Genomic DNA, 56,773 nt, shown 5'->3' on the forward strand with positions numbered 1-56,773 from the left:
GTGCCCGAGAGGCCCGCGCGGCCGGCCGCCGGCACGTCGTCCGCCGGGAAGAAGCGAGGAGCCTCCGGCTCCCGCACGCCCTCGGCGCCCCGTGCCGCATCCGCCCCGCGCACCCCCCGCCCGAAGCAGCCGCCCGCTCCGCCCTCGTCCGCGTGGATCGCCGGCGTCCGCGGCTCCGGCTTCACGCTGCTGGTGATGGGGATCATGATCCTCGCGGTGGTCGTGCTCGCCCCGAGCATCAAGAACTTCGTCGAGCAGCGCGCCGAGATCGCCGAGCTGCAGCGCTCGGTCGACGCGGCCAAGACCCAGGCGCAGAACCTCGACGAGCAGCGCACCCGCTGGTCCGACCCGGCGTTCATCCGCGCGCAGGCCCGCGAGCGGCTGTACTTCGTGATGCCCGGCGAGGTGAGCTACCTCGTGCTCGACGACGTGACGCTCGCCCAGCAGGCGCAGCAGCCCGCGAGCGACACGGTGCAGGAGACCCCGAGCGACTGGGCCGGCTCCCTGCTGTCCTCGATCGCGGTCTCGGGCCTCGGCGAGCCGACCGCCGATGAGCTGACACCGACTCCGTAGCTCCCGCCCTACCCGTCGCTCCCGCCCGGCCCCGCGTACACTGGAGCGTCCTCCCGGCCGTCCGTCCTCTGGAGCCCCCGTGACCACGCCCCCCTTCGATCCGCCGTCCGAGCGCGACATCGCGGTCGTCTCCGCCCAGCTGGGCCGTCCCGCCCGGGACGTCGTCGGGATCAGCGCACGCTGCGTCTGCGGCGACCCGACGGTGGTCTCCACGAGCCCCCGCCTGTCCGACGGCACGCCGTTCCCCACCTTCTACTACCTGACCCACCCCGCCGCGACGGCCGCGATCTCGCAGCTCGAGGCCACCCAGGTCATGGTCGAGTACAACGCGATGCTCGCCGAGGACGAGGAGCTGCGCGAGGCGTACGCCGCTGCGCACCGGGCGTTCCTGGCCGACCGCGAGAGCGTCGGCTCCGTCCCCGAGGTCGCGGGCATCTCCTCCGGGGGCATGCCCTCGCGGGTGAAGTGCCTCCACGCCCTCGCCGCGCACGCCCTCGCGGCGGGCCCCGGCGTCAATCCGATCGGCGATCTGGCCCTGGCCCGCGCCGACTGGTCTCCCGAGCGCTGCGCCTGCAGGCCGCTCGACGCGTAGCCGCTCCTACCGGAGCCACGGAGGCGCCACCACCGGCGCGCTCTTCGCTAAGCTGATTCCCAGTCGGGGTCAGTGCTGCCCACCGCATCGAGAGCGGGCACTTCGCATTGCGTGAGGGTGTTCGCATTGTCCATCCCTCTTGGAGAGTCAACCGTGCCCAGAATCCTGATCGTCGGAGGCGGCTACGCCGGCTTCTACACCGCGTGGAAGCTCGAGAAGCAGCTCCGCCCGCACGAGGCAGAGGTCACGATCGTCGACCCGCTGCCCTACATGGCGTACCTGCCCTTCCTCCCCGAGGTCGCCGCGGGGTCGATCGAGCCGCGCCACGCGATCGTCTCGCTCCGCCGCCACCTCAAGAAGACCGCGATCCTCGCCGCCAAGGTGACGAAGATCGACCACGCGAACCGCACCGCGACGATCACCCCGACCGTGGGCGAGCCCTACGAGTTCGAGTACGACCAGATCGTCGTCACCGCCGGCTCCGTCTCGCGCACCTTCCCGATCCCGGGCGTCGCCGACAACGCGATCGGCCTGAAGACGATCGAGGAGGCGACCGCGATCCGCGACCGCATGCTCACGAACTTCGACAAGGCCGCGTCGCTCCCCGCCGGCCCCGAGCGCTCGCGCCTGCTGACCGTCACGGTCGTCGGCGGCGGGTTCGCGGGCATCGAGGTCTTCGCCGAGCTGCGCTCCTTCGCGAGCGCGCTGCTCAAGCGCTACCCCGAGATCGACTTCGAGGAGACGCAGTTCCACCTCATCGAGGCGATGGGCCGGATCATGCCCGAGGTCGCCCTCGAGACGAGCCACTGGGTGCTGAAGAACCTCGACCAGCGCGGCGCCACCGTGCACCTCGACACGCAGCTCAAGTCGGCCGAGAACGGCGTCATCCAGCTGTCGACGGGCGAGAGCTTCGAGTCGGACCTCATCATCTGGACCGCGGGCGTCATGGCGAACCCGTCGATCAAGAACTCCGACCTGCCCATCGAGGAGCGCGGCCGCCTGCGCGTGCGCGCCGACCTCCGCGTCGGCCACGACGACGTGCTCGTCGAGGGCGCCTGGGGCGCCGGCGACGCGACGGCCGTCCCCGACCTCACCGGCGGCGGCGTCGGCGGCTTCTGCGTGCCGAACGCCCAGCACGCCGTCCGCCAGGGCAAGCTCATGGCCAAGAACATCACCGCGGTCCTCCGCGGCGAGGAGCCGGTCGACTACGTGCACAAGAACCTCGGCGCGGTCGCGGGCCTGGGCATCGGCATCGGCGTGTTCCAGTCCGGCAAGATCGCCGTGAAGGGCTTCCCCGCCTGGGTGATGCACCGCGGCTACCACGGTCTCGCCATGCCCTCGTGGGAGCGCAAGTTCCGCGTGGTCTGGGGCTGGTGGAACAACCTCTGGCTCGGCCGCGACATCGCCTCGATCGAGGCCCGCGAGTACCCCCGCGGCTCCTTCGAGACCTACGCGTCGCGTCCGCGTCCGGCGGCCCCGGCCGCCGAGGCTCCGGCCGCGCAGGCCCCGGCGCAGATCCCCGGCCAGGCCGGTGCTCCGGTCCCGGTCGGCGGCGAGCCCGCCAAGTCCTGACACCGCCGCCGGGAGGATCCCTCCTCCCGGTGGTCGCCCCCATAGCCCAATCGGCAGAGGCAGACGACTTAAAATCGTCTCAGTCTGGGTTCGAGTCCCAGTGGGGGCACTCCGTCCGACGTGCCGCTCTCTAGGCGGCGCGGGCGTGCGCGCTGCGTCGAGCGGGCTCGAGCAGCCCGGCCTCGAGGGCCTGGGTGATCTCGCCCGGGGTGCAGTCGGCGCAGAGCACGACGAGCTCCTCCTCGGTGTCGCGGCCGCCGGAGCGGTCGAGGACGACGGCGTCGGTTCCGCAGAGTGCGCATTCGATCATGCGGGTACCGTACGTCCGACCTCCGACATGCGCGCGGCAGTGCCCCGGCGCGTCTCGCCCGGATCCGACAGGGCGCCGGGTGCGCCTCCGGACCGGTCGTCCTTCCGGCCGGAGGAGCCCGGTGTTCGGGAATCGGACGAGGATCCCGCGCGCCCGCGCCGCCTCGCCTAGAGTCGTCACCGGGCGGTTCCGCGCCCGGGCGCTCGCGTCCGGATGCGAGCCGCCCGGTCCACGGCGGGCGCCGGAACGGTCCCGCTTCTCGTGCCCGCGGGCACCGTCATGCACCGCCCGGCGACGGGCGGCCGGGAGGCCCCCATGGGGAAGCTGCTCTACGGAGCCTCGGGAGTCGAGATCGAGTTCGACGACCGCACGCTCACGCACGTCCAGATCGTCATCGCCAACAAGCTGCGCCGCCGAGAGAGCTTCTTCTTCTCCTGGCGGGACGACCCGGCGGTCGGCGACGGCCGGTCGAGCATCTGGCTCGACCCCTCCGTGCCCCTCTACTTCAAGTACTTCGGCGGACGGGTCCCCTCGATCAACCGCACCTGGATCGACCTGCTGACCGTCTCGGCGAACTCGTCCGGCGGGCTGCAGCTCGTGCAGGAGCCGGACGCCGCCCCCACCCCGCCGCCGAAGGGCGAGCAGGGCGCCTGACCCCCACCAGCCACGCCCCGGAGAAGAGTCCCATGCAGCGCGACGTCTCGGCCCACCTGACCCTCGACGTCGCGGCTCCGGCCGCCCTCGTCCTCTCGATCGCGGTGGCCGACGCGTACGGGGCGGAGGAGTCGCTGACGCTCACCGTCGACGGCCGCCCGCTCGCCGCTCGCGAGGTGATCGACCAGCACGGCACCCGGCTACACGTGCTCGACGCGCCGGTCGGGCACCTCGTCGTGGACTACTCCGCGCGCGTCCTGGGACGCCTCGATCCGCTCGAGGGCGACGAGGTGGACCGGCTGCGGTACCTGCGGCCGAGCCGCTACGCCGAGTCGGACGTGCTGTGGGCGACGGCCCGGGCCGAGTTCGCCGGCCTCGCCGGGGCGGACCTCCTGCACGCGGTGAGCTCCTGGGTCGGCACGCGGCTGGCGTACGTCCCCGGCTCGAGCCTTTCGACGGACGGGGCCGAGCGGACGCTGCTCGCCCGCCGCGGCGTCTGCCGCGACTTCGCGCACCTCGTCGTCGCCCTCCTCCGTGCGCTGGACGTGCCCGCCCGACTGGCGGCCGTGTACGCCCCGGGACTGCAGCCGATGGACTTCCACGCGGTCGCGGAGGCCTGGATCGAGGGGGAGTGGCGGGCGGTCGACGCGACGACGCTCGCGCCGCGGTCGAGCCTCGTGCGGATCGCGACGGGACGCGACGCGGCCGACACCGCGTTCCTCGGCGTCTACGGCGGCATAGCGACGCTGCGCGAGCTGACCGTCGGCGCCGTGGCCGACGTGCTGCCGGGCGACGACCTCGACCGGCCCGTCTCGATCGGCTGAGCGGGCCCCCGAGCCCGGCTACTCCGACTCGACGAAGCGCCGCCAGGCCCAGATCGACGTGCACACCGCGCTGAAGGCGACGACAGCGAAGAGCACCGGGCCCGCTCCGCCGTCGGTGGACCAGGACGCGATGGTCGGGGTGAGCAGCACGAACAGCACGGTCGTCGCGAGGAGCGTGAGCCCGAGCCAGAGCAGCGGGGACCAGCGCAGGATGCTGCGGCCGGCGGGGCGCCCGACCGGGAACAGCAGCACCACGCTCGAGCCGACCGAGATCAGCGTGGTCGCGCTGAGCACCTCCGCGGCGAGCACGGAGCCGAACGAGCCGTCGGGCGGGACCACGGCGGAGGCGCCCCAGGCGAATCCGGCGAGGCCCAGCAGCGAGACGACGCGGACGGTGGAGAGCTTCGCCCGGTCGACGGCGGACGCGCCCTCGGGGAGGACGAGGCCGATCACCACGCCGAAGAGGAGCGCCGGGTCCAGTCCCGCGAAGCGCGAGACGAGAGCGGCCGCCGCGACCAGGAGCAGCGCGCGCGGAGCGGCGACGACGCCGATCCCGCTGACGCCGATCCGTCGGCCGACCAGCGCGGGGACGGCGGCGGCGACCGCGTTGACCACGGCGACGGCCACGATGACGGCGATCAGCAGGCGCAGGTAGGCGGGCTGGCCGTCGACGCGTCCCGAGAGCAGGACGAGGCCGGCTGCGCAGCCGATCATCCCGACGACCATCAGGCGCGGCGAGGCGGGACCGGTGTCCGGCTTGTCGTCGTACTCGACGGCGGCGCGGTTGCGGCCCGTGAGGTGCCAGCTGCGTTCGGCACGGGGCGCGCGCCCGGCCGCGGCGAGGCGGGCCGGCACGACGACCAGGGCGAGCGAGAGCAGAGCGAGGGCGAGGGAGCGCATCCAGTCGGCCATCGAGACGACGGGCGATCCGGCGGACAGCGCGGTGGTCATCCCGGTCGCCGCGCTCCAGCCGCCCGGCTCCGATCCGGCGTCGGGGGCGGGCTGCGGCGGCACGTCACCGCCGTCCTGGTCGGGAGCCGGGACCGGTGCTGCGGTGGGCTCGGCGGTCGGCTCGTCCTCGGGCGCGGGCGCGGCCTCTCCGGGGCGGACGGGCGACGGGGACGCGGTCGGCGCCGCGCTGCTCGGAGCGGGAGACGCGGCGGCCCCGGGCGCGCTGGGCGCGGCTCCGGGGGCGGCCGGCGTCGTCGCGCTGGGCGTGCCGGTGGGAGCGGTCGTCGCCGCCGCGAAGGTCACGTCGATCCAGGGGCTCGGCGGGCTGTAGTTGCCGGCGCTGTCGCCGGCGATGGCGGAGACCCGGTGCGCGCCCGCCGTGATCGTGCCGCCGGTGCAGCTCCAGGCGCCTCCGCTGACCGCCGCGTCGCAGGTGTTGACCCGGTCCACGTACACGTAGGCGCGAGTGCCGTCCACGCCCGTCCCGGAGTAGGACGCGCCGCCGAGCGGCAGGGCGGCGCCGTTCGACGGCGAGGTGAGGGCGGGGGCGGCAGGAGCAGCGGTGTCGACCTCGAGGGTCACCGGCGCGCTGGCCGGCGAGGCGGCGCTGCCGGCGAAGGAGGCGGTCTGCGTCGCGGTGACGCGGTAGCTGCCCGGCGCCGGAGTGGGGGCGAGCTGGCAGAACCACGCGCCGCCGGAGTCGGCGGTGGCCAGGCACGCGGCGCCGCCGTTCGAGACCGCGGCGACGCTCGCGCCGGGGTAGGCCGTGCCGCGGACCGAGCCCGCGGAGGTCGCCGAGCCGTCGACCGACTCGATGACGGGGGCGCTGAGGACGGCGATCGGGACGGCGGCCGAGGTGGTCCCGCCGCCGGCGAGGAGCTCCACCGCGACCAGGGTCGCCGGCCCGTCGTCGAGGGAGACGGCGCAGCTCCAGCCGCCGTCGGGGCCCGCGGTGGTGATGCAGAGGGGGTCGCCGCCGCCGCGGAGCCCGATCTGCACCTGGTCCCCGGCCGTCGCCGTGCCGGTGACCGTCGTCGCTCCCGTGCTGAGGACCGCGCCGGAGGAGGGAGCGGTGATCGCGAGAGCGGCGGCCTGCGCGGCCGGCGCGGCCAGCCCGGAGACGGAGGCGACGGCCGCGAGGAGCACCAGCAGCAGGGCGGCCGTGCGCCGCGGGGATCGGCGGAGTCGGGGCACCGGCACGACCGGTGAACCCCCCGGTACTGCCACGTCGACGCCCGATTTCACGATGCGTCCATTGCACGGGGGCAGGGGGGAGCTGTCAAGCGCGCCGCACCACTGTTCCCGGATGTACACCATCCGGAGGAGGCGTCTCAGTCGGTCGGGGGAGTCGGGGAGATCCGGGAGAGCGCTTCCGCGAGAATATACCCGTCGATCAGATCCGGAGGACAGTGGAATGCGCGAAGACGAGGCCCGCGGGCGCGATCGGCGGGAGGTGCGCGTCGAGGCCGCGCGCTTCGACGATCCGCGCGAGCTGGGCGGGCTCCTGCCGCCGGGCCTGCGCATCGGACTGGCGCAGAGCGCCTTCCAGACGGAGGGCTCCCTCGAGACGGGCGGCCGGGGCCGGTCGGTGTGGGACGACTTCGCACTGCGACGGGGGACGATCGCCGAGGAGGCCACTCCCGAGATCGCGACGGACTTCCTCCTGCGCTGGCGCGAGGACCTCGCGCTGCTGGTCGATCTCGGCGTCGACGAGCTCCGGCTCTCGGTCTCGTGGCCCCGGCTGCAGCCCGACGGCCGCGGGCCGATCGACCGCGGAGGGCTCGGCTTCTACGACCGCCTGCTCGACGGGCTCGCCGAGACGGGAATCCGGGTCGCGCTGACCCTGCACCACCGCGACACCCCGTCGGCGCTCAGCGGCGGCTGGATGAACCGCGACACCGCGTTCCGCTTCGGCGATCTCGCCTTCGAGCTCGGCGGGCGGTTCGGCGACCGGGTCGCCGACTGGATCACCCTCGACCAGCCGTCGACGGTGATGCTCGAGGGCTACGCGCTCGCGCGGCAGGCGCCGGGCGCCGGCCGGCTGTTCAGCGCCCTGCCGGCGCTGCACCACCAGCTCCTCGGGCACGGCGTGGCGCTGGAGGCGCTGCGGGCGGCGGAGGTGACCGGGAGGATCGGCCTGGTCGACGCGCTCGCGCCCGTCGAGCCCGCCTCCGACGACGACCGGGACCGCGCCTTCGCCTCCCTGGCGGACGTCCTGCGGAACCGCCTGGTGGCCGACGCCGTGCTGACCGGGTCCTACCCGGTCGGACCGGAGGAGCTGCCGCCGTTCCTCGGCGCCCTCGCGCAGGCGGATCCGGTCGACCTCGCGCGCATCTCGGCTCCGCTCGACTTCTACGCGGTCGCGCCGCTGCCGCCGCTGCGGATCGTGGCGGGCCGCGACCCGGCGCTGCCGACCGGGGTGGGCGCTCCTCCCGCGCTCCCCTTCCACACGGCGCCCTGGCCGGAGCTGGACCGCACGGGCGACGGCTTGCCGGTCGCACCCTGGGCGGTGGTCTCGGTGCTGCGGTCCCTCGTGGAGCGCTACGGCGACGCCCTGCCGCCGCTGGTGGTGACCGCGCTCGGCGCGAGCTACCCCGACGAGCCCGATCGCGAGGGTGCGATCGTCGACACGGAGCGGATCCGCTGGCTCGGGGCTCACCTGGCCGCTCTCGCCGAGGCCGTCCACGACGGACTGCCGGTGGAGGCCGTGCAGCTCTGGACCCTGGTCGACGCGTTCGAGTGGCAGCACGGCTACAGCCGCCCGCACGGGCTCGTGGCCGTCGACACGCGCAGCCGGGACCGCGTGCCCAAGGCGTCGTTCGACTGGCTCCGGCGCGTCCTCGACGCCCGCTCCTGACGCGGGGGCGTGCGAGACTGCCGCCGTGCGCAGCCTCCTCGCCCTCGCCTCCGTCCTCCACGCCGACCCCGCCCCGGTGCTCGCCGCCCTCGCGGACGTCCTCGCCGCCGACGGCGCCTACGAGCGGCGGGGGAGCGGGCTCGAGCGCCGACTCCCCGTGCTCGGCGTCGAGCAGTGGCGGGTCCTGGCGGACGAGGAGGGGGCCCGGGTCGAGTGCGAGCTGGTCGCCGCACCCGCCTCGTCGGCGCTCGCCAGGGTCCTCCTGCGGCGGCGGATCCGCGAGGCGCCGGACCGGTTCCGCGCGGTCGTGACCGCTGTCGCCGACGCGGTGGAGTGACGCTCCGGGGACGCCCGCGCGGGTCCGCTCCGACGCCCGCTCTCTGCTCCGCCCGCCGCCCCGCCTCCACCCCGCGCCAGCGCCCCCCGAACGGGGAATGCGCGGGCGCTCGCCGCTGTTGTGTACCGATGACGGGACGGGGCTCGGCGCCCCGCCCACCGGACAGCTCGGAGGAGCCAGAGGCAGATGGCAGGAACAGGGATGAACAAGGGTCGAGGGGCGCGCGGCAGTGACGACGAGATCGTCTACCGCCGCCACGCGAACGGACGCGGCATGGTCGCTCCCGGATCGCGCGTCTCGGCGACCGCGTACGTGGAGACCGGCGCCTACGTGGAGCCCGGCGCGACCGTGGGCGAGCGCGCCTGGATCGGCGCGGGCAGCTGGGTCGACCGCGACGCCATGATCGGGCACAGCGCTTTCATCGGCGCGAACGTGCACGTCGGGCCCGAGGCGATCATCGGACCGGGGGCGCGGATCGGGAGCTACTCCCGCATCGGACGCTCGGCCGTGATCGCGACCGGCGCCCGCATCGACCGCGACACCGTGGTGCCCGACGGCGCCCGGAAGGGCATCGACGAGGCGAGCGAGAGCGGCCGCCGCGCGGCCTGACCCCCACGACCCTGTTCCGCCGGCTCCCCGGAGCGGCGGAATAGGGTCGTTCCATGTTCGAACTCCACCACCTCAGCGCCCAGGAGCAGTGGGACTGGCTGCAGCGCGGAGAGGTCACGCCTCTCGAGCTCGCCGATCACTACCTCGCCCGGATCGAGCGCTGGAACGGGGAGCTGGGCGCCTTCGCCACGGTGACCGCCGATCGGGCGCGGGAGCGGGCGTCATCGCTCGGCACCGGGCCCGGCACCGCTCCGCTCTGGGGCCTGCCGAGCGGCGACAAGGACCTCTGGCGGCGCGCGGGCGTGCGGACCGCATTCGGATCGCGGCTGCGCGAGCACCACGTGCCCACCGCCTCCGACGAGATCGTCGAGGTGCTCGACGCGGCGGGAGCGGTCAGCCTCGGCAAGACCGCGGCGCCCGAGTTCGGGATGCCCTCCTACACCGAGACGCGCATCGGCCCGCCCGCCGTCACGCCCTGGGACACCCGCCTCGGGGCCGGCGGATCCAGTGGAGGAGCGGCGGTCGCCGTCGCCGCGGGACTGCTGCCGTTCGCCCCCGCCTCGGACGGCGGCGGGTCCATCCGCATCCCCGCCGCGGCCTGCGGCCTGGTAGGACTGAAGCCCTCCCGCGGACGTGTCGCCGCGCTCTCCGGCATCGGCGGAGTCGGCGGCCTGACGGTCGCCGGGCCGATCACCCGCTCGGTCGCCGACGCGGGCCTCCTGCTCGAGGGCATGCTGGAGCGGACGAACGGCCGCCTCCCGCAGCGCTGGTCGCTCGGCGCGCCCGGCGACGGCGACGGCTCGTTCCTCGGCGCCGCGGTGCGCGGAGAGGGGCGCTTCCAGATCGGCGTGCTGACGGACTCGCCCTGGGACGAGGAGTACGAGATCGCTCTCGCTCCGGAGGCGCGCGCCGCGCTGGACGAGGGGATCGCCGCGCTGGCCGCGCTCGGCCACGGGCTCGAGGAGGCGTCGCTCCCCCCGAGCGCCGCGTACCCCGCCGCGTTCCGGACGCTGTGGCAGAGCGGCGCGGCGACCCTGCCCGTCGAGGGCGCGGACCTCGATCTGCTGGAGCCGTTGACCCGCTGGCTGGTGGAGGAGGGACGCCGGCGCTCCGCCCGCGAGATCGTCGAGGCGGCGTCCTGGCTCTCGGGCTACGAGCGCGCGGTGATCGCGGCATTCGCCGGCGTCGACGCGGTCCTGACGCCGTCGCTGGCGATGACGCCGCGCCCCGTCGGCTGGTACGACCTCGAGGATCCCGAGCGCAATTTCGAGCAGCAGTGCCTCTACACGCCGTACACGTCCTTCGTGAACGTTAGCGGCCTCCCCGCGATCACCCTTCCGCTGAGCACCACGGAGGAGGGCCTGCCGATGGGAGTCCAGCTGATCGGGCGACCCGGCGGTGAGGCGACGCTGCTGGCGATCGGCGCGCAGCTCGAGCGGCGGGCGCGCTGGCAGAGGCGGCACCCGCCGCAGTGGTGATGGGGGAGGCCGCAGCGATGACGGGTCCGGGCGCGGCCGCACGGCGGATGGTCAGGGTCCGGCTCTGGTCACTGAGGTAAGCCTTGCCTATACTCGAACACGATGTGCATGTTCGAGGACCGCGACGGCTCCGCGCCGGTCGACGTGAAGCAGTTCCTGATCGCGGGCGACGAGACCGTCGTGCCGTGGATCCAGAGCATCCTCGACACCCTCCCCGCGACCGCCCGCGGCCAGGTCTTCGTCGAGGTCGACGACGCGCGCGGACTGCCGCCGCTCGCCGCCCCCGGACGGGTCTGCGTCACCTGGCTCGGCCGCTCCGAGCGCTCGGGCGCCCCCGGCACCGGTGAGCGATGCTCCCGCGGAGTCGCACTCGACCGCGCGGTCCGGGCCTGGGTCGGCGAGATGTCGGTCGTCGACGGCGACTACCCGTGGGCCGACGGCCGCCACGACTTCTGCGCCTGGATCGGCGGGGCCGGCCCCGTCGTCGCCGAGCTCGCCGCCGACGTGGAGGCGCGCCTGCGCACCTCCGCCGAGCACGCCGCGCGCTGACCGTCCGCCGGGCGTCCCGGCTGAGTGTTAGGCAAGGCTTACCTTCTGTGCGAGACTGAGGCGATGCCTCCGACGACCGCCGCCCCCGCCCGACCGGCCTACCGGCCGTACCTCGCGACCGTCGCCGCAGCGACCCGGATCGCCCCGCACTTCATCCGCGTGACCCTCACCGGCACCGGCCTCGACCACGTCGGCTGCACCGGCCCCGACCAGCGCATCAAGCTCGTCGTCCCCACCGCCGCCTCCGACGCCCCCGCCTTCCTCGCCTCCGTCTCGGACCCCGACGGACCCGACGGACTCGACCCCGACTGGTACGGCCGCTGGCGACAGCTCCCCGACGAGCTCCGGAACCCGCTCCGCACCTACACCATCCGCGCCGTCCGCCCCGAGGACGCCGAGGTCGACATCGACTTCGCCGCCCACGGCGACACCGGACCGGCCTCCGCCTGGGTCGAGAGCGCCCGCGCCGGCGACCAGATCGTCATCATCGCGCCCGACACGCGCTCCGACCTCCCCGGCGGCGGAGTCGAGTTCCACCCCGGCGCCGCCACCTCCCTCCTCCTCGCCGGCGACGAGACGGCCGTCCCCGCCATCGCCGCGATCCTCGAGAGCCTCGACGACGACGCCACCGGAGCCGCGTTCCTCGAGGTCCCCACCGCCCACGACCGCCTCCCGCTCCGCCACCCCGCCGGCGTCCACGTCACCTGGATCGTCCGCGCCCACGCGGCAGCCCCCGGAGCGGCCCTCGGCGACGCGGTCCGCGCCTGGGCCACCCGCTTCCTCACCGCCCACCACCGCGGCGTGGACGTCAGCGACATCGACGTCGACCACGAGATGCTCTGGGAGGTCCCCGACGAGAGCACCGACCCCGGCCTCTACGCCTGGATCGCCGGAGAAGCCGGCGCCGTGAAGCTGATCCGCCGCTGCCTCGTCACCGAGCTCGGACTCGACCGGAAGCGGGTGGCGTTCATGGGGTACTGGCGCCTCGGCCGCCAAGAGTCCAACTGACCCGGAGCGCCGCAGGGCGACGTTCTGCGGCGTTGTCGTCGGGCGCGATACCGCCGGTATCGCTTCCTCCTCCGCCTTGCAGAACGACGCCCTGCGACGCTCCGGGCGCTGCTCGTAGGGGTGCGGCGCGCCGGGGGCGCGACCGCGGGGGACAGCGCGCCGGGGGCGCGGCCGCGGGGACGGCGCGCCAGGGGCGCGACCGCGGAGGACGATGCTGATCGAGTGGATCTCGCAGGGGGCGTCTCGAGATCCACTCCGACGGACTTCGCGCGTGATCGAGCGGTTCTCGGGTGCCTGGCGAGTCGGGCGACCGCGCCCGGACATGCTCATCGGGTAGCCCTCGGAGAGGGAGTTTCGAGATCCACGCCCGACCGATTTCGCGGCTGATCGAGCAGCTCGCGGGCACAGACCGAGCCCGACGACCGCGCGCAGACCTGCTGATCGGGCAGCCCTCGGAGAGGGCGTGTCGAGATCCTCCCGGCGAGCGCGCCGGGTGCTCCGCGCCGCCCCGCGCCGAGTCGGCGGCGGGGCGGGGAGCGGCAGCGGGCTACAGGGTGGGAGAGACGCCCACGAGGCGGCTGGAGAGGGTCCAGAGGTCGTGGGCGAGAGCGCGGTCTCGGGCCTGGGGGTTCAGGGAGCCGTGCGGTGTCAGCTGGTCGAAGTAGGTGCCGCTGGCGGCACCGACGTCGGGCTCGGAGGCGAGGGTGATCAGCGGCACCGCACCCGCCTCGGCGGAGATCCCGAAGGAGCCGACCGAGAGGCTCGTCATCAGCTTCATCATCGTGCTGTCGGCACCGAAGCTCGTCGAGACGACGCCCGGGTGGAACGAGTACGCGTCGACCGACGTCGTCAGCAGGCGCTCCGCCAGCTCGCGGATGAAGAGGATCGTCACCAGCTTCGACGTGCCGTACGCCCGCCAGCCGCCGAGCCACGGACCGCGGCGGTTGTCGAGGTCGTCGAGCCTCAGGCGACCGAAGCGGTTCGCGAGGCTCGCAGTGGAGACGACGCGGACGCCGGCCCGCTCCCTCGAGGTCTCGATCATCCGCGGGAGCAGGAGCCGCGTGAGCAGGAACGGCGCGAGATGGTTGCTCTGGATCGTCCGCTCGTGGCCGTCGACCGTCTCGGCGCGGTGGGAGACGAGCCCGCCCGCGTTGTTCGCCAGCACGTCGATCCGCTCGTAGCGCTCGAGGAGGCCGTCGGCTAGGGCACGGACGTCGTCGAGCCGGTCGAAGTCGGCCAGGAACGCGTCCCCTCCCACGTCGGCGGCGACCGCGCGGGTGCGCTCGGGGTTCCGCCCGACCACGGCCACGCGGGCACCGGCGGACGCCAGCGCTCCCGCCGCGACCCGGCCGATGCCGGAACTGGCTCCGGTGAGGACGACGACGCGCCCCGTCATGTCACTGACCACGGAGATATCCGCCCTTCTCGAGACCGGCTTCGATCTCGAATCGATTGCGCAGCGGATCGCGACCCGCCACCGTGTACGCGAACGGGAACCACATCCCGTAGAGCCGCCACTGCTCCTTGTGCACGGCCTCGTGCTCGAGGACGCTGTCGGAGACGTTGGTGCCCGTGAGATAGCTCGTGCCTACGCAGGACCCTCCGCGGCCGAACGCCCAGGAGGGCAGACCGGTGAAGACGACGAGGCCGTGGCTGCGCCGGATCGGGCCCGTGCTCCACAGCGCGCCCCAGGCGAGTCCGACCGCGCACGCGAAGAGGTAGCCGGGCCGGGTGATCGCCGGATCCAGGGCCACCGTCGCGACGGCTCGACGGAGCGCGCTCACGCGCTGTCGCGTCCGTAGGTCTCGAGCAGCCGCAGCCAGACCTCGCTGATCGTCGGATAGGAGGGGACCGCGTGCCAGAGGCGCGAGAGCGGCACCTCGCCGACGACGGCGATCGTCGCGGAGTGGATCAGCTCGCCGACCTCCTTGCCGACGAAGGTGACGCCGAGGACGACCTTCCGGTCCTCGTCCACGACCATCCTCGCGGTGCCCGTGTAGCCGTCGGCGGCGAGGGCGGCGCCGGCGACCGAGCCGATCTCGTAGTCGACGACGCGGGTTCGGTAGCCGGCCTTCTCGGCCGCCGCGGCGGTGAGGCCGACCGACGCGACCTCGGGGTCGGTGAAGACGACCTGCGGCACGGCCTCGTGGTCGGCGGTCGCGACGTGCGCTCCCCAGGGGGCGTCGTGGACCTCGGCACCGGTGGCGCGCGCGACGATCACGTCGCCGGCCGCACGGGCCTGGTACTTGCCCTGGTGCGTGAGCAGTGCGCGGTGGTTCACGTCGCCGACCCCGTAGAGCCACGGACGCCCGCCGCCGAGGGGAGCACCGTCGCCGCCCAGCACGAGCATCGTGTCGTCGACCGTCAGCGAGGAGCCGGGCTCGAGGCCCACCGTCTCGAGGCCGACGTCGCGGGTGTGCGGGGCGCGGCCGGTCGCGGCGAGCACCTGGTCGGCCTCGATGACGTCGCCGCCCTCGAGCGTCACCGCCACGGTGCCGTCGGACCGGCGCTCGACCGAGACGGGCGAGTCGCCGAGGCGCAGGTCGACGCCGAGCTCCTGGAGCGCCGAGCCGACGAGCTCGCCGGCGAAGGGCTCGAACGGCGCGAGGAGTCCGCTGCGGGCGACGAGCGTGACGGAGGAGCCCATGCCGGCGTAGGCGGTCGCCATCTCGGTCGCGACGACTCCGCCGCCGATGACGACGAGGCGCGGCGGCACCTCCTCGGCCGAGGTGGCCTCGCGGCTCGTCCAGGGGGATGCCGCGCGCAGGCCCGGGATGTCGGGGACGACGGCGGTGGTGCCGGTCGCGACGGCGACGGCGGAGCGGGCGCGGAGCACGCGCACCTCGCCGTCGGGTCCGGTCACGGTGACCTCGCGCTCGCCGCTCAGGCGGCCGTGCCCGCGGACGAGCTCGATGCCGGCGCCCTCGAGCCACTGCACCTGGCCGTGGTCGTCGAAGTGGCTGGTGAAGGAGTCGCGGCGGGCCAGGAGCGCGGGCACGTCGACTCCTCCGCTCACCGCCCGCGCCGCGCCGGGGAGATCACGGGCGGCGCGGAGCGCCATCGGCGGCCGCAGCAGCGCCTTCGAGGGCATGCACGCCCAGTAGGAGCACTCGCCCCCGACGAGCTCGCTCTCGACGACGGCCGCGGTGAGGCCGCCCTGGACCGCGCGGTCCGCGAGGTTCTCGCCCACCGGCCCTGCTCCGATGACGATGACGTCGAACTCGTCCGTCGTGCTGCTCATGCTGTCTCCCTGGGGTTCTCGGAGGCGTCGAGCCCCGTCGTCGGTGGGTGCCCGGCGCTCAATGCGCCGGCACGATCTCGGCCCGCCAGCCGTCGTAGCGGCCGCCGTGGCTCTCGACCGCCTCGATCACCTGGCGGAGGAACGCGGTGGTCGACTCCTCGTCGACCGCGGCGTGGTGGCTCGCGACGAGGACCTGCCTCAGCCTCAGCCGCGAGATCGCGATCTGGAAGCCGGAGGCCACGAGGACGCGCCCGGCCCGTCGTGCGGTGCTGCGGCGGGAGAAGACGGCGAAGTGGTCGACCTCGCGCAGCTCCCACACCTGGTCGCCGTAGCGGAGCCGGATCTCGAGCTGCTGCGCGGCGCGCTCCTGCTGCGCCTCGAGGGAGGAGCCGCCGGGCGCCGTGACGGTGGTGCTCTCGTCGCTCATCGTCCGGTGAACTCCGCCGTCGTGCGCTGGAGGAAGGCCTCGGTGCCGATGCGCGCATCCTCGGACGCCGCGAGACGCGCGAGCGCCCCGGGGAGCGCGGCCGCGGCCTCGGCGTCGGACGCGGCGACCGCGAGCCGGGCACTGGCCAGGGCGGCCTGCACGGCGAGCGGCGCCTGCGCGGCGATCCGGGCGGCCAGCGCCCAGGCCGCCTCGGCGACCGTCCCGTCGGGGACGACCTGCTGCACGAGGCCGATGCGGTGGGCCTCCTCGGCGTCGAAGAGGTCGCCGGTGAGGATCCAGCGCATCGCGTCGCCCCAGCCGACGGCGCGGGGGAAGCGCAGCGTCGCTCCGCCGAAGGGCAGGATGCCGCGGGCGACCTCGATCTGGCCGAAGCGGGTGGACCGCTCGGCGAGGACGACGTCGCTCGCGAGCGCGAGCTCGATGCCGAGCGTGAGGCAGGTGCCCTGGAGGCCGATGACCACCGGCTTGCTCACGGGGCGGGTGCGCAGGCCCCAGGGGTCGAGACCGCCCTCGGGCACGAAGTCGAGGCCGTCGGAGCCCAGGCGGGGCCCGATGTCGGCGAGGTCGAGCCCGGCCGTGAAGTGCCCGCCCTCGGCGAGGACCACGCCGGCGCGCAGCTCCGGGTCGCGGTCGAGCTCCCCGTACGCGGACGCCAGCTCCGCGAGCAGCCGCAGATCGGCGGCGTTGCGCTTCTCGGGCCGGTCCAGCACGATCGCGAGCACGGTCCCGCGCCGCTCGGTGCGCACGCGCGGTCTCTCGTCGCTCATCGTTCCTCCGCTCGGTCGCGTCCGACCATCTTGCCGGGTGCCGCCGACACGCGCTCGGGCTTGCGCGCCGATGGCAGGGCTCTCTCAGGCCCCGCGGGACAGAGCGCCGAGGAGGCGGAGGATCGTGGGCAGGTCGTCCTCGGCCGCGGTCGGCGACGACGGGGCGAACGAGGTGACGCCGGCGCCCGCGAGCGGGAAGCGGGACCGGAGGGCGTCGAGGCTCGCGACGAGGCGCGAGGCGGGAACGCCGAAGGGCACCGGGTCGAACAGCCCGGCGAGATCGGCGGGGTCGAGCACGTCCAGATCGAGGTGCACGTAGACGGAGGTGGCACCGGTCGCCTCGACCGCCGCGACGAGCGACTCCGGGTCGAGGGCGTCCGCGGTCAGCACCGCGGCCCCCCGCTCGACCAGCGGCTCGAGCTCGCCGTCGTCGGCGGAGCGGACACCGGCGAGGACGACGCGCTCGTCGGCCACCCGCTCCTCGGCGCCCGCGCTCAGGAGGCCGACGCCGCGGCCCAGCGCGGCCGAGAGGACCATGCCGCAGAAGGCGCCGCTGGGGGAGGACTCGGGAGTGTGCGCGTCCGGGTGGGCGTCGAGCCAGACCAGCGCGACCGGGCCCGGTGCCGAGCGCACGGCGTGCCCGATCGCCGCGAACTCGACGCCGCAGTCGCCGCCGATCGTGATCACGGGACCGGTGCGGCCCGAGAGGGCCTCGCGCACCCGCTCGGCGACGGTGGCGACCGAGGCGTAGCGGCGGATGCCGGTGTCCTGGGCGTCGCCCGCCTCGGCGGGGATGTCGAGGGTCGTGGTGGCGGAGGAGGGCAGATCGCCCCGGATCGCCTCGGCTCCGTCGACGAGGCGCATCGCGCGCGTCGACGCCGAGCCCTGCCACTGGGGGACGACGAGAAAGGAGGCCATGTCCCTCACTATGGCACGCGCGCCGGTGCCGGGTGCCTGCGTGCTCAGGCCGCGGGCAGGCCTCCGGGAACGGCTGCTGGGCGGAGCGACGGGGGTGCGCCGTCGAGGTCGACCAGGGCCTCGTCGAGCGCGGAGCGGGCGCGGTCGGCGGCAGCGCGGGCCTCGTCCAGAGCGCCGGCCGGATCGCCTGCCGCACGGCGCACCGCGGTGTCCAGCTGCCCGAGCGTCTCCTCCGCGAGGATCCGGGGTGCCGCGGTGATGCGCTCGCCGTGCACGGCGGCCAGGAGCAGCACCGACTCGGCACCGAGCCGGGCCGCGGTGCGCGCCGCCTCGAACAGGAGGAGCTGGCGCTCGGCCTGGGCCCGCGGCTCGCGGTACCCGGAGACGACGGCGTCCAGAGCGGAGTCGGCGTCGAGCAGCAGGACCAGCAGCGCGGCAGGATCGTGGCGGGCGCCGGCCGACCGGGCGTCGTCGGCGTCGAGGAGGAGCGACCGTGCCGCGGCGCACGCGACGGCCACGTCGGCGGCGGAGGCGAGCTGCGCCGAGGTGCGCAGGTCCGAGAGGGTGGCGGCCCGCTCCAGGTCGTCCCGCACGGAGCGCTCGACGCCGCTCAGCTGCACCTCGGCGCGGGTCACGAGCCCGACCAGCGAGTCGACCGCGTCGAGCAGGGCGCCGGGATCGGGGGAGCCGCCGGCGGCGACGTGCTCGACGGCCTCGCGCAGCGGTCGGACCCGGCGCTCGGGAGTGGTCCCGGCGAGGACGGAGACCTCGGAGCGCGCCTGCTGCACGCGCTCCGGGAGGGACGGGCTCGGCGAGGTCACTCCGTGATCGTACGGCCGGAGTGTGACACCGCGTGACACGGCGGTTCGACCGGCGGCGGCGGCGTGCCCAGGATGGAGTCATGACCCGCTCGCTCGCCATCGTCGAGGTCGCCCGCGTGCGACCCGGCCGCGAGGAGTACCACGCCTACGTGCAGATCCTGAACGGCCGCATCCTCGCTCTCGCGCACGAGCGCGGCTGGCGGGCGGAGCGCTTCGCCGCCGAGGAGCTGGGCACGGAGGAGCTGCTGGCGCGCACGGCGGGGGCGGACGCCCTCGTCCTCGCGGGCGGCGAGGACATCGCTCCCGAGCAGTACGGCGCCGACCGCGGCTACCCGGCCGAGGGCCCCCACGCGGAGCGCGCGGATGCCGCCCAGATCGCGCTGGTGCACCGGGCACTGGCCCGCCGGACCCCGCTGCTGGGCATCTGCCGCGGCCTGCAGATCGTCAACGTCGCGCTCGGCGGCACGCTGGTGCAGGACCTGGGTCCGGAGGCGGAGCACGTCAACGCGGCGGCCCCCGCTCACCAGCGCATGCACCGGCACGAGGTCGGGCTCGCTGCGGGCTCCGTGCTCGGCGGGCTCTTCGGGTCCGAGGCGCTCGCGGTGCAGAGCGCGCACCACCAGGCGGTCGACCTGCTCGCTCCGGGGCTGCGGGTCGTCGCCCGGGCGGAGGACGGCGTGATCGAGGCCGTCGAGCACGTCGCGGCCCCCCTCGTGGGCGTGCAGTGGCACCCGGAGGACCCGGACGCTCCCGCCGGTCAGCTGGCGACGCTGCTCGACGGGCTGGCGCTCGCCGCCGCCCGCGGGGAGTTCGCGCTGCCCCTCGCCGCCTGAGCGGCCGGGGCTCCCCGCGGGCGACCGGGCTCAGCGGGCCAGTCGGGCCATCCACGCCTCGATGTCGTCGGCCGAGCGCGGGATGCCGGCCGAGAGGTTCTCGGCGCCGTCGGCGGTGACGAGCACGTCGTCCTCGATCCGGACGCCGATGCCGCGCAGCTCCTCCGGGACCGTGAGGTCGTCGGGCTGGAAGTAGAGGCCGGGCTCGATCGTGAAGACCATGCCCTCCTCGACCAGTCCGTCGAGGTACATCTCGCGCCGTGCCCGGGCGCAGTCGTGCACGTCGAGCCCGAGGTGGTGGCTGGTGCCGTGGACCATGTAGCGGCGGTGCTGCTGGTTGTCGGCCTCGAGCGCCTCCTCGGCGCTGACCGGCAGCAGGCCCCACTCGGCGGTGCGCCGCGCGATGACGGCCATCGCCGCGGCGTGAACCTCGCGGAAGCGGATGCCGGGTCGGACGATCGCGAACGCGGCGTCGGCCGCCTCCCGCACCGTCTCGTGAACCTGGCGCTGGGCGTCCGTGTAGCGGCCGTCCACCGGGAAGGTGCGCGTGATGTCGGCGGTGTAGTAGCTGTCCTGCTCGACGCCGGCGTCCAGCAGCACCAGCTGGCCGGGGCGCACCGGCCCGTCGTTGCGCGTCCAGTGCAGGATGCAGGCGTGGGGGCCCGCCGCGGCGATGGTGTCGTAGCCGACCGCGTTGCCGTCGGCGCGCGCGCGTCCGTTGAAGACGCCCTCGATCAGGCGCTCGCCCTTCTCGTGGGCGATGATGCGCGGCAGGTCGGAGAGGACGTCCTCGAAGCCGCGGCCCGTCGCGTCGACGGCGGCGCGCAGCTCGGCTATCTCGTAGGCGTCCTTGACCAGGCGGAGCTCGGCGATGTCGCGCTCGAGCGCCGCGTCGCGGTCCGCCTGCTCGTCGGCCTCGACCGCGTCGAGACGGCCGGTCACCGCCGGGTCGGCCTCGCGCAGCACGGCGAGGGGGACGCCGTCGTGCGCGTCGAGGACCGCGTCGAGCTCGGCGATCCCGCGGGTGGCGAGGCCGAGATCGCTCGCGACCTGCGCGAGCGACGGACGCGGCCCGATCCAGAACTCGCCGATCTCGGGGTTGGCGTAGAACTCGTCGGAGTCGCGGCCCGCGCGCTCGCGGAAGTAGAGCGTCGCGCTGTGGCCGGACCCGGCGGGCTCGAGGACGAGGACCGCGCCGGGCTCGGAGTCGGAGCCCCAGCCGGTGAGCCAGGTGAAGGCCGAGTGCGCACGGAACGGGTAGTCGGTGTCGTTCGCGCGCTGCTTGAGACGGCCCGCCGGGACGACGATGCGCACGCCAGTGTGCAGCGCGGAGAGGCGCTCGCGGCGGGAGGCGGCGAAGGACGCCTGCTCGCGCGGAGCAGGCAGCGGCTCCTCCCGCTCGGCCCAGCCGGACGCGATGAAGTCGCGGAAGCGGTCGGAGGCGGGGGTCGTCGAGCGGTTCGCGGTGGCGCGGGGGCGCGGGGCGGCGGCGGGGTCGGGCGTCTGAGCGGCGGTCCGCTCCTCCGTGTTCGTCATGACTCCCATTGTCCTCCTCCGCACGGCCGCGGGGGCCGCCACGGGCCGGGCGGGGGAGGAGGACGGGGAGTCGGCGTCGGGGAGGAATGTCAGGACGCGTCCTTCACCATCCCGCGGACCGAGAGCTGGACGACCAGCGGCCGGTGGTCGCTCCCGGCGTCGTCGCGGTCGTCGACGACCTGGTAGCCCGAGACCTCCCAGCGTCCGGAGAAGAGGACGTGGTCGATCGGGGCGCCGAGCGCGGGCGGGACCGAGGACGGCCAGGTGCCCAGGGCGGCGCCGCCCGCGACGGTCCCCGCGTCGCGGCAGCCGCCCAGCGCGGCCGAGCCCGGCAGCCCGGTCCAGTGGTCGACCGTGGAGTTCAGATCGCCGAGGACCACGACGTCCTCCTCCGCGGAGCAGAGCGCGGAGACCGAGAGCAGATCGCTCCGCCACTCCGCGAGGCGCGAGGGGATCGGCGCCATGGTGTGCACCGCGGCGAGGACGGGGCGCCCGGGAGTGTCGGGGCGTGCGACGAGGGACGGTGTCGATCCGGTGAGGACCGCGGCGGTGTCGACGCTGTAGCCGCCGAGCGAGGGGGAGAGCAGCAGGGCCGCCCCGTCGTCGGCGCCCGACCCGGCGTAGTGGAGGGTCATCGACATCCCCTGGGCGCTGAGCGCGTTCACGACGTCCTGCGCGTGCGTCTGCGAGACCTCGAGGAGGGCGATGCCGTCGACCGCGCTCTCCCGGGCGAGCGAGGCGATCGTGTCGACGGGCACGCCGTCGTGCAGCACGTTCCAGGTCGCGAGGCGCACGTCGGCGAGGCGGTGGGCGCGCGGAGCGGCGGAGTCGTAGCCCCGCGCTCCCTGCACTCCCGCGAGCACGAGCGCGAAGACGACGCCGAGCGCCGCGAGGGCCAGCGCGAGGCGCCTGACCGGAGCGACGACGACCGCGATCACGACCAGGACAGCGGCGAGCCCGACGGCCGCCGCGCCCGTCGCGAGCCGGAACGGCACCAGCTGGGCGAAGGGGGCCTCCCGGGCGATCCCGAAGAAGCCGGGCGCCGCGACCACCAGCAGAGCGATCGCCACGATCACCGCCACCGCGGTCTTCACCAGTCTCGTCCCCATCGCCGCCCAGGCTACTAGGGCATCGGAGGGCTCGCAGGCGGCGCGTCTACGATGAGCGCATGCATGTCGACGGGGGCCGTTACGACCTCCACACCCACTCCGTCGTCTCCGACGGCACCGAGGCTCCGGCCGTCCTGGTGCGGGCCGCGGCCGCGGCCGGGCTCGCCGGAGTGGCGCTCACTGACCACGACACGACCGGCGGCTGGGCCGAGGCGCTCGCCGCGGCCGAGGAGGCGGGCATCGACCTGCTGCCCGGCATGGAGCTCTCCTCCCGCGTCGGCTGGGCCAGCGTCCACGTCCTCGCGTACCTCGTCGATCCGGCGGATCCGGGGCTCGTGGCCGAGACCGCGCGCATCCGCTCGGCCCGCACGCACCGCGCGGAGGCGATCGTCACCGCGATCGCGGCCGACTACGACCTCACCTGGGACGACGTCCTCGCCCAGACCAGCCCGGGCACGACCATCGGGCGTCCGCACATCGCCGACGCGCTCGTCGCCCGCGGCCTGGCCACCGACCGCTCCGCGGCCTTCGCGGGGATCCTCGACTGGCGCGGCGGCTACTACCGCCCGCACTACGCGCCCGACCCGGTCGACGCCGTGCGCCTGGTCCGCGCGGCGGGCGGGGTCCCGGTCATCGCGCATCCGGCCGCGAGCGCCCGAGGGATCGCGGTCGAGTCGATCCTCCCGCAGCTCGTCGACGCCGGCCTGTTCGGCCTCGAGGTCGAGCACCGCGAGAACACGGCCGACGGCAAGCGCCGCCTGCGCGAGCTCGCCGAGCAGTACTCGCTCGTCACCACGGGCTCGAGCGACTACCACGGCACGGGCAAGCCCAACCGCCTGGGCGAGAACACGACCGCGCGCGCGACCGTCGACGCGATCCGCTCCTCCGCCCGCTGAGTCGCGGAGAGCCGCTGGGAGGCGGAGAGCCGCCGGATCACCGTGACCGCCGAGGGGCGGAGAGCCGCTGAGTCGCGTGGGGACACCGCTGAGTCGCGGGAGAGCCGCTGAGACGCCGAGAGCCCGCCCTCCCGCGACGGATCGCGGGGGGACGGGCTCGGGGTGCGGAGGCTCAGGCCTGCGCGTCGGGGCGCGGCGAGCGGCGGCGCGACCGGGTGCGGCGGCGCGGTTCGCTGTTGCCGTCGTGGTGCTCCTTGCTCTCGCTCGAGGGAGCGGGGCCGGTCTGCTGCGGAGCGGTCGAGTCGGCGGAGTCGGAGCGGGTGCGGCGACGCGGCGGCCGGTCACCCCGCTCGGAGCGCTCGCCGCGGTCGGAGCGCTCGCCCCGGTCCGGGCGCGCGTCGGCCTTCGCCTCGGCGGGGATCGGGGTCGGCTTCAGCCGTCCCTTGGTCCCCGCGGGGATGTCGAGGTCGGTGTAGAGGTGCGGCGACGACGAGTAGGTCTCGACCGGGTCGGGCTGGCCGAACTCCAGCGCCCGGTTGATGAGGGCCCACTTGTGCAGGTCCTCCCAGTCGACGAAGGTCACCGCGATGCCGGTCTTGCCCGCGCGCCCGGTGCGGCCGACGCGGTGCAGGTAGGTCTGGTCGTCGTCCGGGATCGTGTGGTTGATCACGTGGGTGACGTCGTTCACGTCGATGCCGCGCGCGGCGACGTCGGTGGCGATCAGAATGTCCTTCTTGCCGGCCTTGAACGCCGCCATCGCGCGCTCGCGCTGCTCCTGGTTCAGGTCTCCGTGCACGGCCGCCGCGTTGAAGCCACGGTCGTTGAGCTCCTCGACGATGCGGGCCGCGGCGCGCTTCGTGCGGGTGAAGATGACGGTCTTGCCGCGGCCCTCGGACTGCAGGATGCGCGCGATGACCTCGTCCTTGTCGAGCGAGTGCGCCCGGTAGACGATGTGCTTGATGTTCGCCTGCGTGATGCCCTCGTCGGGGTCGGTCGCGCGGATGTGGATGGGCTTGTTCATGAAGCGGCGCGCGAGCGCGACGATCGCGCCCGGCATCGTCGCCGAGAAGAGCATGGTGTGGCGGGTGGGCGGCGTCTGCGCGAACAGCTTCTCGATGTCCGAGAGGAAGCCCAGGTCGAGCATCTTGTCGGCCTCGTCGAGGACCATCACCTGCACGTTGGCGAGCGAGAGCAGGCGCTGCCCGGCGAGGTCGAGGAGCCGGCCGGGCGTGCCGACGACGATCTGCGCGCCGGCCTTCAGCTGCTCGATCTGGCCCTCGTAGGCCTTGCCGCCGTAGATCGAGACGATCTTGGTCGGCCGGTTGGAGGCGGCCAGCTCGATGTCCTCGGTGACCTGCACGGCGAGCTCGCGGGTCGGGACGACGATGAGCGCCTTGACGCCCGGCTCCGGGTCGGTGCCGAGGGCCTGGATGAGGGGGAGGCCGAAGCCGAAGGTCTTGCCGGTGCCGGTCTTGGCCTGGCCGATGATGTCCTGCTTCTGCAGGGCCAGGGGGATCGTCTGCTCCTGGATGGGGAACGGCTCGAGGATGCCCTTGGCGGCGAGTGCGGCGACGATGTCGTCGTCGATGTTCAGATCGGAGAAAGTCACGGAGTGAAGCGCCTGTCGTGTCGAACGGTCTACGCCCCTGTACGACTCCGGGCGCAGGGTCACCGATCCAGCGCCGGTGACATCCCGGCGAGTCTACTGCTCCCGGCCCCGCCGGCCCCGGAACCCCGCTCCTCCGGCGCCCTATGCTGAGGAAATGGCTGCCTGGTTCCGACGTCGACGTCCCCTGCTCGAGGTGCCCCGCCTGACGCCCCGCGGGGAGTCGAGCCAGAAGCGCGACCGCGTCGACCTCGCCGACCTCACCCCCGAGGTGCTGCCCTACCTCGGCCAGGTCGCCTACCTCCAGCTCGCGGTGTTCGAGGTGCTGGCGCGCGCCGTCGCCGAGACCGACGACCTCGCGGACAAGGAGGCCATCTCCTCCGCCGCCGGCACGGCGCTCGCGAAGCACCACGCCGTCGTCGCCGAGCTGCGCCGCCGCGACGTGGAGCCCGGCGAGGCCATGGCGCCGTTCCGCCCAGCGATCGACACCTTCGAGCGGCTCACCCGCGGCGCGGACCTCCACGAGACGCTGCTCTCGGCGTACATCACGGCGGGCCTGCTCGACGACTTCTTCATCCGCCTCACCGGCGGGCTGCCCACCGACGTGGGGCCGCGCATCGCGCAGACGCTCGGCGCGGACACGGGCGTCGACGGCGTGATCGCGATCCTCCGCCGCGAGATCGCCGCGGACGAGCGCCTGGGCTCGCGCCTGGCCGTCTGGGGCCGCCGCCTGGTGGGCGACACCCTCCTCGTGGCGCGCTCCGCGCTGATGGGCTCGGGCAACCACGACTCCGACGAGTCGCGGATCGAGCCGGTGTTCACCGAGCTCATCGCCTCGCACACGCGCCGGATGGACGCGCTGGGGCTCACGGCCTGACGGTTCCCGGCGTCGCACTGCGCCGGAATCCGGAACGACGGAGGCGCGGAAGTCCGAGGACTCCCGCGCCTCCGACTCGGATCAGGGGGCGACGCGTCCCGAGAGCATCGCCTGCAGGGAGGCCTCGTCGCGGCGGGCGCGGCTGCGCCCGAGCGAGAGGCCGACCGGGACGACGACCACGGCGGTCGCGACGAGGGACAGGACCCAGATCAGGCCGCCGTCCCACGGCAGGCCCGCCCAGGTCAGTGCGACCCAGACGACTGCGGCGACGAGGCCGCCGATCGCCGGGACCAGCACGGAGCCGTGCAGGTGCCGGTGCGGCAGCCCGTAGCGCGCGGCGAGACCGATCAGGACCCCGAACAGGGTGATGAAGAGGAGCTCCACGACGTGTCCGCCCGGGACGCTCTAGGCGACGAAGCCGACGCGGCGCGACTCCTCGGAGCCGACCTCGACGAAGGCGATGGTGGCGGTAGGGACGATGTAGATCTTGCCCTTCTCGTCGCGGAGGCGGAGGACGGCGGTGCCGGCCTCGAGAGCGGTGGTCACCGTCTTCTCGACCTCGGTCACGGACATCGACGACTCGAAGTTGAGCTCGCGCGGGGTGTTGACCATTCCAATACGGATTTCCACCAGCAGTGCCTTTCGGGAGGGGACGAGGGTGTCAGGATACGGGACCGCGCTCGGACGACCGCGCCGGTTTCGCGGTGAGCGGAGCGGGCGGCCGGGGCGCCCGGCGGGGACGGGCGGGAGTGTCGGACCCGGTGGCTACCGTGGTCGTGTGACCGCTCCCGCGACCCCCGCTCCCTCCACCGCAGCCTCCGTCGGCGAGGCGCTCCCGGGCGAGCCCGCGGTCGTGCTGGACGACTCCCAGCGCGCGGTGCTCGCGCTGCCCGAGGGCCGCAGCGCCGCCGTGCTCGGGGCGCCGGGGACGGGCAAGACCACGACGGTCGTCGAGCTGGTCGCCGAGCGCGTCCTCGAGCGGGGGTACCCGCCCGAGTCGGTCGTGGTGCTCGCGGCCAGCCGCACCGCCGCCACCGCCCTGCGCGACGTGCTCGCCCTGCGGCTGGGAGTGCCGACCCGGGGCCCGCTCGCCCGGACCGCGACCTCGCTCGCGTTCGAGGCGGTCACCTCCTCCGCGAAGGAGCGCGGCCTCGAGCGGCCGACCCTCCTGACCGGCGGCGAGCAGGACGCCCTCCTCTCGGAGCTCGTCGAGGGCCACCTCGAGGAGGGGACCGGCCCGCGGTGGCCGGAGGAGTTCAGCCCCGAGGTGCTGCGGCTGCGGACCTTCCGGACCGAGCTCCGCGAGTTCGGGATGCGGGCGACCGAGCACGGGCTCGACTCGGACGCGATCCGCGCCCTCGGGATCGACGCGGAGCGCGGCGAGTGGAGCGCGGCGGCCGACGTGCTCGACGAGCTGCGCGAGGTGGTCGAGTGGATGGCGCCCCAGGCGGGGACCCGCCTGGACGCTGCGGAGTTCGCGGCCTATGCGGCCGAGGCGATCCGCGCGGGCGAGGGCGGCGAGCGGATCGACGCGCTGCGCCTCGTCGTCGTCGACGACCTCCAGGAGGCGAGCGAGTCGACGCTCGTGCTGCTGCGGGCGCTGACGGAGCGCGGGGTGACCGTGATCGCGCTGGGCGACCCGGACGTGGCGACCAGCGCCTACCGCGGCGCGGCCTCCGACACGCTCGGCCGGTTCGCCGCGAGCATCGGCGCGTCCGACGTCGAGACGCTGGTGCTCGCGCGCGTGCACCGCCACTCGGCCGCGCTGCGGGCGGTCGTGTCGGCGGCCACCGAGCGGATCGGCACCGCGGCGGCCGGCCGGCAGCGGGCGGCGGTCGCGGCTCCGGCCCCCGACGCGGGCCCGGCACCCGTCCTGGTGCTGCACGCCCCGACGGCGGCGCGCGAGGCCGCGACGGTGGCGCGGCTGCTGCGCGAGCGGCGGCTGCGCGACGGAGTGCCGTGGCGGCGGATGGCGGTCGTCGTCCGCTCCGGAGCCGCGGTCCAGCCGCTGGTGAAGGCGCTCGCGGTGGCGGAGGTGCCGACCCGCTCCGTGCTCGCCGGGCGGGCGCTGCGCGACGACCACGCGGCCCGGGCGCTGCTCGTGCTGGTCGGCGTCGCGATCGGCGAGCGGCCCCTGGACGCGGAGCTCGCGGCGGAGCTGCTGCTCGGCCCGTTCGGTGGGGTCGACCGGCTGGGGCTGCGCCGGCTCCGGCTCGCACTCCGGGCGGAGGAGCTCGCCGGCGGCGGCATCCGCGCGAGCGACCCGCTGCTGGTCGAGGCCCTCGCCGCGCCCGGCCGATTCGCGACCATCGACTCCGCTCCCGCCCGGCAGGCCGAGCGGCTGGCCGTGACGATCGACCGGGTCCGCCGCCTGCACGAGGAGGGGGGCTCGATCGAGGAGCTCCTGTGGTCGGCGTGGGAGTCCAGCCGCGTCGCGTCCTCCTGGCGCGAGCTCGCCCTCGGCACCGGCCTGACCGCCGCCGAGGCCAACCGCAACCTCGACGGCGTGGTCGCCCTCTTCAGCGCCGCGCGCCGGTTCGTGGAGCGGGCGACCGGGCACTCCGCGATCGGCTTCGTCACCGAGATCCTCGAGGCGGAGGTCCCCGAGGACACGCTCGCTCCGCGCTCCGTCGAGGACGCGGTCCTGATCGGCACGCCCTCCTCCGTCGTCGGCCTGGAGTTCGACGTCGTGGTGGTGGCGCGGCTGCAGGACGGCGTCTGGCCCAACCTCCGCCAGCGCGGCTCGCTGCTCGATCCGGACGGCCTGCTGCGGCACGCCCGCGGCGAGGGCGGACTGCCGCTCGACGCCCGCAAGGCCACTCTCGACGACGAGCTCCGGATGTTCGCCCTGGCCGCCTCCCGCGCCCGGCGGCAGCTCGTGCTCAGCGCCGTCGCGGGCGAGGACGAGACGCCCTCCCTCTTCTTCCGGCTCACCCCGCCGGACGCGCCGCGGCTCGATCCGGCCTCCGCGGTGCCGCTCACGCTGCGCGGGGCGGTGGCGGCGCTGCGCCGGACCGCCACCACACCGGACTCGACCGAGGCTCCCGCCGCCATCCGAGGGCTCAGCGCCCTGGCGCTCGCGGAGGTCCCCGGCGCCGACCCCTCCTCCTGGTCCGGGGTGCTCGAGCCCTCGACCACGGAGCCCCTCTTCGACGTCGGCGACCCCGAGCGTCCCGTCTCCGTCTCGCCGAGCCGCCTCGAGGCCTTCGAGCGGTCCCCTCTGGACTGGTTCGTCGACGCCGTCTCCGGCTCCACGACGAGCACGGCGATGGGGGTCGGCACCCTCGTGCACTGGGTCCTCGAGAACGCCGAGCGGCCCGATCCGCAGGAGCTGTGGGCGGCTCTCGAGTCGCGGTGGCCCGAGCTGGTCTTCGAGTCGCCCTGGCTGGGGGAGCGGCAGAAGCGCGTCACCCGGCGGCTGATCGACGGCCTCGCGGGCTATCTCGCCGACTTCGAGCGCGGGGGAGGCGTGGTGCTCGGCCGCGAGCAGCAGTTCGAGCTCGACGTCCCGCCCGCCCGGGTGCGCGGCTCGATCGACCGCGTCGAGCGCGCGGCCGACGGCTCCGTCACGATCGTCGATCTCAAGACGGGCCGCAGCACTCCCCGCAAGGACGACATCGCCGAGCACGCGCAGCTGGGCAGCTATCAGCTCGCCGTCGCCGAAGGGGCGATCGAGGCGGCCGACCCGGCCGACGGGGGAGGCGCGAAGCTGCTCTTCGTGGCGACGGGCGTGCGCGGGAAGCCGTACCGCGAGGTGGTCCAGGAGCGCTTCGGCGAGGAGGAGCTGGAGCGGCTGCGCGATCGCGTCCGCGCCGCGGCCCTGGGCATGGCGGCGGCGGGCTTCTCGGGCCTGCTCGACGCGACCCCGTTCTCCCCCGGCGACGCCCTGCGGTACCGCATCCACGCGGTGCCCGAGGTCCCGGGGGACGGACTCCTGGCGATCGACGAGGTCGACGAGACAGCGGACCTGGAGGACTCCGAGGAGCCGGGTCCCGGTGCGCCGGCCGATCCTTCCGGCCCCGCCGACCCCGACCCCTCCGCCGTCCTCGAGGAGGAGCTGCCGTGATCGACGCCCTGACCATCGCCGAGCGCCTCGACCTGCGCCCGCCCACCGCCGAGCAGCGCGCCGTCATAGAGGCGCCGCTCGAGCCTGCCCTGGTGGTCGCCGGTGCCGGCAGCGGCAAGACCGAGACGATGGCGAACCGCGTCCTCTGGCTCCTCGCGAACGGCCACGCGGCGCCGTCGGAGGTGCTCGGCCTCACCTTCACCCGCAAGGCGGCGGCCGAGCTCGGCGAGCGCATCGGGCGGAGGATCGACCAGCTCGGCGCGGCGGGCCTGCTCCCGCTCGCGCCCGGGCAGTCGGCGCCCGACCCGTTCGAGGCCGCCACCGTCTCGACCTACAACGCCTTCGCGAACACGATCTTCCGCGACAACGCAGCCCTGATCGGCCGCGAGGGGGATGCGACCGTGCTCTCCGAGGCCTCCGCCTGGCATCTCGCGCGGGGAGTCGTGGCCGACACGGCCGATCCGCGCATCCTCGAGGTGGAGGCGGGCATCGATCGGCTGACCGACCTCGTCGTCTCGCTCGCGCACGACCTCGCCGACAACCTCGCCGATCCGGCCGCGGTCGCCGCGTTCGCCGAGGACTTCCTCCGCCTGGGCGAGCTGCCGCGCGGAGGCAGCGGCTCGGGGCTCTACCGCGAGCTCGAGAAGGCGCTGCAGGCCGTGGGCGCGCTGCCGGTGCTGACGGCGCTCGCCGAGCTGTTCCAGGAGGCGAAGGCCGAGCGCGGCTTCGTCGAGTTCTCGGACCAGGTGGCCCTCGCGCTGCGGATCGTCGACAGGGTGCCGCGGATCGTGGACGAGCACCGCGCGAGGTACCGGGTGGTGCTCCTCGACGAGTACCAGGACACCTCCGTGCTGCAGACCCGCCTCCTCTCGCGGCTCTTCGCCGGGCAGGGAGTGATGGCCGTGGGCGACCCGCACCAGTCGATCTACGGCTGGCGCGGTGCGAGCGCCGAGGGGCTCGGCCGCTTCGGCACCGATTTCGGGGGAGCGGGCCGCTTCTCCCTCAGCACGAGCTGGCGCAACGGCCGCCGTGTGCTGACCGCCGCGAACGCGATCGTGGAGCCGCTGTCGGCGAGGAGCGCGGTCGCGGTCGACACGCTGAGCGCGGGTCCTCAGGCCTCCGAGCACCCGGTCGAGCTCACCTTCCCCGAGACGATCGAGGAGGAGGCGGACGACGTCGCCGCCTGGTTCGCCGGGCGCCTGCGCCAGAGCGCCGAGCCGCCGTCGGCCGCGGTGCTCTTCCGGGTGCGCGCGAACATGGACCGCTTCGCCGCCGCGCTGGCGAAGCACGGCGTCCGGTACCACATCCTCGGCATCGGGGGCCTGCTGCGGCAGCCCGAGATCGCCGACCTCGTCGCCGCGCTCACCGTCGTCGAGGACCCGGCCGCCGGCAGCGAGCTCGTCCGCCTCCTGGCCGGCGCCCGCTGGCGTCTGGGCGTCCGCGACCTCAAGGCGCTGCGCGACCTCGCCTCGTGGCTCGCGGCGCGCGACCACGCGCACCGGCTGCTCCCGGAGGAGGTGCGCGAGCGGATGCGCGCGTCCGTCACCGAGGGCGAGGGCGGCTCGATCGTCGAGGCCCTCGACTTCATCGCGGCGCGCCGCCCCGGCGACGACGGGCGGATCGACCACTCCGCGCTCGGCGGGTTCAGCGCCGAGGGCCTGCGGCGCCTGCACGAGGCGGGCACCCTGTTCGGCCGGCTGCGCGCCCGGGCCGGGCTCGACCTCCTCGACTTCGTCACCCTGGTCGAGCAGGAGCTGGGCCTGGACATCGAGGTCGAGGCGAACGAGTCGCGCGGGGACGGCCGCGCCAACCTCGAGGCCTTCCGGGAGGCGGTGGCCGGGTACCTGCAGACGGACGACCGCGGCGCCGGCACCGGCTCCTCTCTCCGCGGATTCCTCCGCTGGCTCGTCCTCGCGGACAAGCGCGACGGCCTGGCCCCGCGACCGGAGGACCCGGAACCGGGGACGGTGCAGCTGCTGACGATCCACGGCTCCAAGGGTCTGGAGTGGGACCTCGTCGCCGTCCCGCGGATGGTCGACGGCGAGCTCCCCGGCACGCCGGTCGAGGGCTTCCGCGGGTGGGTCAGACTGGGCGCGATGCCCTACGCGTTCCGCGGCGACGCCGCCGAGCTCCCCGATCTCGCCTGGCGCGGCTGCAGCACGCAGAAGGAGGTCGTCGACGCGATCGGAGCGTTCGGCGACACCCTCCGCGAGCGCAACGAGGCGGAGGAGCGGCGTCTCGCCTACGTGGCCGTCACGCGGGCGCGTCACCACCTCCTGCTCAGCGGCTCGTGGTGGGCCGGCCAGGCCAAGCCGCGCGGACCGGGCGTCTTCCTCCGCGACCTCGAGGAGGCCGGCACGATCCCGCCGCTGCCGACCGAGCCCGCGAACGAGGAGAACCCGCTCGAGCGGGCCCCGCGCACGTTCCGCTGGCCCCACGATCCGCTCGGCTCCCGCGGCGACCGGGTCCGCGCCGCCGCCGCCCGGGTCCGCAGCGCCGAGCCCGCTCTGCTCGGAGCGCGCGGCGACGACATCCGCCTGCTGCTCGCCGAGCGGGCGGTGCGGCTGGCCGGGGGCGAGCGCACGCCGCTGCCCACCCGCATCCCCGCCTCCCGGTTCAAGGACATCGTCAGCACTCCGGACGAGGTCGCCGCACAGCTGCGCCGGCCGATGCCGGAGCGCCCCTACCGGCAGACCCGGCTCGGCACGACCTTCCACTCCTGGGTCGAGAACCGCTTCGGCGTCCAGGGCGGGGCGGAGGCGGTCGACACCTTCCCCGACGAGCTCGACGACGCCGGCCCCGCGTCCGTCGAGCAGGAGCGGCTCGACGCCCTGATCGCCACGTTCGAGCGCTCGGAGTGGGCCGACCGGCGCCCGGAGGCGGTCGAGATCGAGATCCACCTCCAGCTCGCCGGCCACGTCGTCGTCTGCAAGCTTGACGCGGTGTACCCGACGGAGGACGGCGTGCAGATCGTCGACTGGAAGACCGGGCGGGCGCCGAAGGACGCCGCCGACCTCGAGCTCAAGCAGTTCCAGCTCGCGCTGTACCGGCTCGCCTACTCGCGCTGGCGGGGGGTGCCGCTCGAGAGCGTCGACGCCGTGTTCTACTTCGTCGCCGACGACCTCGTGCTGCGGCCCGAGCGGTTCTACTCCGAGCGCGAGCTCGCGGAGTCGCTCTCCTCGGCGACGGGAGCGAGCCCGCGGCCGTGAGCGGAGGAGCCCGTGCGGGCTCCCGGCGTGCGGTTGAGCAGCTCCTCGACCTCCGAGACCGCCAGCACCGGGCCGGTGTCGGTCGAGAGGGGCGCGGAGAGGTCGCCGAGCACGCTGTCGACCAGCGTGTCCAGCATGGCGACCGCGTCGTCCACGATGGCGGAGTCGTCGGTCTCGGTGCCGTGCAGCAGCCAGCGGGCGAGTTCGAGCTCGGCGTAGAGCTGGGCGCGCTGGCGGATCGTGCGGTCCACTGCTCCCGCGCGCATCCGGGAGTAGGCGGAGAGCGCCGTCTCCGAGCCCGGGGCGCTCAGCAGCCAGTGCAGGTCGCGCGCCGGGTCGCCGACCCGCAGCGCCGCCCAGCCGAGCACGGCCGCGACGACGTCGCCCGAGCGGAGGAAGGAGTCGGCGGTCATCGAGCCGTTCACCACGGTCGGGTCGAACTGCCAGAGCGCCTCGTCGGAGGAGGCCGACTCCCAGCGCGCGACGAGCGCCGCCGGGACGTGGCCGGTGTCGGCCGCGCGCTCGATCACCGCGACCGTCTCGTTCACGCTGTCGCGCGCGGTCGCGATCGGCAGGCCCGCCTCCTGGACGAACGACACCGGGAGCGAGTGGATCGCCCCGATGGCCCGGCCGATCGAGTCCGCGAGCCCGCTCTGCGCGGCCACGTCGTCGATGAGGACGCGATCTCCCTCGAGGTACTCGTAGACGACCGCGCGAGTGCCGTCGAACGGCGTCTGCCCGACGCTCTCCTGCAGATCGAAGGGCAGGCGGCTGCGGATGCCGGCGGTCAGCGCCCGGAGCGCGACGAGGTCGCCGAGCTGCTCCTGCTCCGCGAGCGCGGACGTGGGCACGCGCACGACGAGGCGGGCGCCCTCGCGCGTCGTCAGCAGGGCGGAGTCGAAGTCGCCGTGCGTCGAGGACGTGAAGGGGCGCGCGGAGCGGACGTCGAGGCCCTCGACGGCCGAGGTGGCCAGCGCGGCTAGAGTGAGATGGGATCTGGCCATGGTTTCCAGGGTAGGCGGCTCGTGCCCGGCCGGCCCGCCGCCACGCGCTGTCCCGCCGATGCCGTCGAAGGCCCGCGACAGCGGTCCTCGCGGCCCCCGTCACGAAATGAGCCCCGGATGTCACTGCCCTTCGCCGATCGCCTCCCGCTCTCGCGACAGGCGGCCGACCGCGACGGCGTCGGACGCTCGCGGCCCGCGCTCTTCGACGAGCTGCTCGCCGATCCCGCCACGCGCGTGCTCGTCCTGCACCACGACCGGACCCTGGTCGAGGCCGACCGCCTCCTCCTGCGCCGCCCCGAGGACGTGACCGCCGGCACCCTCCGGATCTACCTCGGCCGCACGCTCGCCGAGGCCCCCGGCGAGCCGGTCGGAACTCCCGTCATCGCGACCGTCCTCACCGACGCGGCCGCCGCCGAGCTCGAGCCCGACGAGGAGCGGTGGAGCGGCCTGCGCCCGATCGCCGAGCGCCTGAGCGACCGCGACGCGGGCCTGTTCACCGAGGCGCTCGCCATCGCGAACTGGCACGCCTCGCACGGCTACTCGCCCCGCAACGGCGACCCGACCGTCGTCGAGCAGGGCGGCTGGGTCCGCCGCTCGCCCACCGACGGCAGCCAGGTCTTCCCGCGCACGGATCCGGCGATCATCGTCTGCGTCCTCGACGCGGACGACCGCCTCCTCCTCGGCTCGAACGCGATGTGGGGCACCGGCCGCTTCTCCCTGCTCGCCGGCTTCGTCGAGCCGGGCGAGTCGCTCGAGGCCGCCGTGATCCGCGAGATCGGCGAGGAGTCGGGCATGCGCGTCGTCGACCCGCAGTACCTCGGCTCGCAGCCCTGGCCCTTCCCCGCCTCCCTCATGGTCGGCTTCACCGCCCGCCTCGCCGAGGACCAGTCCCCGGAGGATCTGCTCCCGGACGGCGAGGAGATCGTCGAGCTGCGCTGGTTCACCCGGCAGCAGCTGCACGACTCGCTCGAGTCCGTGCTGCTGCCCGGCCGCTCGTCGATCGCCCGCGCGATGATCGAGGACTGGTACGGAGGCGAGCTGGAGAACGGCCCGATCGCGTGACCCTGCTCGACGGTCTCGACGAGGGGCAGCGCGAGGCGGCGGAGGCGCTGCTGGGGCCGGTCTGCGTCCTCGCGGGAGCGGGCACCGGCAAGACCCGGACGATCACGCACCGCATCGCTCACGGAGTGGCGACCGGCGTCTACACGCCCGGCCGCGTCATGGCCCTGACCTTCACCAGCCGCGCCGCGGCCGAGCTGCGCTCGCGCCTGCGGGTGCTCGGCGCCGGCGGCGTCCAGGCCCGCACCTTCCACGCCGCCGCCCTCTCGCAGCTCGGCTACTTCTGGCCGCAGCTGGTGGGGGGCACGATGCCCCAGCTACTCGACGGCAAGGCGCGCCTGCTCGGGCACGCGGCCGAGCGGCTCCGCCTGAAGCTCGACACGGCGACGCTCCGCGACCTCTCGGCCGAGATCGAGTGGCGGAAGGTGTCCGCCCTCTCGCTCGAGCAGTACGCCGTCGCCGCCCGCACGCGCCCCCTGCCCGGACGGCTCACCCTGGAGCAGACGGTCGCGCTCGTGGACGAGTACGAGGGGCTGAAGGACCAGCGCCGCCAGATCGACTTCGAGGACGTCCTGCTCGTGACCGCCGGGATGCTCGAGTCCGAGCCCGCGATGGCGATGCAGGTGCGCGAGCAGTACCGCTTCTTCGTCGTCGACGAGTACCAGGACGTCTCGCCGCTGCAGCAGCGGCTCCTGGAGCTCTGGCTCGGCGACCGGAGCGACCTCTGCGTCGTCGGCGACGCCAGCCAGACCATCTACTCCTTCGCGGGTGCGCGGGCCGACTACCTCCTCGACTTCCCGTCCCGCTGGCCGACCGCCACCGTGGTGCGCCTGGAGGAGAACTACCGCTCGGCCGTGCCGATCGTCCAGACCGCGAACCGCCTCATGCGGGGCAGGCCCGGCGCCCTCTCGCTCCACGCCGTCGCCGCCGCCGAGGCGCCGGAGCCCGCGATCGACGCCTACCCGGACGACATCGCGGAGGCGCGCGGGATCGCGGCGCGGGTCGCGGCCGACATCGAGGCGGGGGTGCGCCCCTCCGACATCGCGGTCCTCTTCCGCACCAACAGCCAGTCGGCGGTCATCGAGCACGCCCTGCACGAGCGGGGAGTGAGCGCGCACATGCGCGGCGGCAAGCGCTTCTTCGACCTCCCCGAGGTGAAGCAGGCCGTGATGCAGCTGCGCGCGGCGTCCGTGTCGATCAGCGGCGAGCCGCTGTTCAAGTCGGTGAGCGACGTCCTCCGCTCGCTCGGCTGGAGCGCCGAGCCGCCGTCGGCGCCCGGTGCGGTGCGCGACCGGTGGGAGTCGCTGGACACGCTGGCCCGCCTCGTCGACGAGGCCCCTGCCGGATGGACCTTCCGCCAGTTCACCGACGACCTGATCGCACGCCAGCAGGTGCACCACGAGCCGGACCGCGGCGCGGTCACCCTCGCCACGCTGCACTCGGCGAAGGGCCTCGAGTGGGAGTCGGTGCACCTGATGGGGCTCGCCGAGGGCCTGCTGCCGATCTCGTACGCCGCCGGCCTCGAGGCGATCGACGAGGAGCGGCGCCTCCTCTACGTCGGCATCACCCGGGCCCGCCGGCGCCTGCGCCTCTCATGGGCGCGCTCGACGGTCGGCCGCGTCACGCGGAGGGAGCCGTCGCGCTTCCTCGAAGAGCTCGGCACGCGCACTCGGGGTGCGGCTCCCGCTCCCGCACGGTGAACGCTCCGGAGGCGTCGCTGTAGACCCGCTCGGCCGCGCGCAATCCTCGCCAGCCCGCGAGCAGTCGCCGCAGCACGGCGTCGGCGGCCGCCACGGCGATCGCGGCGCTCGCGAGCGGCGTGCGGGTGGGGGCCGTGCGGCCGAGCACCTGGATCACGAGGCGCGCGCGATCCGGGTCGAGGTCCATCCGGTCCCGCTCGGCGCAGTGCAGGCACGGTCCGGAACCCGGCTCGACAAGGGGTCCGAGGCGCACCGATTCGTCGCCGAACACCACCGCCAGGTGTGGCACATCGGCCGCGAGCCAGTGCGCGGCGCGGGCGGGGGCGACCGCGAAGTCGGCGATCAGCACGGCGAGGTCCGGCGTCCCGTCGTCGGCGACCAGCGAGCAGCCCTCGCTCCGGAGCAGCGTGCGCAGTGCGTCCGGTGCCGCGCCCGTCCCCTCGACGACGACCTGCGGTGCCGGGGGAGGGCCGCCGGGCTCGACGCTGCGCAGCAGGACCGGCCGGAGCGCCTGGAGCACCTCGTCGACCCGCGCCTCGCTCGCTCCGGCGCGCGCCGCGATCAGGCGGACGGTGCCGGCGCTGGTGCCCACGCGGAGGGCGTCGAGCAGCAGCTCCTCCGGGTAGCCGACGCCGTCCAGGACCGCGTGCGGCCGGTCGAGGCCGAGCTGCACCGCGGTCGCGGAGCGCCAGAGCAGGGGGAGTCGGGGATCGAGCCGGAGCACCATCCGGCGATCATGGCCGAGACCGGCCCGGCGCCGCGCGAGTTGTCCACAGGTGGGCGCCGGACGGGGGGTCAGACGGGGCGGTCGCCCGTGGGGGAGGAGCCGCGGTCGTCGTCGTCCGGCGAGCCGGCGTCGTCGGTCGTGTCCGGAGCGTCTCCGGAGGCGCCGTCGCCCTCGCGCGGCATCGTGCCGTTCAGCAGGTCCTCCAGCGCGCGGTCCATCTCGTCGGGCTCCGGGGTCTCGCCGCGGGCCTCGGCCGTGAGCCGGGCGACGAGCGCGCTCGGGTCGTCCAGGTCCTCCGAGCCGGGGAGCAGGTCGGGGTGCGACCAGAGGGAGTCGCGGGCCTCGGGCCCGACGGCGTCGGTCACGGCCTGCCACATCGCGGCGGCCTCGCGGAGGCGGCGCGGGCGCAGCTCCAGGCCGACGAGGGTCGCGAAGGCGGATTCGGCCGGGCCGCCGGAGGCGCGGCGGCGGCGGACCGTCTCGGCGATCGCCCCGGCGCTGGGCAGGCGGGTGGTCGCCGCCGCGGTGACGACGTCGACCCACCCCTCGATGAGGGCGAGGACGGTCTCGAGGCGGCCGTGCGCGGCGAGCTGCTCCTCCGTCTTCGGCGGGATGAGCGCGCCGGAGGTCATCGCGTCGCGGAGCTCCTCGGGGTTCGACGGGTCGAAGCCCTCGGCCAGCTCCTCGAGGCGGGTGGTGTCGATGCTGATCCCGCGCGCGAAGTCGGTGATCTGCGAGATGAGGGCGAGACGGAGCCACTTGCCGTGCCGGAAGAGGCGGGCGTGCGCGAGCTCGCGGACCGCCAGGTACAGCTGCACCTGGTCCAGCGGGATGTCGAGGCCCTCGCCGAACGCGGCGACGTTCTGCGGCAGGATCGCCGCGTCGTTCTCCTCCAGCAGCGGGATGCCGATGTCGCCGCCCGAGACGACCTCGGCGGCGAGCTGCCCGACGACCTGGCCCAGCTGCAGGGCGAACAGGGTGCCGCCGATCCCGCGCATCATGCCCTCGGCACCGGCGATCATCGCCTGCATCTCCTCCGGGGCCTGCTCGCGGAGCACGCGGGTCAGCGCGTCCGAGATGCTCAGCGCCACCGGCTCGGCGAGCTGGGTCCAGACCGGCATCGTCAGGGAGATCCACTCGAGGCGGCTGATCGAGCGCGGCGTGCGGCTCAGCTCGGAGACGTACGCGACCTCGTCGAGCCAGAGCGCGGCGACGCCGAAGGCCGCGTCGATCGGAGCCCGCACGGAGTCGGACACCGGCGCGGACTCGGCGCGCGCGAGCTGCTTCGCCTGCTCGAGCGAGAGCGTCCAGTTGACGCCGCCGTCGCCGTTCTGCTGCATCGCGCTCTGCAGCTGCGAGAGCAGGTTCTGCAGGGCCACCGGGTCGTTCGGCAGGCCTGCCGCTCCGGCGAGCTGCGAGGGGTCGACCGGGCCGTTCCCCGAGAGGAACTGCCGCAGCATCTCCCGGAACTCGTCCTCGGAGCCGCCGCCCGCTCGGTCCGCACTGTCGCCATCGGCCATCGGGATCAGCCCTCCGTCGCTCACCTGAATCCGGTCGCCGCACCGCCTCCGCGGCCCTGCACAGGGCGCCGGTTCCGGCGCGACTCCCAGTCGTGCAAGCTACGTTAGCCCGAGCGCCCGGGGCCTCGGCGTGCAGAGCACCGCTCGGGCCCAGCCCGCTTCCGCCCGCCGCGAACATCCCGGCGGAGCCGCTCCACCCGTTGCCAGAAAGGCCCCCGTGTCGCTGTTCTCCGACGACCCGCGCCCCTCCTCCTCCCCGCACCGCCCGTGGGTCGGACCGGTCGTCCTCCTCTCGGGTGTCGCCGTCGTGGTCGGTCTGGGCGTCGCGCCCGCCCCCTACGTGATCGAGCAGCCCGGCCCCGTGTTCGACACCCTGGGCAGCAGCAAGGACGTGCCCCTCATCTCGATCCCGGACCGCACCACCTATCCCACGGCCGGCACGCTCGACATGCTCACCGTGTCGGTCGTCGGCAACCCGCAGAGCCTGCCCACCTGGGTCGAGGTCGCGAGCGCCTGGTTCGACAGGACCAAGGCGGTCGTCCCGGTCGACGCGATCTTCCCTCCCTCCTCCACGGTCGAGGAGCGCGACGAGGCGAACCAGGCCGAGATGACCGACTCCCAGCAGGAGGCGATCGCCGCCGCGCTCACCGAGCTCGGCTACCCCGTCGAGCAGCGCGTCTCGGTCGTGCAGGTGCCCGAGGGCTCCCCGGCCGAGGGCGTCCTGGAGGCGGGGGACGAGATCCTCGCGGTCGCGGGCACCCCTGTCGCCGACGCGACCGCCCTGCGCGCGACCCTGCAGACCCTCGGCACCGGCTCCCCGGTGCAGGTCAGCATCGAGCGCGAGGGCGTCCGGCAGGAGGTGGAGGTCACGCCGCGCGACTCGAACGGCGCCGCCGTCATCGGCGTCCTCCCCGGAGCGGCCTTCGACTTCCCGTTCGAGGTCGACATCCAGCTGGACGACGTGGGCGGGCCGAGCGCGGGCATGATGTTCGCCCTCGGGATCATCGACAAGCTCACCGAGGGCGAGCTCAACGGCGGGCGGAGCGTCGCCGGGACCGGCACGATCGACGCGGCCGGCGAGGTCGGCGCCATCGGCGGGATCCGCCAGAAGCTCTACGGGGCGGAGGGCGCCGGAGCCAAGTACTTCCTCGCCCCCGCGACCAACTGCAACGAGGTCGTCGGCCACGTCCCCGACGGGCTCGACGTGCTCGCGGTCTCGACCCTCGACGACGCCCTCGCCGCCCTGAAGGGCATCGCCGCGGGCGACACCTCCGGGCTGCCGGACTGCAGCACCGCCTCTCCCCTCGACTGATCCCACCCGCCGACCCCGGGTCGACGCCCAGGTGAGCCGGACAGCCGTCGCATAGCATGGGTGGCCTCCCCTCACATCTCGACAGCAAGAGGCCCTCACGTGAGTTCCACAGCAACCGAAACCCCGCCGCGGAAGAGACGGAGCGTCCTCGCCGTCACTGTCGTAGTGGTGGCCGTCCTGGTGGTGGCGTTCTTCGTCTTCGCCGGTCTGTACACCGACATCCTCTGGTACGACCAGCTCGGCTTCCTCTCCGTGCTCACGACGCAGTGGGCGGCGGCGGGCGGTCTCTTCGTCATCGGCTTCGTCGCCATGGCGGTGCCGGTGTTCATCAGCCTGATGCTGGCGTACCGCCTCCGGCCGGTCTACGCGAAGCTCAACTCGCAGATCGACCGCTACCAGCAGGTCGTGGAGCCGCTGCGGCGCCTGGCCACCTTCGGGATCCCCGCGGTGCTCGGCCTCTTCGCCGGCGTCTCCTCCGCCACCCGCTGGCAGACGAGCCTCACCTTCTGGAACCGCACGCCCTCGGGCACCACGGATCCGCAGTTCGGCCTCGACACGTCGTTCTACCTCTTCGAGCTGCCCTTCTACCAGAGCATCGTCGGCTTCGCGTCGGCGGTCCTGCTGATCTCGGCGTTCGCGACCCTCGCCACCGGCTACCTCTACGGAGCGATCCGGGTGAACGGCCGCGAGATCCGCATCTCGAAGGCCTCGCGCATCCAGCTGGCGGTCATCGCCGCCCTCTACCTCGCCGTGCAGGCGGTCAGCCTCTGGCTCGACCAGTACGCGACGCTCGCGCAGCAGGGGCCCCGCATCACCGGCGCCACCTACTCCACCGTCAACGCGACGATCCCGGGCCTGCAGATCCTGGCCGGCATCGCGGCGCTGGTCGCGATCCTCTTCGTCGTCACCGCCTTCATCGGCCGCTGGCGCTTCCCGGTCATCGGCACCGCGCTGCTGATCGTGTCGAGCCTGCTCGTCGGCTCCCTCTACCCCTGGATCGTGCAGAAGTTCCAGGTCGAGCCCAACGAGCGCACGCTCGAGCAGCCCTTCATCCAGAACAACATCGACATGACGCGCCAGGCCTACGGCGTCAGCGACGTCGACGTCATCCCCTACGACGCGACCACGGACGCGGAGCCGGGCGCCCTGCGCTCGGACGCCGAGACCACCGCGAACATCCGCATCCTCGACCCCGCCGTCGTCACCGACGCGTTCTCGCAGCTGCAGCAGTTCCGCCAGTACTACAAGTTCGGCGACACGCAGAACGCGCTCGACGTCGACCGCTACTCCATCGACGGATCGACGCAGGACGCCGTGGTCGGCGTCCGCGAGCTGAACCTCAACGGCCTCGGCACCAACCAGACCTGGTACAACCAGACGCTGGTCTACACCCACGGCTACGGCCTGGTCGCCGCGTACGGCAACCAGCGATCGGCCGACGGCGAGCCGGTGTTCATCGAGTCCGGCGTCCCGACGACGGGCGACCTCGGCGACTACGAGCCGCGGATCTACTTCGGCGAGAACTCCCCGCCGTACTCGATCGTGGGCGGCAACGACTCGCGCGACATCGAGCTCGACTACCCCTCGGGCACCGACGGCGCGCAGCAGACCTACACGACCTTCGACGGCGAGGGCGGCCCCGCTCTCGACAACGTCTTCAAGAAGCTCGTCTACGCGATCAAGTTCCAGTCCGAGCAGATCTTCCTCTCGGACGGCGTGAACGACGACTCGCAGATCCTCTACGACCGCGATCCCGTGCAGCGCGTCCAGAAGGTCGCGCCGTACCTCAAGCTCGACTCCGACGCCTACCCGACCGTCGTCGACGGCCGCGTGAAGTGGGTCGTCGACGGGTACACCACCTCGGCCGACTACCCGTACTCGGAGGTGCAGAGCCTCTCGCAGGCGATCGCCGACACGAACACGCAGCAGCAGTTCCCGACCGACGACGTCAACTACATCCGCAACTCGGTGAAGGCGACCGTCGACGCGTACGACGGCAGCGTCACGCTCTACGCGTGGGACACCGAGGACCCGATCCTGCAGACCTGGCAGAAGATCTTCCCGACCACGGTGAAGCCCGTGAGCGACATGTCGGGCGAGCTGCTCAGCCACGTCCGGTACCCGGAGGACCTCTTCAAGGTCCAGCGCGCGGTCCTCGGCACTTACCACGTCACCGACGCGGGCTCCTTCTACTCCCGCGAGGACGCCTGGGCGACGCCGAACGACCCGACGAGCGGAGCCGCGACCACGGCCGCCGCGACCGGCACCAGCCTGCAGCCTCCGTACTACCTGACGCTGCAGACGCCGGATCAGGACGTGCCGTCGTACTCGCTCTACTCGACGTACATCCCGGCGAGCGTCCAGGGCGCGCAGGCCAGCCGCAACGTGCTGACCGGCTACCTCGTGGCCGACTCCGACGCCGGCTCGACGGCGGGCTCCGTGGCCGACGGCTACGGCACGCTCCGCCTGCTCGAGCTGCCGAAGGACGACACGGTGCCCGGCCCCGGCCAGGTGCAGAACGCGTTCACCACCGACCCGACGGTCGCGAACGAGCTGAACATCCTCTCCCGCGGCGACACCACCGTCACGAGGGGCAACCTGCTCACGCTGCCGGTCGGCGGCGGCCTGCTCTACGTCCAGCCGATCTACGTGCGCTCCAACGGAGACACGAGCTTCCCGCTCCTGCAGAAGGTGCTGGTCGCGTTCGGTGACGACATCGCCTTCGAGGACACCCTCGACGCGGCCCTCGACAGCCTCTTCGGCGGCGACTCGGGAGCCGACGCGGGCGACACCGGCACGCCGACGACTCCGGACGCCGGCACCGGCACCTCGGGCGGCGACACCGGAGGCGACGCGGGCGGCACGACCGGCGGCACCGGCTCCACGCCGGCCACGGGCGACCAGACGGCGCTGCAGCAGGCGCTGAACGACGCGCGGGACGCACTCACGGCTCGCGAGAACGCCCTCAAGGCGGGCGACCTCACCGCCTTCGCGGCGGCGGACGAGCAGCTGACCGAGGCGCTCTCGCGGGCGCTGCAGGCCGAGGGCGGCCAGTAGCCCGCATGGTGCAGGTCGACCGCGGCGAGCACCTCCGCTCGGGGGAGTGGCTCGAGCTGAACCGCACGTACTGGGAGGAGCGCACCGGCGAGGGTGTGCTCCACCCGGAGCTCGTCACCGCGGCGCTCCTCGACCCCGGGCCGAGGATCCTCCAGCTCGGCTCGGGCGACGGGCTCGACGCGCTCGAGCTCGCCGAGCGCGGCGCCCGCGTGGTGGGCGTCGACTTCTCGATGCCCGCGGTGCGCCGAGCACGCGCCGCCGCCGCGGACAGGGACCTCGCCGGCTCCGCCCGCTTCGTCTGCGCGAACCTCTACGAGCTGCGGCACATGCTGCCGGAGCCCGACTCGTTCGACGTCGTGCTCTGCAGCGCCGGCGTCGTCTCGTGGCTCCCCGACCTGGAGGAGTGGGCGCGGCTGGTGGAGTGGTTCGTCGCCCCCGGCGGAGCGGTGCTCGTCGCCCCGTCGTCGTCCGCTCCCGTCGGCGCCGACGTCCGCACCTGGTCGCGCACCTCGTCCGAGCTCGCAGCCGCCCTGACGGCGGTCGGGCTGAGCGTGGACGAGAGCGTCGTGCTGCGCGCCGCCAAGCCCGCCTGAGACCGGAGCCCGCTCCCACCGCCGCGTCGATTTGCATCGGCGCCGGAACGCGTGTAATGTCTCTTCTTGTGCCGCGGGGTGGAGCAGTTCGGTAGCTCGCTGGGCTCATAACCCAGAGGTCGTAGGTTCAAATCCTGCCCCCGCAACAAGAAAGCGAAAGCCGGTCCGGAGAAGGGCCGGCTTTCGTCGTTAACACGGGTCGCGGACGTGCTTCCCGCGGCTGACAGTGCGCGGGCCGAGACCTCAGTCGCCCTCGATCACGCTCAGCACGTTGCCCGCCGGATCGCGGAACCAGCAGATAGTCGGCCCGTGGCCGCGCATCACTCCGTCCGCATCGGTCGGCAGCGACGGGTCGTCGTAGATCGCCGTGGTGACGCCTGCCGCGTGCAGCTCGGCGACCGCCGCGTCGACGTCCTCCACCGAGAAGTTCAGGATCGTGAACGACGCCGGCTCGTGGTCCGGCTTCGGGTACGCGATCGCGCGGCCTCCGCCCGGCAGCCGGATGTCGAGGATCCCCATCGCGTTCAGCTCGACCTCGAGCCCGAGCACTCCGCCGTAGAAGGCCCGCGCCGCCTCCACGTCGTCCACGCTGAAGCCGCTGAAGGCCCTCTCGCTCCGGATCATCGCCGTCCTCCGTCCCGCGGCCGCACCGTCGCGCCCGCTCCGCTCCGGACGCTACTCCGGTCGCCCGTCCGCGTCACCGTCGGATCCGCCCGCGGCGCCGCCGACCGCGAGCCGGTCTCGCGCGACCCGCATCCGCGGACCGGCCTCCCGACGCTCCGCGCCGACGCGTGTGCCGGACCGGCCCGCACGTTAGGCTTGACCCCGATGCGAGGGGTGCTGCTGTGAGGGACGAACGCGGAGACGACGGCTCGAACGAGGGGCTCGGCGGCCGCCCGACCCGGCGGAGCCTGCGGCAGGCGCCGCACGCGCTGCCCGCGGCACGCGTCGCCACTCCGGTCCTCACGCCCGTCCGCCCCGTGCGGCGCCGCCGGGGCCGTGTCTTCCGCGCGACCGTCAGCACGGTCGCCCTCGCCGCCATCGCGGGCCTCGTGGCGGTCTCCGCGCTCCCCGCCTACTCCTTCGACCCGGCACCCGATTCGCAGGCCGCCGTCGAGGCCGCCGCCCGCGTGCAGGCGCTCGGCAACCAGAAGCTCACCGTCGCGGCGACCGCGGTCCAGGAGCAGGTCATCCGCGACTCCTTCACCGCACCGACCCAGGCCCAGCTCGACGAGGCGGCCGCCCAGGCGCGCGCGCTCGCCGCCGCCGAGCAGGCCGCCCGCGACGCCGAGACCGCCCGCCTCGCCCAGGAGGCGCAGGCCGCGGCAGGCACGACCGGCGCGGACGGCGCCGCCGCGGGCAGCGGCGGCACCAGCACCTCGGTCACGCCCCGCGAGGAGGGCGACGACTACCCCTGGCGCGACCAGCTCACCGACGACCAGGGCGGCGGCCTCTCGCCGCTGCGGTACTACTACCGCGAGTGCGTCGACTTCGTCGCCTGGCGGATCAACCGCGACCAGGGCTCGACGAGCGCACCCTTCAAGTGGACCTGGGGCAACATGACCCCGGGCGGGGGCAGCGCCTACGCGTGGGCCGGCCAGTGGGCCTCCCACGGCTGGGTGACCAGCAGCACGCCCGTCCCCGGCGCGGTCGCCTGGTTCACCGGCAACCACGTCGCGTACGTGCAGGCCGTCAACTCCGACGGCACGGTCTCGCTCGAGGAGTACAACTGGGGCAACGACCACGCGTACCACAAGCGCACCATCCCGGCCTCCCAGGTCGCCCTCTTCCTCTACCCGCCGAGCTGATGACCGGCGCCGTCGGCATGGCCGTGGCGCAGTTCGCCCCCTCGACGGACCGGGAGGCGAACATCGCGACGATCGGGCGCCTGGCCCGGATCGCCGCCGAGCGCGGCGCGAGCATGGTGGTGCTGCCGGAGTACAGCTCCGCCTTCACCGATCCGCTCGGGCCCGAGCTGGTCGCGGCGGGCGAGGCGCTCGACGGCCCGTTCGTCACGGCTCTCGCGGCCCTCGCGCGCGAGCTCCGGATCCACCTCGTGGCGGGCATGGTCGAGGAGATGGACGGGCGCCGCATCGCGAACACGCTCGTCGCGCTCGACCCCGAGGGCGCGCTCGTGGCCCGCTACCGCAAGCTGCACCTGTACGACGCCTTCGGCCAGACCGAGTCGGAGTGGGTCGCCGCGGGGGAGATCGCCGCACCCGAGACGTTCGAGGTCGGCGGCCTCGTCGTCGGGCTGCAGACCTGCTACGACCTGCGCTTCCCGGAGGTCAGCCGCTGGCTGGTCGACGCCGGGGTCGACGTCATCGCGGCACCGGCCGAGTGGGTGCGCGGCCCGCTCAAGGAGGCGCACTGGCGGACGCTGGTCACCGCCCGCGCGCTCGAGAACACGGTGTACCTCGTCGCAGCCGACCAGACCCCGCCGATCGGGGTCGGCACGAGCATGATCGTCGATCCGATGGGCGTCGAGACCGTCACCCTCGGCGAGGTCGAGGATGTCGCCGTCGCCTGGGTCTCGCGCGAGCGGATCGACGCGGCGCGCGCGAAGAACCCCGCTCTGGCGCTGCGGCGCTTCCGGGTGCTGCCGCTCTGACCGCCGCCCCCGGCCCGACGGCGCCGGGCATCCGACCGAATCCGCTGAGGCCGGCTCCTCAGCGCCCCATGCGCGCGAGGCCCGCGACCGCGGTCTCCAGCACCTCGAACCGCTTGCAGAAGGCGAAGCGGACGAGCGAGCGGTAGGGAGCGGCGTCCTCGGGGCGGCAGAACGCCGACACGGGCACCGCCACCACTCCCGCGAGATCCGGGAGCGCCCGGCAGAGCGCGACCCCGTCGTCGTAGCCGAGCGGTGCCGCGTCCGCGACGACGAAGTAGCCGCCCGAGGAGGGCGCGACGCCGAAGCCCGCAGCAGCCAGGCCCGCCGACAGCAGGTCCTTCTTGGCCGCAAGAGTCTGCGCCGCGCCGGTGAAGAAGGCGTCCGGGAGCCCGAGCCCGAGGGCGACGGCCCCCTGGAACGGCGAGCCGCTGACGTAGGTGAGGAACTGCTTCACGGCGAGGACGGCCGTGATCAGCTCGCGCGGGCCCGTGACCCAGCCGATCTTCCAGCCCGTGGTGCTGAAGGTCTTGCCCGCCGAGGAGACGGAGAGCGTCCGCTCGAAGGCTCCGGGAAGGGAGGCCAGCGGGACGTGCGGGGTGTCGAAGCGCAGGTGCTCGTAGACCTCGTCCGTCAGGATCACGGCGTCGTGCCGCTCGGCGAGCCGCACGATCAGCTCGCGGGTCTCGGCCGGGAGGACGGCACCGGTCGGGTTGTGCGGGTCGTTCACCAGGATGACGCGCGTGCGGTCGCTCACTGCGGCGGTCAGCTCGTCGTGGTCGACCGCGAAGGAGGGGCCGCGCAGGAGCACGGTGCGATGCACCCCTCCGGCGAGGGCGATCAGGGCTCCGTAGGCGTCGTAGTGGGGCGTGAAGGTGACGACCTCGTCGCCCGGCTCGAGGAGGGCCAGCAGAGCCGCGGCCAGGGCCTCGGTGGCGCCCGTGGTGACGAGGACCTCGCCGTCGGGGTCGAGGGAGATCCCGGAGAAGCGCAGCCGGTGCGCGGCGATCGCCTCGCGCAGGACGGGGAAGCCGGGACCCGGCGGGTACTGGTTGAGCCCGGACGCGATGGCGTCGCGCGCGGCGTCGAGGATCTCGCGCGGGCCGTCCTCGTCCGGGAAGCCCTGGCCGAGGTTCACCGCTCCGGTGCGCAGGGCGAGCGCGCTCATCTCGCTGAAGACGGTGGCGGCGACCTCGCCACAGGGGCCGAGGAGGCCGGCGCCCGCCGCGGCGCGCGACCAGGATCCGGGAATGCTCACGTGCCCAGTGTGCCCGCTCGAGCAGTCCGGCCGGTTTCATTTCCCGCTCGCAGGCCCGTCATAAGAAACCCCCAGGTACGATCGCCAAGCTATCCCCGCTTGGAAGGAGCAACACCCATGACCGAGAGTCACGAGGGTCCTCGTCAGCCGGAGGAACCCACCACGCCGACGGAGTCCGGCGCCCGAGAGGCGACCGAGCGCACCCCCGGCGAGAGCTCCGGAGCGTCGTCCTCGACCACCGGGCCCACCGAGCCGATCCACCGGGGCGGAGCGCACCGCGAGAGCGAGAACCCGACCGTCCCCTACCCCTCCTCCTCGGCCCCCCAGCCGCCGTACACGCCGAACGCGACGGCCGGCAACGAGGCGCAGCCCGTCTCCCAGCCCGCCCGCTACGGGCAGTACGCGCCGCCCGCCGCGAACACCCTGCACGGCTCCGAGGAGCCGCCCTCCTCGAGCCCCTTCGGCCCGGGCGCCGAGTACACCCCCGCCCCCACCGCCACGAAGCGCCGAGCCGGAGTGGGCGTCGTCGCGGCGCTCGCCATCGGCGCGGTCGTGGGCGGAGTCGCGGGAGCCGGCGTGTTCGGCCTCTGGTCCGCCTCCAACGGCGGCGGGACCCGCGTGGTCTCCGCCGGCGGCTCGCAGACGATCACGGTCAACAACGCCGAGGACGCGACGACCGCCACCGCGGTCGCCGCCAAGGCCACTCCGAGCGTCGTCACCATCGCGGTGAGCGGCAGCTCGTCCGCCGGCACCGGCTCCGGCATCGTGCTCTCGAAGGACGGCTACGTCCTGACCAACACCCACGTGGTCACCCTCGACGGCGAGATCGCGAACGGCGCCGTCTCGGTCACGACCAGCGACGGCCGGATCTTCGACGCGACCGTCGTCGGCACCGACCCGACCCTCGACCTCGCCGTCATCAAGCTGACCGGCGCGACCGACCTCAGCCCGATGACGTTCGCGGACTCCACCAAGATCAACGTCGGCGACACGGCGGTCGCCATCGGCGCCCCGCTCGGCCTCTCCGGCACCGTGACCGACGGCATCGTCAGCGCGCTCAACCGCAGCATCCAGGTCGCCTCCTCGGCGGCTCCGGACGACTCGGGCGACAGCTCGAGCGGCGGCACCGAGAGCCCGTTCAACTTCGACATCCCGGGCCAGCAGGCGCCGACCCAGGCGAAGAGCACCATCTCGCTGCCCGTCATCCAGACCGACGCGGCGATCAACCCGGGCAACTCCGGCGGCGCGCTGCTCGACAGCGACGGCGAGCTGATCGGCGTGAACGTCGCGATCGCGAGCGCCGGCCAGTCCTCCTCGAGCGGCCAGTCCGGCAACATCGGAGTCGGATTCGCGATCCCGAGCGCGATCGCCGAGCGCATCGCGAAGGAGATCATCGCGAACGGCTCCGCCTCGCACGGCCTGCTCGGCGCGAGCGTCTCCGACTCGACCGCGGACGTCCTCGGCGCCCGCATCGAGGAGGTCTCCGGAGGCGGTGCCGCGCAGGCGGCCGGTCTCGCCAAGGGCGACATCATCACCGCGGTCGACAGCACTCCGATCACGAGCGCGTCCGACCTCACCGCGCAGGTCCGCGCGCAGGCCGCGAACGCCGCGGTCGAGCTGACCTACGTCCGCAACGGCCAGAGCTACCAGGCGAAGGCGACGCTCGGCCAGATGGCCGCCGGCTGACCCTCCGCCACCGCGCACAGCCCCTCGAGGATCCGTCCCCGGGGGGGGCTGACCCTCCGCCGCCGCGCACAGCCCCTCGACGATCCGTCCCCGGGGGGCTGCTCCGCCGCCGCGCTCAGCCCCTCGAGGATCCGTCCCCGGGGGGCTGTGCTCCGCCGCCGCGCTCAGCCCCTCGAGGATCCGTCCCCGGGGGGCTGTTCCGCGTCCGGGCCCGGCCCGGGGCGCGGCGCTCCCCGCTGGTAGGGTGGTGGATCCCTGCGCCCGCGCTCCTCCCGCACGAACTGGACCCATGCAGCACGAGATCCCGGAAGACGACCTCTCCGACCTGCCCGGCGTCTCCTACGTCATGCCCGTCCTCAACGAGGTGGCCCACGTGCGCGCCGCGGTCGACTCGCTGCTGCACCAGGACTACACCGGCCCCTTCGACGTCGTCCTCGCCGTCGCCCCGAGCATCGACGGCACGGAGCAGCTCGTCGCCGAGCTGAGCGCGGCCGACCCGCGGATCCGCGTCGTGCCGAACGAGGTCGGCTCCACTCCTGCGGGCCTCAACGCCGCGATCCGCGCCTCGCGCCACCCGGTCGTCGTCCGGGTCGACGCGCACTCCGTCCTGCCGCCCGAGTACGCGCGCACGGCGGTCGAGGCGCTGCAGCGCTCCGGAGCGGCGAACGTCGGCGGAGTGATGGCGGCGGAGGGCCTCACCCCGTTCCAGCGCGCGGTCGCCCGGGCCTACGGCTCCCGCATCGGGCTGGGCGGCACGCCCCACCACGTGGGAGGCGAGGAGGGCCCGGCCGACACGGTGTACCTCGGCGTCTTCCGCCGCTCCGCCCTCGAGCGCGCCGGCCTGTTCGACGAGCGCTTCAAGCGCGGGCAGGACTGGGAGCTGAACCGGCGGCTGCGCGAGCGCGGCGAGGTCGTCTGGTTCACTCCGCGCCTCACCGTCACCTACCGGCCGCGGCCCTCGATGCGCGCGCTGCTCCGGCAGTTCCTCTCGACCGGGATGTGGCGGGGCGAGCTCACCCGGATGTTCCCGGCCTCGCGGTCGCTGCGCTACTTCGCTCCGCCCGTGCTCGTCGCGATGCTCGCGATCGGGCTGCTCGTCGGGCTGGCGGGAGTCGTCCAGGTGCTCGCCGGAGCCGCGCCCTGGCTCCTGCTCGGGTTCGCGGTGCCCGCCGCCTACCTCCTCCTGGTGGCGGCGGCCACTCTCGTGGTCGCGCGGCCGGACGGCGCGCGTGCGATGCTGTGGTTCGCCGTGGTCATCCCGGCGGTCCACGTGGCCTGGGGGACCGGCTTCGTGCTCGGCTTCGCCGGGCTGACCAGCAACATCTCCGCCCACCGCCACCAGCCGCGGTCCGACTCGCCGAGGGGCGCATGACCACGACGACGAGACCCCGCTCCATCGCCGAGCTGCGCGCCGTCGCGCAGCCCCCGGAGGTGCGCGGGCGCCGCAACGCCGAGCACTGGACGGCGTCGCTCTACCTGCGCCGCTTCTCGCCCTACCTGACCTGGCTGCTGCTGAAGACCTCGATCTCGGCGAACGGCGTCACCGGGCTGATGATCCTGGTCGGCTGGAGCGCGGCGGCAGCCCTCCTGATCCCGGGGATCGCCGGAGCGGCGCTGGCGCTGCTCCTCGGCCAGCTGCAGATGCTGGTGGACTGCTGCGACGGCGAGGTCGCGCGCTGGCGCCGCACGTCCTCGCCGGCGGGCGTGTTCCTCGACAAGGTCGGGCACTACACGACCGAGGCGCTGATCCCGATCGCGCTCGGGCTGCGGGCGGCGGGCGTCCCGTTCGAGGCGCCGGCGGACTTCCTCTGGACCACGATCGGCTTCGCCCTGGCCCTGGTGATCGTCCTCAACAAGGCGCTCAACGACATGGTGCACGTGGCGCGCGCGAACGCCGGTCTCACGAAGCTGGCCGACACGAAGGGCGAGGCGGTGCCGTCCTCGTCCGGGCTGGCGGGGCTTCGCCGCGCGGCCCGCTTCCTGCCCTTCCATCGCCTCTACCACTCCGTCGAGCTGACGATGCTGGCCTTCGCGACCGCCCTCGTGGGCCTCGTCGTCGGAGCGGGCACGGCCGACCGGGTCCTCGTCGGGGCGCTGCTGCCGCTCGCCCTCCTCGCCCTGGTCGGCCACTTCGTCGCGATCATGGCGTCCAAGCGTGTCCGCTCCTGAGCCGCGGGTCGGCGTCGTCGTCCTGACGCAGGGGACCCGGCCCGACGACCTCGCCGCGGGGCTGGCCGGCGTCCTCGCGCAGGAGGGCGTCGAGCTGGACGTCGTCTGCGTCGGCAACGGCTGGGAGCCGGACGGCCTGCCCGAGGGAGTGCGCGCCCTGGCGCTCCCCGAGAACCTCGGCATCCCGGCGGGCCGGAACGCCGGAGTCGACGCCGTCGCGGGGGAGTACCTCTTCTTCCTCGACGACGACGCCCGGATCCCGTCTCCCCGCTTCCTCGTCGACGCGGTCGCGCTGCTCGCCTCGAACCGCCGCATCGGCCTGGTGCAGCCCCGCGTCGACAGCACGGACGGCACCCCGAGCCCGCGGCGCTGGATCCCGCGGATCCTCAAGGGCGACCCCCGCCGCTCCGGCCCCGTCTTCTCGGTCTGGGAGGGAGCGGTCGTGCTGCGGCGCGACGTGTTCGCCTGGACGGGCGGCTGGGCGGCTCCGTTCTTCTACGCCCACGAGGGCATCGAGCTGGCCTGGCGGGTCTGGGACACGGGTCGCACCGCCTGGTACGCGGGAGAGCTCGTCGCCCAGCACCCGGTCATCCAGCCGACCCGTCACGCCGACTACTACCGGCTGAACGCGCGCAACCGCGTCTGGCTCGCCCGCCGCAACCTCGCCGCACCTCTGGCGCTCGTCTACGTGGCGTCCTGGACCGCGATCCAGTGCCTCCGCTGGCGTCGCGACCCGGCCGCCCTGCGCGCCTGGTTCGCCGGCTGGCGGGAGGGATGGCGCTCGGATCCGGGCGGCCGGCGCGTCCTCTCGGCCCGCACGGTGCTCCGGATGGCGTTCGCCGGGCGTCCGCCGATCGTCTAGCATCGGGGAATCCGCCCCCGCCGGGGCCCCCGAAAGGACGACGGTGTTCGATTCGACCCAGCTCTCCCCGCCCGAGCGCGCCGAGGCGGAGACGACCCCTGCCGGACCGGACCTCCTCTTGGCGGTTCGCGAGCGCCTCGGCGCCGTCGACGACGAGTTCTCCGGCCGCCTCGACGAGCACCTCCCGCGCCTGGTCGATCTGCTCGCCACGGTGTACGCCGGCCGCGAGGACCTCGAGGACCAGCTGGTCGCGATCGTCGAGCTCGCCGCCGCCTCCTGGGAGGAGCGGCCCGAGGAGCTCCGCGCGCTCGACCGCGCCCGCGAGCAGCACCCGACCTGGTTCCTCTCGAACAAGGCTCTGGGCGGGGTCTGCTACGTCGACCGCTACGCGGGCGACCTCGAGGGGCTGCGCGCCGAGATCCCGTACCTCCGCGAGATCGGCCTGAACTACCTGCACCTGATGCCGCTCTTCGATGCGCCCGAGGGCGAGTCGGACGGGGGCTACGCGGTCTCGAGCTACCGGCGCGTGCGACCGGACCTCGGCGACATGGAGCAGCTCCGCGGGCTGGCCTCCGAGCTGCGCGAGCAGGGCATCGCACTCGTGGTCGACTTCGTCTTCAACCACACCTCGAACGAGCACGAGTGGGCGCAGCGCGCGCTGGCCGGCGAGCCGCGCTTCGAGGACTACTACTGGATCTACCCGGACCGGGAGCAGCCCGACGCCTTCGAGCGCACGACGCGCGAGATCTTCCCGGACGACCATCCCGGCTCCTTCGTTCAGCTGGAGGACGGGCGCTGGGTCTGGGCCACGTTCCACCGCTACCAGTGGGACCTCAACTACTCCAACCCCGAGGTGTTCCGGGCGATGGCGGGAGAGATGCTCTTCCTCGCCAATCAGGGCGTCGACGCCCTGCGGATGGACGCGGTCGCGTTCATCTGGAAGGAGCTCGGCACCACCTGCGAGTCGCAGCCGCAGGCGCACCTGCTGCTGCGCGCGTTCAACGAGGTCTGCCGCCTGGCCGCTCCGGCGCTGCTGTTCAAGTCCGAGGCGATCGTGCACCCCGACGAGGTGATCGAGTACATCGACGTCGAGGAGTGCCAGCTCTCGTACAACCCGCTGCAGATGGCGCTCACCTGGGAGGCGCTCGCCACCCGCGACGTCCGTCTCCTCTCGCAGGCCCTCGAGCGCCGGCACGCCCTCCCCGAGGGCACGGCCTGGGTCAACTACGTGCGCGGGCACGACGACATCGGCTGGACCTTCGCCGACGAGGACGCCGCCGAGCTCGGGATCGACGCGGCCGGCCACCGCCGCTTCCTCAACGACTTCTACACGGACCGGTTCGACGGTACCTTCGCCCGCGGAGTGCCGTTCCAGGAGAACCCGCGCACCGGCGACCGCCGCGTCTCGGGCACCACCGCGTCCCTCGCCGGAGTGGAGGCGGGCGACGCCTACGGGATCGACCGCGTGCTGCTCGCGCACTCGATCGCCCTGAGCACCGGCGGGCTGCCGCTGCTCTACCTCGGCGACGAGGTCGGCCAGCTCAACGACCACGGCTACCTCGACGACCCGACGACGGCCGGCGACTCGCGCTGGGTGAACCGGCCCCGCCGCCCCGCGGAGCGCTACGACGAGCGCGAGGTCCCGGGGACGGCCGCGAGCGAGGTCTTCGGCGGGCTGCTGCACCTCATCGCCGTGCGCAAGGCCGTGCCGATGTTCGCGGGCACCGAGCTGAGCGTCTTCGACCCGGTCAACGACCACGTGCTCGGCTACCAGCGCCCCGGCGACGGGGAGTCGGTGCTCGTGCTCGCGAACGTGTCGGACGAGGTCCAGGAGGTCGCGGCCGAGCGGTTCGGCGGGTTCGCCGCGGAGGCGGTCGACCTGGTCACCGAGATCGCGGTCGACCTGCGCGAGGGCTTCCGTCTCGCGCCGCTGCAGTTCGTCTGGCTGAGGGTGACCCCGGCCTGATCGGACCGCGCGAGGCCCCCGGCGCGGGGGCCGTCGCCGGTACCCTGGGGCGGATGACTCCCGCTCCCCGCGCCCTCCTCGCCCGCCTCCGCACCGACGCGCGACTCGCGCGCAAGGTGGGCGGCGAGCTTCTCGCGGCCCGCCGGGCCCGCCACGCGGTGACCCGGCTGCTCGCGGAGCGCGGGCCGCTGCCCGAGGGCCGGTTCGAGATCGGCGTCTACTTCGCCGACGGCGACATCAACCTGTACCAGCTGCGGCAGTGGTACCGGCCGCTGGCCGAGCTGGCGGAGACGCATCCGGTCGTGCTCCTCAGCCGCAACGCCGGCGCCGCGGAGGTGCTGCTGCGCGAGAGCCCGGTCCCCGTCGCCTACGTCCGCTCCGTCGCCGACCTCGAGAGCACCATCGCGAGCCAGCCGCTGCGGATCGTGCTCTACGTCAACCAGAACGCCCGCAACTTCCAGATGATGCGCTACGGGCGCCGCTGGCACGTCTTCGTCAATCACGGCGAGAGCGACAAGATGTACATGACGACGAACCAGTTCAAGGCGTACGACTACAGCATGATCGCCGGGGACGCCGCCCTGGCCCGGCTGCGCCGCGTGCTCTGGGACTACGACTTCGACAGGCGCGCCCTCGCCATCGGCCGTCCTCAGGCGGACCACTTCGCCGGCGCCGTGCCGTTCACGCCCGACGAGCGCCGCGTGGTGCTCTACGCGCCGACCTGGGAGGGCGACCGCCCCGCCGCGGGCTACGGCTCGATCCGGAGCCACGGCACGGCCCTCGTGCGCGGGCTCCTGGCCGACCCGCGGTTCCGGCTCGTCTACCGCCCGCATCCCCGCAGCGGCGCGGTCGACTCCGACTACGCCGCGGCCGACCGGGCGATCGTCGCGATGATCGCCGCCGCCAACGCGGCCGATCCGCGCGCCGGTCACGTGCACGACACCGGTGCCGAGCTCGGCTGGCAGCTCGCCGCCGCCGACCTCGCGATCCTCGACGTGTCGGCGATGGTCTACGACCGGCTGGCCACGGGGCGCCCGCTGCTGGTCACCCGGCCCGTCAGCGCCGAGGCCGAGGTCGACGAGAGCGGCTACCTCGGCGACGCGGAGTGGCTGCACGCCGAGGACGCCTCCGCGATCATCGCGCGGATCGACAGCGCCGAGCACGATCCGGAGTCGGTCGAGCGGCTGGAGCGCTGGGTGCACCGCTACTTCGGCGACACGTCGCCCGGAGCGGCCACGCGGCGCTTCCACGAGGCGATCGAGCACCTGCTCACCGAGTGGGAGCGGCACGCCGCTCTGCACCGGGGCGACGGCGCGGTCGACGACCACGATCCGGAGGGCTGAGCGGGCGGGAGCACCGCTCGAACGGCCGCGTCAAGGGTGGGCCGGTCGCCGGGCGGCCTCCCGGCGCCCCGCTACGCTCGTCCCATGATGACCCCGCGCGCCTTCGCCCGCTCCCGCCGGCGCCGGTCGGCACCCGCCCAGCCCGCGGTCGAGCCGGACATCGTGGTCTCCGCCGACCCGGAGAAGCCGGTCTTCACGATCCGCTCCTTCCGCATCGGCCTGTTCGGCGCGCTCGGCGTGCTGGTGGCGCTCGTCCTAGGCGGCCTCGTCGTGCAGCTGGGCACGGTGCTGACCTACATCTTCGTGGCGCTGTTCTTCGCGCTCGGCCTCGATCCGCTGGTCTCCTGGCTCGAGAGCAAGCGCCTGCCGAGGCCGCTCGCGATCACAGCGGTATTCGCCGCGGTGGTGCTGATCTTCGCCGGCCTGCTGGTCTACATCATCCCGATCCTGGTCGAGCAGCTGACGATTTTCGTCACGAGCGCCCCGCAGATCGTCACCGACATCGCCTCGCAGCAGTGGGTGCTCGACCTCGAGCAGCAGCTGCGCGGCGTGATCGACATCGACGAGCTGATCGAGAGCGTCCAGAGCTTCATCGGCAACCCCAACAACCTGCTCTCGCTCGGCGGCGGACTGATCGCGGTCGGGACCGGGATCGCCAGCGGCGTGACCGGCGCCGTCATCGTGCTGATCCTGACGCTGTACTTCCTCGCGTCGCTGCGCTCGATGAAGGCCGTCGCCTACCGCTTCGCCCCCGCCTCGCACCGCGCGAAGGCGCACGAGGTCGGCGACGAGATCACCGGCGCCGTGGGCCGCTACGTGGTCGGCCAGGTCTCGCTCGCCGGCGTGAACGGCGTGCTCACGTTCATCCTGCTGCTCTCGATCGGCGCCCCGGTGCCGGCGCTGCTGGCCTGCGTCGCGTTCCTCGGCTCCCTGATCCCGCTGGTCGGCACTCTCTCGGGTGCCGTGATCATCTCGCTCGCCTGCCTCCTGGCCTCGCCGCTGACCGCGCTGGTCGCCGCGATCTACTACCTCGTCTACATGCAGGTCGAGGCGTACCTCCTCAGCCCCCGCATCATGAACAAGGCCGTCTCGGTCCCCGGTGCGGTCGTCGTGATCGCGGCGGTCGCTGGCGGCACCATCGCGGGCGTGCTCGGCGCCCTGGTCGCGATCCCGGTCGCGGCATCGGTGATCATCGTCGTGCAGAAGGTCGTCTTCCCCCGTCAGGACGCCAGGTAGCGGACCGCACCGCGACGGCCGGTCCGCTCAGC

The 56,773-nt window shown here is 74.1% G+C and carries 51 protein-coding genes and 2 tRNA genes (1 of these 53 cut by a window edge); 32 read left to right on the plus strand and 21 right to left on the minus strand.

Features of this window, described 5'->3' with window-relative positions; translation table 11 throughout:
• The coding region (locus tag C5B93_RS17205; RefSeq protein WP_181068337.1) for a hypothetical protein at positions 1–206 on the minus strand (206 nt) is incomplete at its 3' end.
• On the opposite strand from C5B93_RS17205, the gene C5B93_RS05475 reads away from it, so the two are divergent.
• The 4 genes from C5B93_RS05475 to C5B93_RS05490 all read left to right on the plus strand — a co-directional run bounded on the left by C5B93_RS05475 (position 196) and on the right by C5B93_RS05490 (position 2,846).
• A complete protein-coding gene (locus C5B93_RS05475; protein ID WP_104239595.1) occupies positions 196–573 on the plus strand; it encodes a septum formation initiator family protein in 378 nt (125 codons plus the stop codon). The genes C5B93_RS17205 and C5B93_RS05475 overlap by 11 nt on opposite strands.
• Positions 574–652: 79 nt before the next feature.
• Positions 653–1,165 (plus strand): DUF501 domain-containing protein, encoded by a 513-nt coding sequence (locus tag C5B93_RS05480; RefSeq protein WP_104291983.1) that lies wholly within the window; start codon positions 653–655, stop codon positions 1,163–1,165.
• 153 nt (positions 1,166–1,318) lie between these two features.
• Positions 1,319–2,737, plus strand: coding sequence for an NAD(P)/FAD-dependent oxidoreductase (locus C5B93_RS05485; RefSeq protein WP_104225019.1), 1,419 nt, complete (start codon positions 1,319–1,321; stop codon positions 2,735–2,737).
• Between the two features lie 35 nt (positions 2,738–2,772).
• A tRNA-Leu gene (locus tag C5B93_RS05490) sits at positions 2,773–2,846 on the plus strand.
• 21 nt (positions 2,847–2,867) lie between these two features.
• Here C5B93_RS05490 and C5B93_RS05495 read toward each other — a convergent pair.
• The gene (locus C5B93_RS05495; protein WP_104225020.1) at positions 2,868–3,047 is read right to left on the minus strand and encodes a hypothetical protein; all 180 of its coding nucleotides are present in this window, start codon (positions 3,045–3,047) and stop codon (positions 2,868–2,870) included.
• A gap of 315 nt (positions 3,048–3,362) precedes the next feature.
• On the opposite strand from C5B93_RS05495, the gene C5B93_RS05500 reads away from it, so the two are divergent.
• The gene (locus tag C5B93_RS05500; RefSeq protein WP_068211888.1) at positions 3,363–3,701 is read left to right on the plus strand and encodes an ATP-dependent DNA ligase; all 339 of its coding nucleotides are present in this window, start codon (positions 3,363–3,365) and stop codon (positions 3,699–3,701) included.
• 32 nt (positions 3,702–3,733) lie between these two features.
• Positions 3,734–4,525: a transglutaminase family protein gene (locus C5B93_RS05505; protein WP_104291984.1), complete on the plus strand. Its 792-nt coding sequence runs from the start codon at positions 3,734–3,736 to the stop codon at positions 4,523–4,525.
• An 18-nt stretch (positions 4,526–4,543) separates the two neighbouring features.
• On the opposite strand, the gene C5B93_RS05510 is transcribed toward C5B93_RS05505, so the two are convergent.
• Entirely contained in the window at positions 4,544–6,670 is a 2,127-nt protein-coding gene (locus tag C5B93_RS05510) for a hypothetical protein (RefSeq protein WP_181068338.1), read from the minus strand.
• Between the two features lie 220 nt (positions 6,671–6,890).
• Between C5B93_RS05510 and C5B93_RS05515 the strand changes: the two genes are divergently transcribed.
• The 6 genes from C5B93_RS05515 to C5B93_RS05540 all read left to right on the plus strand — a co-directional run bounded on the left by C5B93_RS05515 (position 6,891) and on the right by C5B93_RS05540 (position 12,314).
• A complete protein-coding gene (locus tag C5B93_RS05515; RefSeq protein WP_181068339.1) occupies positions 6,891–8,333 on the plus strand; it encodes a glycoside hydrolase family 1 protein in 1,443 nt (480 codons plus the stop codon).
• A gap of 25 nt (positions 8,334–8,358) precedes the next feature.
• Positions 8,359–8,670 (plus strand): hypothetical protein, encoded by a 312-nt coding sequence (locus C5B93_RS05520; RefSeq protein WP_104291987.1) that lies wholly within the window; start codon positions 8,359–8,361, stop codon positions 8,668–8,670.
• Positions 8,671–8,871: 201 nt separating this feature from the next.
• Positions 8,872–9,279 (plus strand): transferase, encoded by a 408-nt coding sequence (locus C5B93_RS05525; RefSeq protein WP_104334124.1) that lies wholly within the window; start codon positions 8,872–8,874, stop codon positions 9,277–9,279.
• A 53-nt stretch (positions 9,280–9,332) separates the two neighbouring features.
• Positions 9,333–10,757 carry an amidase gene (locus tag C5B93_RS05530; protein WP_104291988.1) on the plus strand — a complete coding sequence of 475 codons (1,425 nt, stop codon included), beginning with the start codon at positions 9,333–9,335 and terminating at the stop codon, positions 10,755–10,757.
• 102 nt (positions 10,758–10,859) lie between these two features.
• Positions 10,860–11,306, plus strand: coding sequence for an SIP domain-containing protein (locus C5B93_RS05535; protein WP_104291989.1), 447 nt, complete (start codon positions 10,860–10,862; stop codon positions 11,304–11,306).
• Positions 11,307–11,369: 63 nt separating this feature from the next.
• Positions 11,370–12,314: a siderophore-interacting protein gene (locus C5B93_RS05540; protein ID WP_104227424.1), complete on the plus strand. Its 945-nt coding sequence runs from the start codon at positions 11,370–11,372 to the stop codon at positions 12,312–12,314.
• A 547-nt stretch (positions 12,315–12,861) separates the two neighbouring features.
• Here C5B93_RS05540 and C5B93_RS05545 read toward each other — a convergent pair.
• The 7 genes from C5B93_RS05545 to C5B93_RS05575 all read right to left on the minus strand — a co-directional run bounded on the left by C5B93_RS05545 (position 12,862) and on the right by C5B93_RS05575 (position 18,509).
• Entirely contained in the window at positions 12,862–13,722 is an 861-nt protein-coding gene (locus C5B93_RS05545; protein ID WP_258068152.1) for an SDR family NAD(P)-dependent oxidoreductase, read from the minus strand.
• Positions 13,712–14,098, minus strand: a complete 387-nt coding sequence (locus C5B93_RS05550) for a Fe-S oxidoreductase (RefSeq protein WP_104291990.1) — start codon at positions 14,096–14,098, stop codon at positions 13,712–13,714. The genes C5B93_RS05545 and C5B93_RS05550 overlap by 11 nt, the downstream gene beginning before the upstream one ends.
• The gene (locus tag C5B93_RS05555) at positions 14,095–15,555 is read right to left on the minus strand and encodes an NAD(P)/FAD-dependent oxidoreductase (RefSeq protein ID WP_104291991.1); all 1,461 of its coding nucleotides are present in this window, start codon (positions 15,553–15,555) and stop codon (positions 14,095–14,097) included. Before C5B93_RS05555 ends, C5B93_RS05550 begins: the two co-directional genes overlap by 4 nt.
• Before the next feature lie 58 nt (positions 15,556–15,613).
• Positions 15,614–15,982 (minus strand): ribonuclease E inhibitor RraB, encoded by a 369-nt coding sequence (locus C5B93_RS05560; RefSeq protein ID WP_104225032.1) that lies wholly within the window; start codon positions 15,980–15,982, stop codon positions 15,614–15,616.
• Positions 15,979–16,770 carry a crotonase/enoyl-CoA hydratase family protein gene (locus C5B93_RS05565; RefSeq protein ID WP_104256199.1) on the minus strand — a complete coding sequence of 264 codons (792 nt, stop codon included), beginning with the start codon at positions 16,768–16,770 and terminating at the stop codon, positions 15,979–15,981. Before C5B93_RS05565 ends, C5B93_RS05560 begins: the two co-directional genes overlap by 4 nt.
• An 84-nt stretch (positions 16,771–16,854) precedes the next feature.
• Entirely contained in the window at positions 16,855–17,688 is an 834-nt protein-coding gene (locus tag C5B93_RS05570; RefSeq protein ID WP_104291992.1) for an arginase family protein, read from the minus strand.
• A 44-nt stretch (positions 17,689–17,732) separates the two neighbouring features.
• The gene (locus C5B93_RS05575) at positions 17,733–18,509 is read right to left on the minus strand and encodes a hypothetical protein (RefSeq protein WP_104239623.1); all 777 of its coding nucleotides are present in this window, start codon (positions 18,507–18,509) and stop codon (positions 17,733–17,735) included.
• 80 nt (positions 18,510–18,589) lie between these two features.
• Between C5B93_RS05575 and C5B93_RS05580 the strand changes: the two genes are divergently transcribed.
• On the plus strand, positions 18,590–19,342 hold the full coding sequence (locus C5B93_RS05580) for a gamma-glutamyl-gamma-aminobutyrate hydrolase family protein (protein WP_104225036.1): 753 nt from the start codon (positions 18,590–18,592) through the stop codon (positions 19,340–19,342).
• A gap of 30 nt (positions 19,343–19,372) precedes the next feature.
• On the opposite strand, the gene C5B93_RS05585 is transcribed toward C5B93_RS05580, so the two are convergent.
• Positions 19,373–20,878: an aminopeptidase P family protein gene (locus tag C5B93_RS05585; protein WP_258068153.1), complete on the minus strand. Its 1,506-nt coding sequence runs from the start codon at positions 20,876–20,878 to the stop codon at positions 19,373–19,375.
• Positions 20,879–20,967: 89 nt separating this feature from the next.
• Complete coding sequence (locus C5B93_RS05590; RefSeq protein WP_146078450.1) at positions 20,968–21,987, minus strand: endonuclease/exonuclease/phosphatase family protein; 1,020 nt, start codon at positions 21,985–21,987, stop codon at positions 20,968–20,970.
• 59 nt (positions 21,988–22,046) lie between these two features.
• Here C5B93_RS05590 and C5B93_RS05595 point away from each other — a divergent pair, with 59 nt between their 5' ends.
• Complete coding sequence (locus C5B93_RS05595) at positions 22,047–22,883, plus strand: PHP domain-containing protein (protein WP_104224845.1); 837 nt, start codon at positions 22,047–22,049, stop codon at positions 22,881–22,883.
• 172 nt (positions 22,884–23,055) lie between these two features.
• Here C5B93_RS05595 and C5B93_RS05600 read toward each other — a convergent pair whose 3' ends face one another.
• Positions 23,056–24,492, minus strand: coding sequence for a DEAD/DEAH box helicase (locus tag C5B93_RS05600; protein ID WP_104224844.1), 1,437 nt, complete (start codon positions 24,490–24,492; stop codon positions 23,056–23,058).
• A 154-nt stretch (positions 24,493–24,646) separates the two neighbouring features.
• Here C5B93_RS05600 and C5B93_RS05605 point away from each other — a divergent pair, with 154 nt between their 5' ends.
• The gene (locus C5B93_RS05605) at positions 24,647–25,366 is read left to right on the plus strand and encodes a ferritin-like fold-containing protein (RefSeq protein ID WP_104247820.1); all 720 of its coding nucleotides are present in this window, start codon (positions 24,647–24,649) and stop codon (positions 25,364–25,366) included.
• A gap of 81 nt (positions 25,367–25,447) precedes the next feature.
• On the opposite strand, the gene C5B93_RS05610 is transcribed toward C5B93_RS05605, so the two are convergent.
• Together C5B93_RS05610 and C5B93_RS05615 are read right to left on the minus strand one after the other, a co-directional pair.
• Entirely contained in the window at positions 25,448–25,750 is a 303-nt protein-coding gene (locus C5B93_RS05610; RefSeq protein ID WP_104226942.1) for a hypothetical protein, read from the minus strand.
• Between the two features lie 21 nt (positions 25,751–25,771).
• Complete coding sequence (locus C5B93_RS05615) at positions 25,772–25,996, minus strand: DUF3107 domain-containing protein (RefSeq protein WP_104224841.1); 225 nt, start codon at positions 25,994–25,996, stop codon at positions 25,772–25,774.
• A 148-nt stretch (positions 25,997–26,144) separates the two neighbouring features.
• Here C5B93_RS05615 and C5B93_RS05620 point away from each other — a divergent pair, with 148 nt between their 5' ends.
• Positions 26,145–29,432 (plus strand): ATP-dependent DNA helicase, encoded by a 3,288-nt coding sequence (locus tag C5B93_RS05620; protein ID WP_104291995.1) that lies wholly within the window; start codon positions 26,145–26,147, stop codon positions 29,430–29,432.
• Positions 29,429–32,641 (plus strand): ATP-dependent DNA helicase, encoded by a 3,213-nt coding sequence (locus tag C5B93_RS05625; RefSeq protein WP_104291996.1) that lies wholly within the window; start codon positions 29,429–29,431, stop codon positions 32,639–32,641. Before C5B93_RS05620 ends, C5B93_RS05625 begins: the two co-directional genes overlap by 4 nt.
• Here the strand turns inward: C5B93_RS05625 and C5B93_RS05630 are convergent.
• Positions 32,578–33,645, minus strand: coding sequence for a phosphotransferase (locus C5B93_RS05630; RefSeq protein ID WP_104291997.1), 1,068 nt, complete (start codon positions 33,643–33,645; stop codon positions 32,578–32,580). The two genes, C5B93_RS05625 and C5B93_RS05630, sit on opposite strands and share 64 nt — an antisense overlap.
• 117 nt (positions 33,646–33,762) lie before the next feature.
• Between C5B93_RS05630 and nudC the strand changes: the two genes are divergently transcribed.
• Complete coding sequence (gene nudC, locus C5B93_RS05635; protein ID WP_104233180.1) at positions 33,763–34,707, plus strand: NAD(+) diphosphatase; 945 nt, start codon at positions 33,763–33,765, stop codon at positions 34,705–34,707.
• Positions 34,704–36,404 (plus strand): ATP-dependent helicase, encoded by a 1,701-nt coding sequence (locus tag C5B93_RS05640; RefSeq protein WP_104291998.1) that lies wholly within the window; start codon positions 34,704–34,706, stop codon positions 36,402–36,404. Before nudC ends, C5B93_RS05640 begins: the two co-directional genes overlap by 4 nt.
• On the opposite strand, the gene C5B93_RS05645 is transcribed toward C5B93_RS05640, so the two are convergent.
• A complete protein-coding gene (locus C5B93_RS05645) occupies positions 36,325–37,131 on the minus strand; it encodes a hypothetical protein (protein ID WP_104291999.1) in 807 nt (268 codons plus the stop codon). The two genes, C5B93_RS05640 and C5B93_RS05645, sit on opposite strands and share 80 nt — an antisense overlap.
• A 68-nt stretch (positions 37,132–37,199) precedes the next feature.
• Positions 37,200–38,651, minus strand: coding sequence for a zinc-dependent metalloprotease (locus C5B93_RS05650; RefSeq protein ID WP_104238192.1), 1,452 nt, complete (start codon positions 38,649–38,651; stop codon positions 37,200–37,202).
• Between the two features lie 217 nt (positions 38,652–38,868).
• On the opposite strand from C5B93_RS05650, the gene C5B93_RS05655 reads away from it, so the two are divergent.
• From C5B93_RS05655 to C5B93_RS05670, 4 genes are all read left to right on the plus strand, one after another.
• Complete coding sequence (locus C5B93_RS05655) at positions 38,869–39,963, plus strand: PDZ domain-containing protein (RefSeq protein WP_104292000.1); 1,095 nt, start codon at positions 38,869–38,871, stop codon at positions 39,961–39,963.
• 99 nt (positions 39,964–40,062) lie between these two features.
• Positions 40,063–43,020 (plus strand): UPF0182 family protein, encoded by a 2,958-nt coding sequence (locus C5B93_RS05660; RefSeq protein WP_181027225.1) that lies wholly within the window; start codon positions 40,063–40,065, stop codon positions 43,018–43,020.
• A gap of 5 nt (positions 43,021–43,025) precedes the next feature.
• Complete coding sequence (locus C5B93_RS05665) at positions 43,026–43,613, plus strand: bifunctional 2-polyprenyl-6-hydroxyphenol methylase/3-demethylubiquinol 3-O-methyltransferase UbiG (RefSeq protein WP_104292001.1); 588 nt, start codon at positions 43,026–43,028, stop codon at positions 43,611–43,613.
• Between the two features lie 72 nt (positions 43,614–43,685).
• Positions 43,686–43,759 (plus strand) — tRNA-Met (locus C5B93_RS05670).
• A 97-nt stretch (positions 43,760–43,856) separates the two neighbouring features.
• On the opposite strand, the gene C5B93_RS05675 is transcribed toward C5B93_RS05670, so the two are convergent.
• The gene (locus C5B93_RS05675) at positions 43,857–44,237 is read right to left on the minus strand and encodes a VOC family protein (protein ID WP_104226951.1); all 381 of its coding nucleotides are present in this window, start codon (positions 44,235–44,237) and stop codon (positions 43,857–43,859) included.
• A gap of 221 nt (positions 44,238–44,458) precedes the next feature.
• Here C5B93_RS05675 and C5B93_RS05680 point away from each other — a divergent pair, with 221 nt between their 5' ends.
• Both C5B93_RS05680 and C5B93_RS05685 read left to right on the plus strand, forming a co-directional pair.
• Complete coding sequence (locus C5B93_RS05680) at positions 44,459–45,421, plus strand: CHAP domain-containing protein (RefSeq protein ID WP_104250123.1); 963 nt, start codon at positions 44,459–44,461, stop codon at positions 45,419–45,421.
• On the plus strand, positions 45,421–46,224 hold the full coding sequence (locus tag C5B93_RS05685) for a carbon-nitrogen hydrolase family protein (RefSeq protein ID WP_104292002.1): 804 nt from the start codon (positions 45,421–45,423) through the stop codon (positions 46,222–46,224). The genes C5B93_RS05680 and C5B93_RS05685 overlap by 1 nt, the downstream gene beginning before the upstream one ends.
• Positions 46,225–46,282: 58 nt before the next feature.
• Here the strand turns inward: C5B93_RS05685 and C5B93_RS05690 are convergent, their stop codons facing one another.
• Positions 46,283–47,479, minus strand: a complete 1,197-nt coding sequence (locus tag C5B93_RS05690; protein WP_104292003.1) for an aminotransferase class I/II-fold pyridoxal phosphate-dependent enzyme — start codon at positions 47,477–47,479, stop codon at positions 46,283–46,285.
• A gap of 117 nt (positions 47,480–47,596) precedes the next feature.
• Here C5B93_RS05690 and C5B93_RS05695 point away from each other — a divergent pair, with 117 nt between their 5' ends.
• The 7 genes from C5B93_RS05695 (at position 47,597) to C5B93_RS05725 (ending at position 56,741) form a co-directional block, all read left to right on the plus strand.
• Positions 47,597–49,165, plus strand: a complete 1,569-nt coding sequence (locus tag C5B93_RS05695; protein ID WP_104292004.1) for a S1C family serine protease — start codon at positions 47,597–47,599, stop codon at positions 49,163–49,165.
• Positions 49,166–49,454: 289 nt separating this feature from the next.
• Positions 49,455–50,537: a glycosyltransferase family 2 protein gene (locus C5B93_RS05700; protein ID WP_181067779.1), complete on the plus strand. Its 1,083-nt coding sequence runs from the start codon at positions 49,455–49,457 to the stop codon at positions 50,535–50,537.
• Positions 50,534–51,334: a CDP-alcohol phosphatidyltransferase family protein gene (locus tag C5B93_RS05705; protein WP_104223579.1), complete on the plus strand. Its 801-nt coding sequence runs from the start codon at positions 50,534–50,536 to the stop codon at positions 51,332–51,334. The genes C5B93_RS05700 and C5B93_RS05705 overlap by 4 nt, the downstream gene beginning before the upstream one ends.
• Positions 51,321–52,196, plus strand: coding sequence for a glycosyltransferase family 2 protein (locus tag C5B93_RS05710; protein ID WP_104233189.1), 876 nt, complete (start codon positions 51,321–51,323; stop codon positions 52,194–52,196). The genes C5B93_RS05705 and C5B93_RS05710 overlap by 14 nt, the downstream gene beginning before the upstream one ends.
• A gap of 118 nt (positions 52,197–52,314) precedes the next feature.
• Positions 52,315–54,162 carry an amylosucrase gene (locus tag C5B93_RS05715; RefSeq protein WP_104257288.1) on the plus strand — a complete coding sequence of 616 codons (1,848 nt, stop codon included), beginning with the start codon at positions 52,315–52,317 and terminating at the stop codon, positions 54,160–54,162.
• A gap of 53 nt (positions 54,163–54,215) precedes the next feature.
• The gene (locus C5B93_RS05720; RefSeq protein WP_258059840.1) at positions 54,216–55,505 is read left to right on the plus strand and encodes a hypothetical protein; all 1,290 of its coding nucleotides are present in this window, start codon (positions 54,216–54,218) and stop codon (positions 55,503–55,505) included.
• 84 nt (positions 55,506–55,589) lie between these two features.
• Positions 55,590–56,741 carry an AI-2E family transporter gene (locus C5B93_RS05725; protein WP_258068154.1) on the plus strand — a complete coding sequence of 384 codons (1,152 nt, stop codon included), beginning with the start codon at positions 55,590–55,592 and terminating at the stop codon, positions 56,739–56,741.
• Positions 56,742–56,768: 27 nt separating this feature from the next.
• Here C5B93_RS05725 and C5B93_RS05730 read toward each other — a convergent pair whose 3' ends face one another.
• A protein-coding gene (locus C5B93_RS05730) for a pyridoxamine 5'-phosphate oxidase family protein (RefSeq protein ID WP_104292005.1) crosses the window boundary here: on the minus strand, positions 56,769–56,773 show its final stretch. The gene runs 655 nt beyond the window's last position; 5 of the gene's 660 nt are visible here — the last part of the coding sequence; its start codon lies beyond the right edge, outside the window; the stop codon is at positions 56,769–56,771.

This window comes from Rathayibacter sp. AY1A2, from assembly GCF_002930935.1.
Classification (GTDB): domain Bacteria; phylum Actinomycetota; class Actinomycetes; order Actinomycetales; family Microbacteriaceae; genus Rathayibacter.

Coding starts and splice junctions, on each gene's coding strand:
- C5B93_RS05475 (WP_104239595.1), top strand. CDS start 196: ATGGGGATCATGATCCTCGCGGTGGTCGTGCTCGCCCCGAGCATCAAG.
- C5B93_RS05495 (WP_104225020.1), bottom strand. CDS start 3,047: ATGATCGAATGCGCACTCTGCGGAACCGACGCCGTCGTCCTCGACCGC.
- C5B93_RS05500 (WP_068211888.1), top strand. CDS start 3,363: ATGGGGAAGCTGCTCTACGGAGCCTCGGGAGTCGAGATCGAGTTCGAC.
- C5B93_RS05505 (WP_104291984.1), top strand. CDS start 3,734: ATGCAGCGCGACGTCTCGGCCCACCTGACCCTCGACGTCGCGGCTCCG.
- C5B93_RS05515 (WP_181068339.1), top strand. CDS start 6,891: ATGCGCGAAGACGAGGCCCGCGGGCGCGATCGGCGGGAGGTGCGCGTC.
- C5B93_RS05525 (WP_104334124.1), top strand. CDS start 8,872: ATGAACAAGGGTCGAGGGGCGCGCGGCAGTGACGACGAGATCGTCTAC.
- C5B93_RS05530 (WP_104291988.1), top strand. CDS start 9,333: ATGTTCGAACTCCACCACCTCAGCGCCCAGGAGCAGTGGGACTGGCTG.
- C5B93_RS05535 (WP_104291989.1), top strand. CDS start 10,860: ATGTGCATGTTCGAGGACCGCGACGGCTCCGCGCCGGTCGACGTGAAG.
- C5B93_RS05540 (WP_104227424.1), top strand. CDS start 11,370: ATGCCTCCGACGACCGCCGCCCCCGCCCGACCGGCCTACCGGCCGTAC.
- C5B93_RS05555 (WP_104291991.1), bottom strand. CDS start 15,555: ATGAGCAGCACGACGGACGAGTTCGACGTCATCGTCATCGGAGCAGGG.
- C5B93_RS05560 (WP_104225032.1), bottom strand. CDS start 15,982: ATGAGCGACGAGAGCACCACCGTCACGGCGCCCGGCGGCTCCTCCCTC.
- C5B93_RS05565 (WP_104256199.1), bottom strand. CDS start 16,770: ATGAGCGACGAGAGACCGCGCGTGCGCACCGAGCGGCGCGGGACCGTG.
- C5B93_RS05570 (WP_104291992.1), bottom strand. CDS start 17,688: ATGGCCTCCTTTCTCGTCGTCCCCCAGTGGCAGGGCTCGGCGTCGACG.
- C5B93_RS05580 (WP_104225036.1), top strand. CDS start 18,590: ATGACCCGCTCGCTCGCCATCGTCGAGGTCGCCCGCGTGCGACCCGGC.
- C5B93_RS05585 (WP_258068153.1), bottom strand. CDS start 20,878: ATGACGAACACGGAGGAGCGGACCGCCGCTCAGACGCCCGACCCCGCC.
- C5B93_RS05590 (WP_146078450.1), bottom strand. CDS start 21,987: ATGGGGACGAGACTGGTGAAGACCGCGGTGGCGGTGATCGTGGCGATC.
- C5B93_RS05595 (WP_104224845.1), top strand. CDS start 22,047: ATGCATGTCGACGGGGGCCGTTACGACCTCCACACCCACTCCGTCGTC.
- C5B93_RS05605 (WP_104247820.1), top strand. CDS start 24,647: ATGGCTGCCTGGTTCCGACGTCGACGTCCCCTGCTCGAGGTGCCCCGC.
- C5B93_RS05630 (WP_104291997.1), bottom strand. CDS start 33,645: ATGGCCAGATCCCATCTCACTCTAGCCGCGCTGGCCACCTCGGCCGTC.
- nudC (WP_104233180.1), top strand. CDS start 33,763: ATGTCACTGCCCTTCGCCGATCGCCTCCCGCTCTCGCGACAGGCGGCC.
- C5B93_RS05645 (WP_104291999.1), bottom strand. CDS start 37,131: ATGGTGCTCCGGCTCGATCCCCGACTCCCCCTGCTCTGGCGCTCCGCG.
- C5B93_RS05650 (WP_104238192.1), bottom strand. CDS start 38,651: ATGGCCGATGGCGACAGTGCGGACCGAGCGGGCGGCGGCTCCGAGGAC.
- C5B93_RS05665 (WP_104292001.1), top strand. CDS start 43,026: ATGGTGCAGGTCGACCGCGGCGAGCACCTCCGCTCGGGGGAGTGGCTC.
- C5B93_RS05675 (WP_104226951.1), bottom strand. CDS start 44,237: ATGATCCGGAGCGAGAGGGCCTTCAGCGGCTTCAGCGTGGACGACGTG.
- C5B93_RS05685 (WP_104292002.1), top strand. CDS start 45,421: ATGACCGGCGCCGTCGGCATGGCCGTGGCGCAGTTCGCCCCCTCGACG.
- C5B93_RS05695 (WP_104292004.1), top strand. CDS start 47,597: ATGACCGAGAGTCACGAGGGTCCTCGTCAGCCGGAGGAACCCACCACG.
- C5B93_RS05700 (WP_181067779.1), top strand. CDS start 49,455: ATGCAGCACGAGATCCCGGAAGACGACCTCTCCGACCTGCCCGGCGTC.
- C5B93_RS05705 (WP_104223579.1), top strand. CDS start 50,534: ATGACCACGACGACGAGACCCCGCTCCATCGCCGAGCTGCGCGCCGTC.
- C5B93_RS05720 (WP_258059840.1), top strand. CDS start 54,216: ATGACTCCCGCTCCCCGCGCCCTCCTCGCCCGCCTCCGCACCGACGCG.
- C5B93_RS05725 (WP_258068154.1), top strand. CDS start 55,590: ATGATGACCCCGCGCGCCTTCGCCCGCTCCCGCCGGCGCCGGTCGGCA.